Below are 57,313 nucleotides of genomic sequence, written 5' to 3'. Positions count from 1 at the left end.
TCGATCTGATCATGGTGGGTGAGCTGCTGTCGGACGATCCCGAGCTCACGCTTCCGCACCCTCTGGCGCACGAGCGCGCGTTCGTGCTCGTCCCGTGGTCGCAGGCCGACCCCGGAGCGGTGCTCCCGGGCCGGGGGTCGGTCGCCGGCCTGCTCGCCGACCTCGACCAGAAGGGCGTCCGGCTCCGCCCCGATCTGGCGCTCCAGCCGCCCGACTGAGCGTGGTGCAGGCGCCTCCCCCAGGGTGGGCGGGCGTCCGCCTGAGCTCGGTGGCGACACCGCCAGGGGCGCGCCGGAACGTTTTCCCCATGGTGCGGGGTTGTTGTGGGCAGGGTCGTGTCCCGGTTGCGGGCCGGCCGGCGATGACGGCGGACCGACCGGCGGGGCCGAGACCGGTCCGCCGCCGGCGAACGAGGAGGATCGTGTGAAACCGAGCCGTCCCGGCGTGCTCGTCCTGCTGCTGGTCGCTTTCGCGGTCGTGACGTGGGCTCTGCTGCAGAAGGTCTACTCCGACCTGCCGACCGTCCCGTGGACGGCGATCCCCACCGTGCTGCTGCTCGCGGTCGGCGAGGCCTACAGCGGGTGGATGACCCGGGCGCGCATCGAGCGAAAGCCCGACACCAAGCCGGTGGAACCGCTCGCGGTGGCCCGGCTGGCGGCCCTGGCCAAGGCGTCGGCCTATGTCGGGGCCGCCTTCGCCGGGATGTTCGCCGGGGTCGTCCTCCACGTCCTGCAGATGCTGGACCAGGACACGCCGCGGCGCGACTTCTTCCTGGCGGGCGGCTCGCTGCTCGCCTGCGTGATCCTCATCTGCGCGGCCCTGTACCTGGAGCACTGCTGCAAGGTGCCGAAGCAGCCCGGCGAGGACACCCGAGCCTGATCAGGACGCCCGCTGCGAAGCGGCGCCCTCCGTCCCGAACGGATCCGGACGCCCGCGACCGGGCCGGACGCACGAGGCGGGCCGGACGCACGAGGCGGGCCGGACGCACGAGGCGGGGCCGGACGCACGAGGCGGGGCCGGACGCACGAGGCGGGGCCGGACGCACGAGGCGGGGCCGGACGCACGAGGCGGGGCCCGGCCTGCGGCCGGGCCCCGCCTCGCACGGAGCCACCCCTGAATCCCTGTCCCTTAACGCACCCTCCTTCTGCGCAGAGGGAGGCCCGTTAAACCACCCGGCCGGAAACCCGTGTCGAACGCGCAGGTCAGCGCCGTGATTTCTACTTGTCGATGTCGCCGACGACGAAGAACATCGAGCCGAGGATGGCCACCATGTCGGCGATCAGTTGCCCGGGCAGCATCTCCCTGAGCACCTGGACGTTGTTGTAGGACGCGCTGCGCAGCTTGAGCCGCCACGGGGTCTTCTCGCCCCGCGAGACCAGGTAGTAGCCGTTGAGGCCGAGGGGGTTCTCGGTCCAGGCGTAGGTGTGCCCCTCGGGCACCTTGAGCACCTTGGGCAGCCGCTGGTTGACCGGGCCCGGCGGCAGTGAGCGCAGCCGCTCCACACAGGCGTCGGCCAGGTCGAGCGAGGCCTTCACCTGGTCGAGCAGCACCTCGAACCGGGCGTGGCAGTCGCCGGCCGTGCGGGTGACGACCTTGACCGGCAGCTCGCCGTAGGCCAGGTACGGCTCGTCGCGGCGCAGGTCGAGGTCGACGCCCGACGCGCGCGCGATGGGGCCGCTGACGCCGTACTGCATGATCGTCTCGCGGTCGAGCACCCCGACGCCGCGTGTGCGCGCGATGAAGATCTCGTTGCCGTGGATGAGGCGCTCGATGTCGGGCAGCCGCCCGCGCACCTCGGCGACCGCCCGCCTCACGCGGTCCAGCCAGCCGTACGGCAGGTCCTCCTTCAGGCCGCCGACCCGGTTGAACATGTAGTGCATGCGCCCGCCGGAGATCTCCTCCATGACCGCCTGCAACGTCTCGCGCTCGCGGAAGGCGTAGAACACCGGCGTGATCGCGCCGAGCTCCAGCGGATAGGAGCCGAGGAACATCAGGTGGTTGAGCACGCGGTTCAGCTCGGCGAGCAGCGTGCGGGCCCACACCGCCCGCACCGGGACCTCCATGCCCAGCATGCGCTCGACCGCGAGCACCACGCCGAGCTCGTTGGCGAACGCCGAGAGCCAGTCGTGCCGGTTGGCCAGCACGATGATCTGCCGGTAGTCGCGCACCTCGAAGAGCTTCTCGGCGCCCCGGTGCATGTATCCGATGATCGGCTCGGCGGAGGCGATGCGCTCGCCGTCCACGGTCAGCCGCAGGCGCAGGACGCCGTGGGTCGAGGGGTGCTGGGGCCCGATGTTGAGGATCATGTCCTCGGTGGCGAGCTCCTTGGCGCCGGTCCCGACCGCGACGACCCGCTCGACGCCCGTGGCGGCGCCGCCGGCTCCGGGACCTCCGCGAGTTCCGCGAGGTTCGGTCATGAACCCCATGCTGTCACGTCAGCGGCGGGAGACAAGATCTGAGAGGGCGGCGACCAGGCGAAGCACGTGCTCCTCGGTCGTGCCGATGCCGATGGACGCCCGGACGGCGCCGGTGGTGCCGTCCGCGCAGTCACCGTCGGCGGAGCGGCCCACGGCGTCCAGCAGGTGCCGGACGAAGGGGTGGGCGCAGAACTTCCCGTCGCGCACGCCGATGCCGTACTCGGCGGACAGCGCCTCGGCGACCTCGCGCGCCGTCCAGCCGTCCACGACGAAGGAGACGATGCCGACGCGCGGGTGGCCGGGCCCCCACAGCGACAGCTCGTGGACGCCGTCGATGGCGGCGATGCCGTCGCGCAGCAGCGTGAGAAGGCGTTCCTCCTGCTTGACCAGGGGCGTCCAGCCGGTGGCCGACAGCGCGTCGCAGGCGGCGGCCAGCGCGATGGCGCCCAGGACGTTCGGCGTGCCGGCCTCGTGCCGCTGCTCGGGGTCGGCGCTCCACTCGGTGGACAGCGGCGCGCCCTGGCCCGCGCCTCCGGTGACGGCCTTGGAGGCGCCGCCGCCCCGCAGGTACGGTTCGGCCTCGGCGAGCCAGTCGGCCCGTCCCACCAGGGCGCCGGCGCCGAAGGGCGCGTACAGCTTGTGCCCGGAGAAGCTCACGTAGTCAAGGTCGAGCGCGGTCAGGTTGAGCCGGCGGTGCGGGACGAGCTGGGCGGCGTCCACCAGGATGCGCGCGCCGTGCCGGTGGGCGATGTGCGCGAGCGCCGCGATCGGCCACAGCTCGCCGGTGACGTTGGAGGCCGCGGTGACCACCAGCAGCGCGGGCCCGTCGATGGCCGCGAGGGCCTCGTCGGCCGCGCGCACCGCCTCGCCGGCGAACGCGGGCGGCGCGAGCCGCACGGCGTCGGGCCAGGGGAGCAGCGAGGCGTGGTGCTCGGTCTCGAAGACCACGACGGTGGTGCCGCCGGGCAGGCAGCGGGCCAGCAGGTTCGAGGCGTCCGTGGTGTTGCGGGTGAACACCACGGCGTCCCCGGGGCGGGCGCCGACGAAGGCCCGCACCGTGTGGCGGGCCTGCTCGTAGCGGGCGGTGGTCAGCTGGGAGGCGTACCCGGCGCCCCGGTGCACGCTGGAGTAGGCCGGAAGCGCGGCGGCGACGGCGGCGCTCACCGGCGCCAGACACGGCGCGCTGGCCGCGTAGTCCAGGTTGGCGTACGGCAGCAGGCGCCCGCCCTTGACCGGCACCTCCAGGTCGGCGCCGAGCACGGCGGGCGCGTCCGGACGCGCGCTCGCCCCGGGGACCAGGGATGACGTGCCGGGGACCGGCGAGAAAGCATCGGCGGCCGGCGAGAAAGTGCCGGAGGTCGGCGAGAACGTGCCGGAGGGCAGCGGGGACGTGCCGGGGGGCGGCGGGGTGGTGCCGTGAACGGCGGGGGAGGAGCTCTGCAGGATGGTGAGAGCGGTCAACGCCGGCCTCCTAAGGTCATGGGACCCGGTCACGGCGTTGGTGTGACGGAGCCCGCGCTTGCCCGGCACACCTCGTGCCGGACCTGGTCCTCACCCGGGGCACCCCGCCGCGAGCGCGAGGGTTGCCGGCCAGCGAGCCGGGGCTTGACGCTGGCACTCATGACCTACCGGGACTATAACCCGGCTCCCCCGCCTGTCCGCAACCTCATGAGGCAGGGGTGACACGTTTCACGAATCGCGAACTTTGACCGACCCTCGCGCGTTGACAGGGGACGGGCTCCCCGGGACGGGGGCCGTGACGTGACCGACGCCCGGCCCGAGGAGGCGCGATGGACTGGCTGCTCAATCCGGAGATATGGATCGGGTTCCTGACCCTCGTCGCCCTGGAGATCGTCCTGGGCATCGACAACATCATCTTCATCTCCATCCTGGCGGGGAAGCTGCCGCCGGAGCGCCGTGACCTGGCCCGCAAGGTCGGCCTGGGGCTGGCGATGGTGAGCCGGCTGGCGCTGCTGCTCGCGCTGTCGTGGGTCGTGCGGCTGACCGAGCCGCTGTTCACGGTGTTCGGGCACGACATATCCGGGCGCGATCTGATCCTGATCCTGGGCGGGCTGTTCCTGCTCGGCAAGAGCGCCTTCGAGATCGGCGACAGCCTGGAGGGCGCCTCGGGCCACTCCGGCGGCCGGGTGGCGGCCTCGTTCACCTCGGTGATCATCCAGATCATGCTGCTGGACGTGGTCTTCTCGCTGGACTCGGTGATCACGGCCGTGGGCATGGTCGACGAGATCGGCGTCATGGTCGCCGCGGTGGTCGTGTCGGTGGTGATCATGCTGTTCGCGTCCGGGCCGATCAGCGCGTTCGTGGAGAAGTACCCCAGCATCAAGATGCTGGCGCTGTCGTTCCTGCTGCTCATCGGGGTCGTGCTGATCGCCGAGGGCTTCGATCAGCACATCTCCAAGGGCTACATCTACTTCGCGATGGCGTTCTCGCTGGTGGTCGAGCTGCTCAACATCCGTGCGCGCAAGAAGGCGGGCGCCCAGCGGCCGGTGGAACTGCACGAGCGCTACGGGGAGACCGGCGCGCCCGACGCCGCCCCGGCGCCGCCCGCCGAAGCCCGCTGACCCCGGCGGCGCTCCGTGCGGCTCGAGGGCTGTTCCGGGCGGTGCGCCGGCCACTCCCTTGGCCGGTGGCGATGCTCATCCCTGGACGGCCAGGTGAGACGTGGCGGGATATCCCGATTACCATGACGTCGTGCGCTTCGACCCGTGGAATCCGGCCTTCGTCGCCCATCCCTACGACGCCTACGGGGAGCTCCGCGACAGCCGGCCGGTCAGCTTCTTCGAGCCGACCGGCCAGTGGCTCGTGGCCCGGCACCAGGACGTCAACGCGGCGCTGCGCGACCGCAGGCTCGGCCGTTCGTACCTGCACGTCGCCTCGCACGAGGAGTTCGGCAGGCGGCCGGAGCCGGACTTCCAGGAGCCGTTCTGGCGGGTGACCCGCGGCGGGATGCTGGACGTCGAGCCGCCGGTGCACACCCGGCTGCGCCGGCTGGTCTCCAAGGCGTTCACGCCGCGCATGGTCGAGGAGCTGCGCCCGAGGGTGCGCCGCGTCGCCGGGGAGCTGGTGGACGGCTTCGTCGAGCGCGGGGGCGGCGACCTGATCGCCGAGGTGGCCGAGCCGCTGCCGGTGACGGTGATCGCCGAGATGCTCGGCGTCCCCGAGGCCGACCGGCACCTGCTGCGCCCGTGGTCGGCCGGCATGTGCGGCATGTACGAGCTCGCGCCGTCGGTCGAGGCGCAGCACACGGCGGTGCGCGCGGCGTCGGAGTTCGCCGCCTATCTGCGCGCGCTGGCCGCCGAGCGCCGAGCCCGTCCGGGCGACGACCTGATCAGCGCGCTCGCGCAGGTGGTGGACGAGGGTGATCGGCTCACCGAGGACGAGCTCGTCGGCACGTGCGTCCTGCTGCTCAACGCGGGGCACGAGGCCACCGTGAACGTCACAGGAAACGGCTGGTGGGCGCTGCTGCGCAATCCCGGCGAGCTGGAGCGGCTGCGGGACGATCTCTCGCTGCTGCCCACCGCGATCGAGGAGCTGATGCGCTACGACACCCCGCTGCAGCTGTTCGAGCGCTGGGTGCTGGAGGACGTCACCATCGGCGGGGTGGACATCCCGAAGGGCGTCGAGGTGGCCCTGCTGTACGGCTCGGCCAACCACGACCCCGAGGTCTTCGCCGACCCGGGACGGCTGGACATCGGCCGCAGGGACAACCCGCACATCTCGTTCGGGGCGGGCATCCACTTCTGCCTGGGCGCCCCGCTGGCGCGGGTGGAGCTGGCCGAGTCGTTCGGCGCGCTGCTGAAGGCGGCCCCGAAGATCGAGCTGGTCGAGGAGCCGGTCTGGAAGCCGAACTACGTCATCCGTGGCCTCGAGGCCCTGAACGTCTCCATCGGCTGAGCACCCGGGGATGCCGGCGTGGTGTCCACCGGCCGAGCCGGCGCGGGGGCGCCGTCAACGTCTCCACTGGGCGAGCCAGCCGAAGCCGCCGAGGCCGGCGGGGTCGATCAGCTCGGCCTCCTCGGAGACGCGGGCGAGCGCGCGGAGGTAACCCGCCGGGTCGGTGCTCGCCAGCGCCAGCGCGGGGCGTTCGCCGCTGACCCCGAGATCGCGCAACGCCTGTCGTTGTGTGGTCAAGGTTGTGGATATCGCCCCGGCCCGCTCGCCCGCCGCCGCGCAGGCGTCCAACGCCACGTGTGCGGTGATATCGCAGGACCCGTCGGGTATGGCGGGCACACAGGCCCCGTCGCGGTACCCCATCAGGGTGCCGTACGGCGGCCGGTTATCCACAGGGTGTGCATAATCGGCGGCCACCGCCAGGCCCCGGGTGAGCCGCCCGACGACCGACGCCCACGCCTCGTCCCGCGGGCGGCCGATCTCGGCGCGCATCCCGGTGCGGCGCAGCGGCCACCACCGCGCAAGCCACCGGGCGTCGGCCTCCTCCGGCGGCCCGCCGAGCCGCTCTTCGCCGGTCTGGGGATCGACCAGCACCAGGCGGGGCCCCTCGGGCGTCTGCTCGGCGACCTCCAGCGGGACGTTGTCGAGCCACTCGTTGGCGATCACCAGGCCGGTGACGTCCGGGGGCGGGGAGCAGGCCCAGGTGATGCGCTTGTCGAGATCGCCGGGCGGCGGCGACAGTTCGACGGCCGTGACCCGCAGCCGCTCGGCCAGCTCGGGGGCGGCGGTGTCGAGGACCTGGGCCACCAGGGCGCCGTCGCCGGAGCCGACGTCCACCAAATCGAGCTCGCGGGGATGGCCCACGGCCTGGTCGACGGTGTCGAGCAGGCGCAGCACCGCCCGCGCGAACGCGGGGGAGGCGGCGACCGACGTGCGGAAATGACCCGATGGCCGCTCGCGGATGTAGAACCCGTCGTCGCCGTAGAGCGCCTGCTGCATGGCCTGCCGCCACGTGACCCACACGACACCGGACGTTACCAACCGCGCCGCCGCTCCATGACGGTCCCGATGACAGGCTGTGGACGCGCGCCGGTAGAGCCGGTCGGGCGCCCGGTGCGAGCCGACCGTTACGCTGGCTGCTGGTCTGATCCGTCGAAGCTGAACGGGAAAGTGATGGAGACAAGCGACCGCCCCGGGCGCCTCGCGGTCGGAGTGCTCGGCGCCGGGCGAGTGGGGTCCGTCCTCGGCGCGGCGCTCGCCCAGGCGGGGCACGGCGTCGTCGCGGCCGCCGGGGTCTCCGACGCCTCGCGCCGCAGGGCTCTGGACCGCCTCGGCGTGGACATCTCCGGGCCGGAGGAGGTCATCGGCGCCGCCGACCTGGTGCTGCTCACCGTGCCCGACGACGCCCTGCCCGACCTCGTCGCGGGCCTGGCCGCCGCCGGGGTGGACCTGCGGGGCAAGATGCTCGTGCACACCAGCGGCGCGTACGGCCTGGGCGTGCTCAATCCCGCGACGGCCGCCGGCGCGCTGCCGTTCGCGCTGCACCCGGTGATGACCTTCACCGGCAGGGACGACGATCTGCGGCGCCTCACCGGCTGCTCGTTCGGCGTCACCGCCCCCGACCCGTTCCGCCCGGTGGCCGAGGCCCTGGTGATCGAGATGGGCGGCGAGCCGGTCTGGATCGCCGACGAGGACCGCCCGCTGTACCACGCGGCGCTCGCGGGGGCGGCCAACCACATGGTCACTCTGATCGCCGAGTCGCAGGAACTGCTGAAGAAGATCGGCGTCGAGCATCCGGGCCGCATGCTCGGCCCGCTGCTCGGGGCCGCCCTGGACAACGCGCTGCGCCTGGGCCTGGCCGGCCTGACCGGTCCGGTGGTGCGCGGCGACGCCGGCACGGTGCGCAAACACGTGGACGCGCTCATCCTCGCCGCGCCGGAGGCGGCGGACGCCTACGTGGCCCTCGCCCGGCTCACCGCCGACCGGGCGCTGGCCGCCGGCCTGCTCAAGCCCGAGACGGCCGAACGCCTGCTCGACGCCCTGGGAGGCAACACATGGACGTGATCGTCGCCGCCGACCGCTCAGAACTGCTCGCCGCGCGGGCCGCCCTGGGCCTGGACGGAGCGCCGGGCCGGCGCGCGGGCGGGGCGGGCACGCTGGCGCTGGTCCCGACCATGGGGGCGCTGCACGAGGGGCACCGCTCGCTGATCCGCCTGGCCCGCGAGCGCGCCGACCACGTGGCGGTCAGCGTCTTCGTCAACCCGTTGCAGTTCGGCCCGCACGAGGACTTCTCGCGCTACCCGCGCACGTTCGACGCCGACCTCGAGGTGTGCGCCGCCGAGGGCGCCGGCCTGGTGTTCGCCCCGGCGGCCGACGAGATCTACCTTCCCGACCGCCAGGTCGGCGTCTCCGCGGGGCAGATGGGCACGATCGTCGAGGGCGCCTTCCGGCCGGGCCACTTCGACGGCGTGCTCACCGTCGTGCTCAAGCTCTTCAACCTCGTGCGGCCGGACGTCGCCGTCTTCGGGCAGAAGGACGCCCAGCAACTGGCGATGATCCGCCGGATGGTGGCCGATCTCGACGTCCCGGTCGAGGTCGTCGGGGCTCCCACCGTGCGGGAGCCGGACGGGCTGGCCCTGTCCAGCCGCAACCGCTACCTGTCGCCGGCCGACCGGGCCACGGCCCTGGCGCTGTCGCGTGCGCTGCGCGAGGGTGCCCGACACACCCGGCCCAAGGACATCCTGCACGCCGCGCACGCGGTGCTGGACGAGGCCGCCCGCGCCGACCCGCCGCTGCTGCTGGACTACCTGAGCCTGGTCGACCCGGCGACGTTCACCGCCGTGGCCGAGGACCACCGGGGCGAGGCGATCCTCGCGGTCGCCGCGAAGGTGGGCACCACCCGCCTCATCGACAACGCGGTGCTCACCCTGTCCCCTGTTATGTGAGCCCCGCGTGGCGGGGGTGCGGCGGGATGCCTTATCGTCATATAGACGAAATAAGGGAGCCCCCATGACCCATCCGCCCATTCCCCGCCGGTTGACCGCGCCCGAGCCCGGCTGGACGGTCTCCGCCGATGTCGTCGTCGTCGGCTCGGGCATCGCCGGTCTGACCGTGGCGCTGCGGTACGCCGAGCTGGCCCCCGACGCGCGCGTGCTCGTCGTCACCAAAGACGTGCTGTCGGCCGGGTCCACCCGCTGGGCGCAGGGCGGCATCGCCGCCGTCCTGGACCCGGCCGACTCCTGGTCCCAGCACCTCAGCGACACGCTCATCGCCGGTGTGGGGCTGTGCGACGCCCGGGCCGTCCAGGCGCTGGTGACCGAGGGACCGGGCGCGCTGCGGCGGCTGATGGCGCACGGGGCCCGGTTCGACCGGGAGCCCGGCGGCGGGCTCCAGCTCACCCGGGAGGGCGGCCACCGCCGTGACCGCATCGTCCACGCGGGCGGGGACGCCACCGGCGCCGAGGTGCAGCGCGCCCTGGTCGAGGCGGTCCGCGCCGGCGCCGCCGAGGGCGGCCGCATCGAGATCATCGAGCACGCTCTGGTGCTCGACCTGCTCAAGGACGCCTCCGGCGCCGCCTGCGGGGTCACGCTGCACGTCATGGGAGAGGGCGCCAGGGACGGCGTGGGCGCGGTGCGCGCGGGCGCCGTCGTGCTGGCCACCGGCGGCATGGGCCAGGTGTACGCCGCCACGACCAACCCCCTGGTGTCCACCGGCGACGGGGTGGCCCTGGCGTTGCGGGCCGGCGCCGTCGTCCGCGACCTGGAGTTCGTGCAGTTCCACCCGACCGTCCTTTGGCTCGGCGAGGACTCCACCGGCCAGCAGCCGCTCATCTCCGAGGCGGTGCGCGGCGAGGGCGCCGTCCTGCTCGACGAGGCCGGAGAGCGGTTCATGGTGGACGTGCACGAGCTGGCCGAGCTGGCGCCCCGCGACGTCGTCGCCAAGGCGATCATGCGCCGCATGCTGGAGAGCGGCGCGAGCCACGTGCGCCTGGACGCCCGGCACTTCGGCGAGGACAAGTGGCGCACCCGCTTCCCGACGATCTACGCGGTGTGCCTGGAGCACGGCATCGACCCGGCCCGCGAGCCCATCCCCGTCGCGCCCGCCGCGCACTACGCCAGCGGCGGCGTCCACACCGACCTGCGCGGACGCACCAGCGTCCCCGGCCTGTACGCCTGCGGCGAGGCGGCCTGCACAGGGGTGCACGGGGCCAACCGGCTCGCCTCCAACTCCCTGCTGGAAGGGCTGGTCTTCGCCGAGCGCATCGCGGCCGACCTCGCCTCCCCGCGGCGGCGGGCTCCGGGCGAGCCGGTCGACGACGGCCGCGCCGCCGGCCTGGTGGACCCCCGGGTCCGGCCGCGGGTGCAGAGCCGTATGAGCGCCGGCGCAGGGGTGCTGCGCAGCGGGCGCAGCCTGGCGGAGGTGGGCCACGGCCTGCTGGACGCCCGCTGGACCCCGGTCGCCGTCGAGCCGTGCACCGAGGCGTGGGAGGCCACGAACCTGCTCACCGTGGCGAGCGCCGTGGTGGCGGCCGCCCGGGCCCGCGAGGAGACGCGCGGCTCGCACTGGCGGGAGGACTTCCCCGAACGCGACGACGCCTGGTGGCTGGGACATCTCAACGTGACCCTGGCCGAGGAGGGACTGACCATGAGCTATGCCGAGCACCACGACGACCGGGCGGCCGGCCTGCCGCAGCAGCTGGAGGCCGACCTGGCGGAGGCGGGCCTGGACCCGGCGCGGGTCATGGCCGTGATCGGCGCCGCCCTCGCCGAGGACCTCACCGAGGAGGGCGACGTGACGACCATCGCCACGGTCCCCGCGGACCAGGCGGCGGTGGGCGACCTGGTGGCCAGGGCCGACGGGGTGGTCGCCGGTCTCGCGGTCGCCCAGGCGGTCTTCCACGGCGCCTCCCAGGGCCGCCTGACCGTGGAGCGTCACGTCAAGGACGGCGAGCGCGTCGCGCGCGGCGACGTGCTGATGACCGTCGTCGGACCTGTGCGCGACGTGCTCACCGCCGAGCGCACCGCGCTCAACCTGCTCACCCATCTGTCGGGCATCGCGACGCTGACCCACCGCTGGGTCGAGGCGGTGAGCGGCACCGGCACGCGGGTCCGCGACAGCCGCAAGACCCTTCCCGGCCTCAGGGCGCTGGAGAAGTACGCCGTGCGGTGCGGCGGCGGGGTCAATCATCGGATGTCCCTGTCGGACGCGGCCTTGATCAAGGACAATCACGTGGTGGCGGCCGGCGGGGTCGCCGAGGCGTTCCGCGCCGTCCGGCAGGCCTATCCGGAGCTGCCGATCGAGGTGGAGGTCGACCGCCTGGACCAGATCGAGCCGGTGCTGGCCGAGGGAGCGGAGGAGATCCTGCTGGACAACTTCACCGTGGAGGAGCTGACCCGCGCCGTGGCCCTGGTGGGCGGCAGGGCCCGGCTGGAGTCCAGCGGCGGACTCCGCCTGGAATCGGCTCGTGAGGTGGCCGAAACCGGTGTTGACTACCTTGCTGTGGGGTCGCTGACCCATTCGGCGCCCGCACTGGACATCGCTTTGGACCTTCGGGGGGCTTGATGCTGCTCACGATCGACGTCGGCAACACTCACACGGTGCTCGGCCTCTTCGAGGGCGAGGAGGTCATCGAGCACTGGCGCCTGGCCACCGACGCCAGGCGCACCGCCGACGAGATCGCGGTCGTCCTGCAGGGGCTGCTCGGTCAGAGCCCCCTGCTCAAGGACGCCGACATCGGCGGCATCGCCATCTGCTCGACGGTCCCCTCCGTGCTGAACGAGATGCGCGAGATGTGCCGGCGCTACTACGGCGACGTGACCGCCGTCATCGTGGAGCCGGGCGTGCGCACCGGGGTGCCGGTGCGCATGGACAACCCCAAGGAGGTCGGCAGCGACCGCATCGTCAACGCGCTCGCCGCCGTCACGCTGTACGGGGGGCCGTGCATCATCGTCGACTTCGGCACCGCCACCTCCTTCGACGCGGTGTCGGCCAAGGGCGAGTACGTCGGCGCGGTCACCGCCCCCGGCATCGAGATCTCGGTGGACGCCCTGGCCGCCGCGGGGGCCCAGCTCCACAAGGTCGAGCTGGTGCGCCCCCGCTCGGTGATCGCCAAGAACACCGTCGAAGCCCTGCAGGCGGGCATCATCTACGGTTTCGCCGGCCAGGTGGACGGCATCGTCGAGCGCATGGCGCCCGAGCTCGCGTCCGACCCCGACGACGTGACCGTCGTGGCCACCGGGTCGATGGCCGCGCTGGTGGTGAACGAGGCCCGTTCGATCGACGTCCACGAGCCCTGGCTGACGCTCATCGGGCTGCGCCTGATCTACAACCGCAACACCGCCTGAGCGCGCCCCGCGCGATCAAGCGGCGGGGGAGATCCATATCGGAGACGTGGAGGGGGCGCGCGCGTCGAATACGGCGCGGCGCGGTGATCCGCCACGGCAAATCGTGGGTGGCCGGAGTGTTACGCCCACGGGCGTGACCGGCGGAAGAAAGTCAGAAAGCGTACTGGTTTCGCGGGTCGAATTCGGCGTATAGCGTGTCGACCGTATATCTCCGAGCCGGGGCGCCCGCGAGGCGTCCCGTGTGGAACCGGGCCTCCACCAGCGCCGCGGTGGTCTTCCATGGCGGATCATGCGGCCCACGGCCATGATCATCGCCGATGTCCCCCCGGACCGGGAGGTGCGGGGACATGTCACGAGTAGTTCACATATGCACTGGTATGTCAATCACAAACGTCATGGGTATCGAGGTCAGTGCTTGACGACCTTTCAACGCGGCGTTTAACGTTCCTGACGGGGCGGGCCGAAGCATTCAGTATGTTGCCGAGTTCGTCGTGGGGGAGGACACCCGATGGCGTATCCGGATCTGGTTTCCCGAGGGAATGACATTCCTTCGGGATCAGACGGTGTGGGACTGAGCGACGATGATCTTCTCTTGCTCGCCGAACTGGCCAAGGGCGTGACCGTCGACAGAGTGGGACGCAGGCTCGACGTGAGCGGCCGCACCGTACGACGCCGCCTGCGCGGCATCTGCGACCGCATAGGCGTCGCCACGGCCATCGAGGCCGTGGCCTGGGCGGCGCGGCGCCGCCTCATCTGAGGTCGCACCGTCCGAGGCAGGGGTACCTCGTCCCGGCGAGGCGGCGTCACCGTACCGACGGCCGCCTCGTCCGGCGTGCGCGCCGTGGCGCTAGTCGGCGATGCGTACGCCGCCGGCGAACGGGCGGTTGCCGAGCGGGACCACCCGCACGACATCACCGGTGCGCGGTGCGTGCACCATCATGCCGCCGCCGATGTAGATGCCGACGTGGTGCAGGTCGCTGTAGAAGAAGACCAGGTCGCCGGGGCGCAGGTCCTCGCGGGAGATGTGGGTCCCCGCGGTCCACTGGTCGCCGGTGTAGTGCGGCAGGCTGATGCCGACCTTCTGGTAGGCCCACAGCACCAGGCCGGAGCAGTCGAAGGTGCTCGGCCCCGCGGCGCCCCAGACGTACGGCTTGAGCTGCTGCGTCAGCGCCCACTTGGCGGCCTGGGCGGCCTTGCCCTCGCCCGGGATCGGGATCTCGATCCTGGTGGCCCGGCCGTACCCGCCGGCCTGCGACAGCGCGCGCTTGAACAGGCTGCCCTCGGTCTTGGCGACCAGGCCGCGGATCTTGTCACGCTGGGAGGACAGGTCGGAGACGAGCTTCTTGACCTCGGCCTCGCGGGCCTTGGCACCGGCCTTGGCGCGCTCGGCGGTCGCCATCGCCTTGCCGATCTGGGCGACCTCCTCGCCCTGCTGCAGCTGCAGGGCGTAGGTCGTGGCCACGCGGTCGAGGTAGGCGTCGGGGTCGCCGGACATGGCGAGGGTCGATGCCAGCGGCGAGCCGAGACCGCCGGTCATGTAGGCGTCCTGGGCGTACATGCCGGCTCTGGCGCGCTTGGCCTCCAGGTCGGCCTCGCTCTTGGAGAGGGTCTTCTTGGCGAGTTCGGCCGAACGCTGCGCCTGCTTGAGGCGCTCCTTCTGGCCGTTGTACTGCTCGGTGAGCGACTCGATCTGGTTGTAGAGGTGCTCGACCTGGTTCTTCAGGTCGTTGAGGCTGGGCTTGGGCTCGGCCGTCGCGGACACCAGAGGCGAGCCGAAGGTCACGGCCATCAGCGCGGCGGTCACCAGCGCGATACGGCGGGGAAGGCGCGAGGACGCACCGGAGGCGCTCCCGAAGCGGGAATGGGCACCGCGTTCTCGCCCGCGGGCGTGCCTGCCCGCGCTCTTTCCAGGCGTGCGCCTAGGCTGCACCAAAAAGCTCCTCTCCTCGGACGCCTACCGGGTTAGCTGACGGGTTCGGGCCGGAGCAGCCCTACCGAGCACGTGACCATGGAGGATCGCGATGCCTCCCTCTCGGATTCACCCCAGGGGTGGCGGGTCGCCGGGGGACCTCCCCCGGACCCACCTTTGGGTCCCCGGTTTCCCGCCGTTCGGATGGGACGGGAATTAGGCGGTGCGGTCGCCGCGGAACGACGACCGACATTGACGCTGGACATTAGTCCAGTTCAGGTTCCTGCTCAACCAGAACTGCGAATTCTGTTGAGGTTCCACAACCGGCGCGTCACGGAAAGATCACGCCGGTGGACGTCCCGCACCCGTTCCGAGCTGCGGTTACCCGGCCCGCGGGCAGGGGATCGAAGAAAAGCCGCAGGTCAAAGAGCATCTCGCGCGCCACGCTCCCAGACTCCCCTGCGACGCGCACCGACCGCGCGCGCCGGATCACGCTCCGTGATGGCGACGCGAATTGGCAGGTATTTCGGACAGTCCGTTATCGGGGGGTCTCGGCACGGCGTCGAACGCCGCCCCGCCGGTGGGCGGATACGCTGACGCGTCATGAGGCAGGCCGCGCAGCGCCCGTCCGCCGAGGGCGCGCCCGCCGTCCGGCGGGCCCGCACCTCCGACGTGCGGACGATCAGGAAATTGGTCGACACCTACTCCGGCGACGGGCCGCGCCTGCTGCGCAAGGCGACCGTGACCCTGTACGAGGACGTCCAGGAGTTCTGGGTGGCCGAGCGAGACGGCATGGTCGTGGGCTGCGGCGCGCTCCACGTGCTCTGGGAGGATTTGGCGGAGATCCGCACGGTCGCCGTCGACGCCGGCTGCCGCGGCATGGGCATCGGCCACATGATCGTCGCGGCGCTCATCGACGCCGCCCGCCGGCTGGAGGTCCAGCGGGTCTTCTGCCTGACCTTCGAGGTCGAGTTCTTCGGCAGGCACGGTTTCGTCCCCATCCAGGGCACGCCCGTCTCCCCCGAGGTCTACGCCGAACTCCTGGACTCCTACGACGAGGGCGTCGCCGAGTTCCTCGACCTGGAGCACGTCAAGCCGAACACCCTGGGCAACACGCGGATGTTGTTGCATGTGAACCCGCGATCCTGACCTTGGGGGTGACGGAATGGAAAGGTGACTGTTGATCCCGCTGTCGCTACCTTGGCAACACCACGGCACGTGCGCCTGACAGAGGCCACGTGCGAAGCCGAAGTGAGGTGACACGGTGAGCACCGGACAGCCGCCGTACCCACGCGACGAGCCGGACGAGGGTCATTCGTCAACCGGCTCTCCGCAATATGGGCAGCAGAACCCCCCGGGCATCGATCCGGAGGTGACCGTCGTCCACCGTCCCCAGCCGGCCTCGGAGCACTCCGCCTACCCCCAGCAGGGCTATGGCCAGCAGGGAGCCTACGGCCAGCAGGCAGGGACGGGAGCCTACGGCCAGCCGGGCGCCTACGGCCAGCAGGGTGGAACCGGAGCCTACGGCCAGCCTTCCCACCCCCAGCAGGGGCAGGGCTACGGGCAGCAGTACGGCCAGCAGGCCCAGCAGGGCCAGCAGCAGTACGGGCAGCAGCCCCAGCAGTACGGTCAGCAGGCGTACGGCCAGCAGGGCCAGCAGGAGGCCCAGCAGGGCTACGGCCAGCAGGGCCAGTCGTCGTCCTATGGCCAGCCGCAGTACGGCCAGCAGACCGGCGGCTACGCCCAGCCGCAGGGCTACGGGCAGCAGCAGTACGGCCAGCAGGCCCAGCAGGGCCAGCAGCAGTACGGCCAGCCTGAGGCCCAGCAGGGCTACGGCCAGCAGGGCCAGTACGGCCAGCAGGACGCGCAGCAGGCGTACGGCCAGCAGGCCCAGTACGGCCAGCAGCAGTACGGGCAGCAGGGGTACGGCCAGCCGCAGTACGGGCAGCAGGCCGGCCACGACCAGCAGGGCTACGGGCAGCAGCACGCCCAGCAGGCGCCGCCGTACGGGGCGGCCTACGGCCAGCAGGGCTACGGCCAGCAGCAGTACGGCCAGCAGGGGTACGGCCCGGCCGGCTACCAGCAGGGTTACCCGGCCACCGGCACGCAGCCTCCGGGCGCCCCCGCCCCGCTGGCCGAGTGGTGGCAGCGACTGGTGGCCCGCATCATCGACATCGTCATCATCGTGATCCCGTACGTCATCCTCAACGCCGTGCTGGCCGCGCTCATCGTCACCGCGCCGAGCTTCGACCCCGCGACGGGCGCGATCAGCCCGGGCGGCGGCGTGTTCCTGGCCAGCCTGCTGACGGCGATCCTGGCCGGGCTGGTCTGGGTCGGCTACGAGTTCCTGATGACCAAGCAGCGTGGCCAGACGGTCGGCAAGATCGTCATGGGCATCAAGATCGTCCCAGTGGGCGGCGGCGTCGAGGGCGGGCTCGCCTCGGACGTCGCGATCAAGCGCGCCGGCGTCCTGTGGGGCTTCGAGTTCCTCGCGTGGGTCCCGGTCGTGGGCCTGGTCACGTGGGTGTTCTACCTGGTGAACGTCCTGTGGCAGTTCTGGGACAAGCCGCTGCAGCAATGTCTGCACGACAAGGTCGCCAAGACCGTCGTCGTGAAGATCAAGTAAGCGGCGCGCGCTCGGGGCCGGGGGTGATCCCCCGGCCTCGTTTGCTATATGCGACCGATCCGGCGCACACGTGGCGGCCGAATCGGCGAAAAGGTAACGGACATACCCCTACATGCGATAGGACCTTGCACGAACCGCAGCTTCCTTCGCAGTCGCGAAAGGTGACGAAATGACGGCAGAACCACCCCCCGGCGGTTACGATCCGCAGGGCCCGGGCCAGCCATACGGCAACCCCCAGGGTGGCGGCTATGGCGCCCCTCAGGGCGGCTATGGCGCTCCCCAGGGCGGCTACGACGCCCCCCAGGGGGGCTACGGTGCACCCCAGAGCGGGTACGGCGCACCCCAGGGCTACAACGCCCCCTACGGCGGCCCCCAGGGCGCGCCGCTTCCTCCCGGCGCTCCCGCGCCGCTGGCCGAGTGGTGGGAGAGGTGGGTCGCCCGGATCATCGACATGCTGATCTTCGGCGTCGTCTACTTCATCCTGAACCTCATCCTCTCCCCGATGTTCGCGCCCTCGACGGAGGAAATTCTCGCCAACCCCGGCGTGGCGATCGGCTCCTCCTTCGTCCCCGGCCTGGTCTCGGCGATCATCGCCTACGGCGCGTACGCCGCCTATGACTACGTGCTGCATTCCAAGGACGGGCAGACCATCGGCAAGAAGGTCATGAAGATCCGTCTCGTCGGCGTCGGCGGCGCTCCGGTGGATTCGTCGGCGTTGATGAAGCGCTCGGCTATCTACCCCGGCGTGCTGGTGCTGTACGGCATTCCCTTCCTCGGCGTCCTGTCGGGCATCTTCGTCCTCGTCCTCGGCGTGCTTATCCTCACCGACAAGCCGCTACAGCAGGGCCTGCACGACAAGCTCGCGGGCACGGTTGTGGTCAAGGCTCCCCGCTGAGATCAGCTTTATTGACGGGACGGCCGCGGCGCGGCCGTCCCGTCCGTGTTTTCCGGCGGATCCGCCTTTCCCGGGCCATCCGGTAAGACGCCTGGAGAGACGGAGAATGCTGTGGAACGGTCCTTCGCGGCTTTGGCCCCCGGCCCCGCAACCCCCGCTGACCTCCTGTGGGGATAGAGTCGGACCGTGACTCCCGGATGAGCGGGCCGTGGTACAGAGCGCGGGAGTCTCGTGTGACAATTAACGTGGGAGGGGCGCTGAATGCCCACCCCGCGTGGAGCGAGGATCAATGAACGATGTATTGTCCGCGTTGATACCACCCTTGGTGGTCGCCGCGGTGGTCATCATCGCGGTCGTCAAGCTGTTCCGTTCCGAAGCGGGGGGCCGGCGTCAGGAGGCGGAGTCCTCGGAGAAGTCATCTGAGGCATCTGAGGCTTCTTCCGACTGACCGGAGGGCCCGGCGCCGCCGCTCCTCTTGTACCTGTGGGTTCCATGAGAACCTGTGGGTTCCGTGAATTGTCAGCCGGGGTTACCGGGTATATCTTTGGCTGGCGAATCGAACAATGCTCTGCGAAAGGATTGCCAGATGGCCACGCAGATCCAGAAGATACTCATCGACGACCTCGATGGTGGCGAGGCCAATGAGACTGTCACCTTCGCGATTGATGGCTCCGCTTACGAGATTGACCTGAGCGGCGACAACGCCAAGAAGCTACGCGAGGCGCTGTCGGCTTTCGTGTCCAATGCCCGCCGGGCGGAGGGCGCCGCCACCCGGGGTCGCAAGCGGGGCGGCGGCCAGCGTCCGTCCCGGGAAAAGAGCTCGGAGATCAGGGCGTGGGCGAAGGCCCACGGGATCTCCGTCAGTGAGCGCGGTCGTATTGCCTCCTCTGTGGTCGAGCAGTACGAAGCGGCACACTGACGAGCTCTTTGTGGATCACTCGGCTATGGCGGTGACCAGTCAGGAATCGCCGCCATAGCCGCATGATCGTGTTTTCCGAGCGTGATCGTCCGGGGCGCGGCCCGGGGGTACACGTAAAACGGCGATGTTAAACGTCGTTCGCTTGCGGCGTAGCGGGAACATGTGACCCCCCAACAGTAGTTGGATGGAGCGTGAACGCCCTGCTCTCGGGGAACGTCTCCTGTCTAGAGCGGTCACCGGTCGGGGCTAGCATGCGGATGCGGCGGGCCCGGATATCCCGAGCTGCCTGACCGCTCTGTGAGGAGCGACGAGATGTTCGAAAGGTTCACTGACCGCGCACGGCGGGTTGTCGTCCTGGCCCAAGAAGAGGCCCGGATGCTCAACCACAACTACATCGGCACTGAGCACATTCTTCTTGGCTTGATCCATGAGGGTGAGGGTGTTGCCGCCAAGGCTCTTGAGAGTCTCGGCATCAGTCTTGAAGGTGTGCGCCAGCAGGTCGAGGAGATCATCGGCCAGGGGCAGTCGGCGCCGTCGGGGCACATTCCGTTCACCCCGCGCGCCAAGAAGGTCCTTGAGCTGTCGCTCCGCGAGGCCTTGCAACTGGGTCACAACTACATCGGCACCGAGCACATCCTCTTGGGCCTCATCCGCGAGGGCGAGGGCGTTGCGGCTCAGGTGCTGGTGAAGCTTGGCGCAGATCTCAACAGAGTGCGCCAGCAGGTCATCCAGTTGCTCCACGGCTACCAGGGCAAGGAGCCGGCGGCGGCGGGAGGTCCCCAGGAGTCCGCCCCCTCCACCTCTCTTGTGCTGGACCAGTTCGGCCGCAACCTGACCCAGGCCGCGCGTGAGGGCAAGCTCGACCCGGTGATCGGGCGCGACAAGGAGATCGAGCGGGTGATGCAGGTCCTGTCCCGCAGGACCAAGAACAACCCCGTTCTGGTCGGAGAGCCCGGCGTCGGCAAGACCGCCGTGGTGGAGGGCCTGTCCCAGAAGATCGTCAAGGGCGAGGTGCCCGAGACGCTGAAGGACAAGCAGCTCTACACGCTCGACCTCGGCGCGCTGGTGGCCGGCTCGCGCTACCGCGGCGACTTCGAAGAGCGCCTGAAGAAGGTCCTCAAGGAGATCCGCACGCGCGGCGACATCATCCTGTTCATCGACGAGCTGCACACGCTCGTCGGCGCGGGCGCTGCCGAGGGCGCGATCGACGCCGCCAGCATCCTCAAGCCGATGCTGGCCCGCGGCGAGCTGCAGACCATCGGCGCCACGACGCTCGACGAGTACCGCAAGCACCTGGAGAAGGACGCCGCGCTCGAGCGCCGCTTCCAGCCCATCCAGGTCGCCGAGCCCTCGCTGAGCCACACGATCGAGATCCTCAAGGGCCTGCGCGACCGTTACGAGGCGCACCACCGCGTGACGATCACCGACGCGGCGCTCGTGGCGGCGGCCCAGCTCGCCGACCGCTACATCAGCGACCGCTTCCTGCCCGACAAGGCGATCGACCTCATCGACGAGGCCGGCTCGCGCATGCGCATCCGCCGCATGACCGCGCCGCCGGACCTGCGCGAGTTCGACGAGAAGATCGCCCAGGTGCGCCGCGACAAGGAGTCCGCGATCGACGCGCAGGACTTCGAGAAGGCCGCCGCCCTCCGCGACCAGGAGAAGCAGCTCCAGCTCAAGCGCGACCGCCGCGAGAAGGAGTGGAAGGCCGGCGACATGGACGTCGTCGCCGAGGTCACCGAGGAGCTCATCGCCGAGGTCCTCGCGACGGCCACCGGCATCCCGGTCTTCAAGCTCACCGAGGAGGAGTCCCAGCGGCTGCTCCGCATGGAGGACGAGCTCCACAAGCGCATCATCGGCCAGGACGACGCCATCAAGGGCCTGTCCCGGGCGATCCGCCGCACGCGTGCGGGCCTGAAGGACCCGCGCCGTCCCGGTGGCTCGTTCATCTTCGCCGGCCCGTCCGGCGTCGGTAAGACCGAGCTGTCCAAGGCGCTCGCCGAGTTCCTCTTCGGGGACGAGGACGCGCTGATCATGCTGGACATGTCCGAGTTCATGGAGAAGCACACCGTCTCGCGGCTGTTCGGCTCCCCGCCCGGCTACGTCGGGTACGAGGAGGGCGGCCAGCTCACCGAGAAGGTCCGGCGCAAGCCGTTCTCCGTGGTCCTTTTCGACGAGATCGAGAAGGCCCACCCGGACATCTTCAACTCGCTGCTGCAGATCCTGGAGGACGGTCGCCTGACCGACGCCCAGGGCCGCGTCGTCGACTTCAAGAACACCGTCATCATCATGACGACCAACCTCGGCACCCGCGACATCTCCAAGGGCATCGGGGTCGGGTTCGCCAAGAGCAACGACGTCGAGGGCAACTACGACCGGATGAAGTCCAAGGTCCAGGAGGAGCTCAAGCAGCACTTCCGGCCCGAGTTCCTCAACCGCGTCGACGACGTCGTGGTGTTCCACCAGCTCACTCCGGCCGAGATCATCAAGATCGTCGATCTGATGCTGGCCCAGGTGGACGCCCGCCTCAAGGACCGCGACATGGGTCTGGAGCTCACCGACGCCGCCAAGCAGCTGCTGGCCGACCGCGGGTACGACCCCGTGCTCGGCGCCCGGCCGCTGCGCCGCACCATCCAGCGCGAGCTGGAGGACACGCTGTCGGAGAAGATCCTCTACGGCGACCTCCGTCCCGGTCAGGTCGTCAAGATCGCGACCGAGGGCGAGGGCGACGAGGCCACGTTCACCTTCGTCGGTGAGCAGAAGGCACAGCCCGAGATCCCCGACTCCGCGGCGGCCATCGCCGAGCCGGCGAGCAGCCGCGCCGGCGCCTCCGCCCGCCCGGCGGACCGCTCGGCCTAGTGATCGCTCGGCTTCGCACCGCGCGGCCGTGATGACCCCACGGTCATGACGGCCACGCGGTCGCGCGCCGGCTTCGGGCTCAGGTGACGGGCTTCCGCCACCAGGCAGGACATCGCCGCGGGACCCCTCGTGAGACCACCTCACGGGGGGTCCTTCGTATTTCATGAGATCACTTTGACCGTATCCGCTATGACACCACCGCAAGTAGTACTACACTCCGTAGAGCGAATCGGGTCAGAGTCGTGCCCACACGGCTCACAAAATCGACCGAGTGCGGTGAGCACCGCCGAGATCCCCCCACTGGTGTAGCGGGGGATCCGCTGCCGGGAGGACGCGGCGGCGGGTGCCGGCCGGGCAGACTCGGGCGAGCCAGGGCCGGATTCCTGGCAGGGAGGGCAATGCCGCGCGCGCCGAAACGGGCGCCCCGTGGCCATGAGGCCCGACAAGCGAACGCACGTACGCCTGGGAGGCACCCGAGATGCGCCTGTGTCATGAGGACGGCACGCTCGTTCACCTGTCCTACAACGCGGGCGTACACCCCGCCGAGGACCTGGAGAACCTGATCGCCCACCTCACGCGGTACGCCGTGCCCGTGCGCAAACGGCTCGGGGTCGACCGGCTCGGCATCGGCATGTGGCTGGCCCCGGCGGTGGCCGACCACCTCGTCGCCGACCGCATCGAGCTGGTGCGGCTGCGCCGCTCGCTGGAGGAGCGCGGCCTGGAGGTCGTCAGCCTCAACGGCGCGGGCGGCCGGGGCATGGGGCAGGACACCCCGGGGCCCGACTGGGCCAAGCCCGAGCGCTACCGCTACACGATGTCCCTGGCGCGCATCCTGGCCTTCCTGCTCCCCGAGGACGTCCGCTTCGGCAGCATCTCCACGATCCCGATCGGCTGGCGGCGCGACTGGCCCGCCGACCTGCACGCCATCGCCTCGCGGCGGCTGGACCGGCTCTCCCGCGAGCTGCGCGGCCTGCACAGCGTCACCGGCAAGACCATCAGGGTCGGCTTCCAGCCCTGGCCGGGCTGCGTGCTGGAGACCACCGAGCAGGCGGTCGAGCGGGTGTGCGGCATCGACTCCGAGTACCTCGGCGTCTGCCTGGACGCCTGCCACCTGACCTGCGGCGTCGAGGAGCCCGGCGCGGCCCTGCGCGGGGTCGCGGCGGCCGGCGCCTCGGTGGTCAAGCTCGGGCACGTCCACAACCACACCGGCGAGGCCCCGGCCACCGAGTCGATCCTCACCGACACCCTGACCGCCATCCTGTCGGGCCCGGCGGCCGCCGGCGCCCACATCGAGGTGGAGGCGCACGGGCTGGCCAGCCCCGCGAAGGGCAAGGGCCCCGCCGCCCTGGTCGCCACCCTCGCCGACGAGCTCGACTGGACCCGCCGCAACCTCACCGCCCTCGGCCTCAAACTTGCCGCCTGACCCCAACCTCCAAGCCCCCGCCCCCCGACGAGCCCGCGCCCCCCGACGAGCCCGTGTCCCCGGACGAGCCCGTGTCCTGAAGCCCACGTGAGCCCCGAACTCAATCCATCCGGCAACACGTGCCCCTGAAGGGCGCCGCGGCGGTGGGTCGTGGTACGGCGAGGCCGGCGCCGCTGTACGGCGCCTGACCCGGCGAACCCTCGTGGAGGGCACGTTAGGCGTCGAGTCGTGGCACCGGGGTTCGGCGAGCCTCCTGAGGTCACGTCCTGGTCCTTGAGTCCCGAGCCGGTCGGGCCGGGTGTGTTCGAGCGGCCCGGCGGTCAGGCGGGCAGGCGGTAGGCGTCGCCGGGGAGGGCCTCGGCCAGGCCGTCGGCGACCAGGCCGTCGAGGGCGCGCTCGCGCTGTACGGCGTCGTCCCAGACCACGTCCAGGGCGGCCTTGGGCACGGCGCCGTGGGCCTCCCGCAGGACGGCGAGCAGGCGCCCCCGGCACTGCCGGTCGGTGCCGGCGTAGGTCTGGCCGCGGCGCTCGGGGCCCTGGTAGGCGGGGCGGCCCGCCAGGCGCCAGGCGCAGGCGGCGGCGACCGGGCAGTCGGCGCACCGGGGCGCGCGCGCCGTGCAGACCAGTGCGCCGAGCTCCATGACCGCGACCGCCCAGCGCGGCGCGTCCAGAAGGGGGAGCAGCGACTCGGCCAGTTTGCGCTCGGCGGTCGTGGTGGCCTTCGGCGGGTACTCCTCGCCGCGTACGGCCCGGGCCAGCACCCGCCGCACATTGGTGTCCAGCACCGCGTGGCTGCCGCCGAAGGCGAAGCTGGCGACCGCGGCGGCGGTGTAGTCGCCGACGCCGGGCAGAGCGCGCAGCGACTCGTAGCTCGACGGCACCCGCCCGCCGTGCTCGGCGGTGATCGCCCGGGCGCAGGCGTGCAGGTTGAGGGCGCGGCGCGGATATCCGAGGCGTCCCCAGTGGCGCACGGCCTCGCCGGGCGGCTCGGCGGCGAGCGCCGCGGGGGTGGGCCAGCGCCGCATCCACTCGTCCCACACCGGCAGGACGCGCACCACGGGCGTCTGCTGCAGCATGATCTCGCTCACCAGGATCGCCCACGGGCCGGCGTCCGGCCGCCGCCAGGGGAGGTCCCTGGCGTTCTCGGCGTACCAGTCGAGGATGGGGGCGTGCAGTCCGGTGGCCACGGGACCGAGCCTAACGGCCCTCCTGGGGGCGGCGGCTCGCGAAGCCTGCGCCGCTAGCGAGGTGACCACAGACGTTCACCGGGCGCGGCTCTGCACCCTCGGCCACGTGCTGCAGTGATCGGCGCCGGGTCGGCGGGTCGTGGTACGGCGATGCCGGCGCCTGCCACGGCGCCCGAGCCGGTGAACGTTCGTATACAGCGCACTAGCTAGCGCGGGGCGATTGTGGTGGTTCGCCGGGAGTGGTGCGGTACGGGGGCCGCCCGCGTCGGCGGGTCGTTACCCACCTGAGGGTCTGAACTCACCATACTGACTGTATGGATCCGGACACGTTCCGTGGCGATGTCGGCGTCGAGGGGCCGGAGGTCTACTGGCGCCGCCGGGTGTCGGTGCTCACCGGGGCGCTGGTCGTCGTGGCCGTGGTCGCGTGGGCCTGCTCCAGCGCCTCCGGGGGCGCGGGTCCCGGCGGGCGGCCGGTGACGGCCGCGTCCAGAGATCCGAGCCGGTCCCCGAGCGCGACGGCCTGGCCCACGGCGGCGCCGGTCCCGGGTTCGGCGGGGAAGACGGCGGGAGCCGGCGGGAACGAGGGAGACGCCCGGGTGGCGGGAGCGCCGCACGCCTCGCGGCCGCGCACGCCTTCGCCGAGCCCGCACCGTTCCCGCCGCCCGGGCGACCGGTGCGGCGACGCCGACCTGGTGATCAGCCTGCGCGGGCGGTCGGAGGTCTACTCCGGGGGGCGCGTCCCCAGGTTCCTGCTCACCGTGGTCAACATCGGCCGGTTCGACTGCACGGTGGACGTCGGGCCCCGCAAGGTCGAGGTGCGCGTCACCTCCGGCTCCGACCGCGTGTGGTCGACCGCCGACTGCGTGAGCGGCGAGGGCACCGACGTGCGGCGACTGTCGCGCGGGGTGCCGCACGTGCGCATGGTCGGCTGGGACCGGCGCCGCTCGGGGCCCGACTGCCGCGCGGCCCGCCCGCGGGCCGGCAACGGCACCTACGTGGCGGCGGCGCGGCTGGGCGCGCTCAGGAGCCGCAAGGTCGTCTTCCACCTGCGCTGAGCCCTTGTGTCTCCCGCCCGCCGAGCCGGTCGCCTGAGGTCGGTCCGACTCACCTCGTGTCCAGTGGCCGTCGACGTACGTTCACCGGGCCGGGCGCCGTCGTCCGGCGCCGGCATCGCCGTACCCCGACCCGCCGACCCGGCGCCGATCACATCCAGCACATGGCCGGGGTGGAGGGCCGGGCCGTGGTGAATGTGGGTGGTCATCGCGCCAGATAGGGGCGGACGTGCCCGCGTGCTTGAGAGGTGTGCGATGTGTCGGGTGCCGAGGTGGGGCCGGGGTGGAGAACCGCGCCCCGGCGAACGTGGGTGATCACCGCACCAGATAGGGGCGGACGTGCCCCCACGCCTGAGAGGTGTGCGATGTGTCCGGTGCCGGGATGGGCCGGGTGGTTCGTACTCCAGATGGGGTCGGACATGCCGGGTGTCGGGCTGGCCTGTACTGGGGGCGGGTCGGATGTGTTCGGTTGCCGGCGTGGGCCGGAGCTGCGTCGTGCCTGAGAAGGGTCAGACGTAGCGTTCGAGGATGGAGGCTTCGGCCAGGCGGGAGAGGCCCTCGCGTACGCTGCGCGCTCGCGACTCGCCGACGCCGCCCACCGACTGCAGGTCGTCGGTGCTGGCCGCCAGGAGCTTCTGGAGGCCGCCGAAATGGTCCACGAGCCGGTCCACGACGCTCGCGGGCAGCCGGGGGACCTTGGCCAGCAGGCGGAACCCCCGGGGGCTCACCGGGCTTTCCAGGGCCTCGGAGCCGGTGTGGCCGAGCACGTGGGCGACCGCCGTGAGGTCGAGCAGGTCGGAGGGGGACAGCAGGTCGAGCTCCGCCAGCGACTCGCCGACCCGGTGCGGCCCGGCGGGCAGGTAGTCGCGCATGATCAGGTCGCGGTCCTCCTCGACCCCGGCGACCAGCTCGGCGAGCTGAAGCGACAGCAGCCGGCCGTCGACGCCGAGTTCGACGACGTACCCCTCGATCTCGCCGGCGATGCGGCGCACCATCTCCAGCCGCTGGACGACGGCCGTCACGTCGCGCACGGTGACGAGGTCCTCGATCTCCAGGGCCGACAGGGTGCCGGACACCTCGTCCAGGCGCATCTTGTAGCGCTCGAGGGTCGCGAGCGCCTGGTTGGCCCTGGAGAGGATCGCCGCGGACTCCTCAAGGACGTAGCGGACGCCTTCGAGGTAGAGGGCGATGATGCGCATGGACTTGCTGATGGTGATGACCGGGTAGCCGGTCTGGCGCGCCACCCGCTGGGCGGTGCGGTGGCGGGTGCCGGACTCGTTGGTCGGCAGCGAGGAGTCGGGGACGAGGTGGACGGCCGCCCGCAGGATCTTGCGGCCCGCGCGGTCGAGCACGATGGCGCCGTCCATCTTGGCCAGCTCGCGCAAGCGCGTCGCGGAGAACTCCACGTCGAGGGTGAAGCCCCCCGTGCAGACCTCCTCGACCGTCTGGTCGTGGCCGAGCACGATCAGGCCGCCGGTGTGGCCACGCAGGATGCGCTCCAGGCCATCGCGCAGCTCGGTGCCCGGAGCGAGCATCGCAAGCGTGGATCTTCGCCGTTCGTCGATCCCCTTGTTGGTGTTTGCCACAGGGCCCCCGCTGGTCGCTGACGTCGCCCAGTTTACCGGCGAAGAGGCGGCCGTACCCGGACGCCGCTTCAGGTTACGTGGGTGAGCGCGTCCCATACGTTCTCGGCTTCGGTGACGTCGAAACCTTGGGAGAAGGTGGTCGTGCGGACGGGCGGGCGGGAGACGGGCACCGGCCGCAGGGACTCCTTGCCTGCCGCGGCGATGGCGGAAGGGGCCTGGTCGAGGGAGCCGGCGGGGATCAGGGCGCGGGTGAAGCCCAGGCGCGCGGCCTCGGCGACCCGCCGGCGGACGTCCCTGACCGGGCGCAGCTCGCCGGCCAGGCCGACCTCACCCAGCACGACCAGGCCGGGCGGCAGCGGACGGTCGCCCGCCGCGCTGGCCACGGCCAGCATCACGGCAAGATCGACCGCGGGGTCGTTCAGGCGGATGCCGCCGACGGTCGCGGTGAACACGTCGCAACCGCTCAGCCTGGCGTTGAGCCGGCGTTCGAGCACCGCGAGGATCATCGTGACGCGGAAGGGGTCGAGGCCGGAGGACGAGCGGCGGGGCTGCTGGGCCTCGGTGGGGCCGACGAGCGCCTGCACCTCGGCGGGCAGCGGGCGGGTGCCCTCGACGGTCACGGTGACGCAGGTGCCGGGGACCGGCTCGGAGCGCCGCGAGACGAAAAGGCCGCTCGGGTCGGGCAGGCCGCGGATGCCGGCCTCGTCGAGGTCGAAGCAGCCGACCTCGTCGGTGGGGCCGAAGCGGTTCTTGATGCACCTGACCATGCGCAGCCGGGAGTGGCGGTCGCCCTCGAAGTGCAGGACGACGTCGACCAGGTGCTCGAGCACGCGGGGGCCCGCGATCGAGCCGTCCTTGGTGACGTGGCCGACCAGCACCGTGGACATGCCGCGCTCTTTGGCCAGCCGGACCAGGTTGCCGGTGACCTCGCGCACCTGGGTGACGCCGCCGGGCACGCCGGTGGCCTGGGAGGAGCCGATGGTCTGCACGGAGTCGACGATGAGCAGCCGCGGCTGGACCTTCTCGACGTGGCTGACCAGAGCGGAAAGATCGGTCTCGGCGGCGAGGTAGAGCTGGTCCTGGATGGCGCCGATGCGGTCGGCGCGCATGCGCACCTGGGCCGAGGACTCCTCGCCGGTGATGTACAGCACCGTCTCGTGGCGGGCGATGCTGGCCGCGGCCTCCAGCAGCAGGGTGGACTTGCCGATGCCCGGCTCGCCGGCGAGCAGGACGACGGCGCCCGGGACCATGCCGCCGCCGAGCACGCGGTCGAGCTCGCCGACGCCGGTGCTGCGCGCGCGGGCGAACTCGGCCTTGACCTGGCCGATGGGCACGGCGGGCGCGGTGACCGCGCCGCCCTGGACGACGTGGACCCCGGCGCGGGCGCCCTCTTCGTCGACCGTGCCCCATGCCTGGCACTCGCCGCAGCGGCCCACCCACTTGGTGGTGCGCCAGCCGCATTCGGTGCAGCGGTAGCCGGCCTTCTGCGTCTTGGTCATGCGGGGCACGTTATCGGCTGGGGCCGACAAACCTCACCGCGTGCGCCTCCCGTCCCCCGGCGCCCGTCGCGTCACCCGAGGTGGAGGCTCAGAACTCGCCTTCGAGATCGGCGAGCAGGAGCCGCTTGGGCTTGGCGCCGATCACCTGGCGCACCACCTCGCCGTCCCGGTAGAGGTTCAGGGTGGGAAGCCCCAGCACCCCGTAACGGGAGGCGATCTCGGGGTGGTCGTCGAAATTGATCTTCGCCACGGTCAGCCGGTCGCCGTACTCGGCGGCGATCTCCTCCAGGATGGGGGCCACCATGCGGCACGGCGGGCACCACTCGGCCCAGAAGTCCACAAGCACGGGCTTGTCGCTGCGCAGGACCTGCTCGTCGAAGTTCTCGGCGGTCAGTGTGATCATGATCGTGCTCCTCCGGTTCTCAGCGCGCATCCCGGGCACGCCTCGGCGAACTGCGCCGCCACCTCGGCGCGGCGCGCCAGCAGGGTGCGGATCTGGTCGTCTATCTCGGCGAGCTTTCGCCGGTAGACCTCGACGGACTCGGGACAGGCGTCGCCGGACCGGTTGCCGGCCCGCAGGCACTCCACGAACGGGCGGGCGTCCTCCAGCGTGAACCCGACGGTCAGCAGCGAGCGGATCTCGGTGACGAGCTTCAGGTCGGACTCGTCGTACTCCCGGTACCCGTTGGTCGCGCGCCGCGCCGCGAGCAGCCCCTGCTGCTCGTAGTAGCGCAGCGCCCGCGTGCTGACCCCCGCCCGCCTCGCCAGTTCTCCGATGCGCATCGGCCCTCCCTGATCCGCGCTCACGCTAACCCTTGACGCCAACGTCAAGGTCAAGCCCGGAAGTCCCGGCCAGGGGTCGCCGCGGGCGCGGAGGCCGGGTCAGTACAGGCGCCAGCGAAGGACGTTGGGGTAGTCGAGCTCCAGCCCGGGGGTGCGCGCGATGGCCTCCTCGGCGACGGCGGGGGCGAACTCGATGCGCAGCACCGCCTCCAGGTCGGCGCGGGAGGTGAAGACCATGCGCAGGTCGAGCTCGCGGCGCAGCCATCCCTGGCGCGACCAGAACGCCTCGACGTCCTGCGCGGAGTAGGAGGGGACCGTGCGGCTGAACCAGTCGCCGAACGCCCCGCGGGTGGCGTCCAGGTCGACCACGAACGCCGCGCCGCCGCGCCGGACCACCCGCGACAGCTCGCGCAGGCCGGGCTCGCAGCCGGGCCCGAAGAAGTAGGCCCAGCGCGCCACCGCCACGTCGACGCAGGCGTCGGGCACCGGCAGGGCCTGGGCGGTGGCCGTGCGGACCGACACGCGGTCCAGGTCGCGGCAGCGTTCGGCGGCCAGCGCGGCCAGGCCCGAGTGCGGCTCGACGCCGACGACCTTGCTCGCGGTGGCGGCGTAGCCGGGCAGGTGGTAGCCGGTGCCGCAGCCGATGTCCAGCACGACGCCGCCGGTCCACGGCCGCAGGGCCGAGATGGCGGCGTCGACCGCCCCGTCGGGATCGACGGCGCGGTTCTCCAGTTCGTAGGTGCGGGGGGAGTTCCAGATGTTCGGGCTCGGTATGGCCCCCTCGACGATCCGCGCCATGGGGACACCGTAGACCAGGCAGGATGTCCCCCGGACCGTTGTGATCCTGCTTCCATCGCGGGTTGCGGAGCGCCACCTGGACGTGACCCGGCTTAGGCTGGCAGTTGTGACCGACGTCATCCGCGTCCCGAACGCCAAGATCGCCTTGTCCACCGCGTCGGTGTATCCGGAGCGCACTCCGGACGCCTTCGAGCTGGCCGCGCGCCTGGGATACGACGGTGTCGAGGTCATGGTCGGCGCCGACCCCGTGAGCCAGGACATCGACGTGCTCGAGCGGCTCGTCGACCACTACCAGATCCCGGTGCTGGCCGTGCACGCCCCCTGCCTGCTGGTCACCCAGCGGGTGTGGGGCCGCGACCCGTGGGCCAAGCTCGTGCGCGCACAGAAGGCCGCCGAGCGTCTCGGCGCGCAGACCGTCGTGGTCCACCCGCCGTTCCGGTGGCAGCGCGACTACGCCCGCGACTTCGAGACGGGCCTGGCCCGCATCCGCGAGGAGACCGACGTGGTCTTCGCGGTGGAGAACATGTTCCCGCTGCGCGCCCGCGGGGCCGAGGTGGTCCCCTACTCCCCGGGCTGGAACCCGATCGACCAGGACTACCCGCAGGTCACGCTGGACCTCTCGCACACCGCCGTCTCCGGTTCCGACGCGCTGGAGATGGCCGAGAAGCTCGGCGACCGCCTGGCGCACCTCCACCTGGCCGACGGCGTCGGCACCACCAACAAGGACGAGCACCTGGTGCCGGGCAGGGGTGCCCAGCCCTGCGCGCGCATCCTCGAACGCCTGGCCACCGCCGGGTACGGCGGCCTCATCGTCCTTGAGATCAACACGCGCAAGGCGGCCGGGCGCACCGAGCGCATCGACGATCTGGCCGAGGGCCTGGCCTTCGCGCGGCTCCACTTCGCCGCCTCCTCGAACGCGTGATGGTTCCATGGGGGGCATGAGTCATAGAACGTCCGGTCACCCCCGCGGGGGGCCGAGGTGAGCGTGGCCGGCGAGGTCGGCGCGGACGGCAAACCCGCGGGCACGCGCAAGCCTGGCGCCGAGGCCACGGGCAAACCGGGCGCCGTGGGCGCGCGGAAGCCGGGTGCCGAGGACACGGGTAAGCCGGGCGCCGAGGGCGCGGCCTCCGGCGGCCGGCGGCCGGGTCGGCGGCGCGGCTCGGCGGACACCCGCGGCCAGATCGTGGCCGCCGCGCGGAAGATCTTCGCCGAGAAGGGGTACGACAAGGCGACGATCAGGGGCATCGCGCGCGAGGCCGAGGTCGATCCGGCCCTGGTCCACCACTACTTCGACACCAAAGAGGGCATTTTCGTCGAGGCGATGCAACTGCCGGTCGACCCGGGCACGATCATTCCCCTCATCCTCGAAGGGCCGCGCGAGGAGATCGGCGAGCGGCTGGTGCGGTTCCTGCTGACCATGACGGCCGACCCCGCCAACCGCGAGCCGATCCTGGCCATCCTGCGCAGCGCGATGACCAACGACCAGGTGCTGGTGACCATCCGCGAGTTCATGACCATGGCGGTGTTCAACCGGGTCGTGGAGAGGCTCGGCATCTCGCCGGTGCGCATGGAGGTCGGGTTCGCGCAGATGTTTGGCGTGGTGCTGATGCGGTACGTCCTCCGGTTGGAACCGCTGGCCTCGGCCGAGATCGACGAGCTGGTGGAGATCCTGGCCCCGACGCTCCAGCGCTATCTGGGCGACGACTGACCGGCGATCGGCAGAGCATTATCCAGAGCATTGTTCTAGCATCGGGTCCACCAAGGATGTCCGGCCCCTGCGTATCGGCGGTAAGTTACCGGCGAGTATCATTCGGGTTGGCCATGCCGTCACCGTGGATGACCGGTGTGTCTACGCTGGGCAGCCGACGCCATAGTTTGGAGGACCCGTGCTCCTTGTAGCGATCATCGGGCTGGTGATGACCGCCGTGGCGGTCACGCTCGCAGGTCGCCGCGTGCGCTGGCTCTACAGCCTCGCCACCAGCGGCCAGCCCGCGCCGGAGCGGGTGCGGTACGCCAAGGAGAACCTCGGCGCCGAGCTCAGGGCGCAGCTCGTCGAGGTGTTCGCCCAGCGGAAGCTGCTCAAGTGGACGCCGTCGGGCGTCGCGCACTTCGTGGTGTTCTGGGCGTTCGTGATCCTCGCCACGGTCTACCTGGAGGCGTACGGGGCGCTCATCCAGGGGGCGGTGACCGGCAGGCCCGACTTCCACATCCCGCTGGTCGGCACCTGGCCGGTCCTCGGCTTCCTCCAGGACCTCATCGCCGTCGCCTGCCTGGCCGGCCTGGCCGCCTTCGCCGTCATCCGCGTCAGGAACTCGCCGAAGAAGCTCGGGCGCGAGTCGCGCTTCTCCGGCTCCCACCTGGGCGGCGCGTGGCTCATCCTGTCCATGATCTTCAACGTGATCTGGTCGCTGTTCCTGTTCCGCGGCGCGGCGGTCAACACCGGCAACTTCCCCTACCGGTCGGGGGCCTTCGCCTCCGACGCCGCGGCCGCCCTGCTCCGCCCCCTCGGCGCTGGCGCCAACGAGCTGCTGGAGAAGGCCGGTCTGCTGCTGCACATCGGCGTCATGCTGGTGTTCCTGGTCATCGTGGTGAACTCCAAGCACCTGCACATCTTCACCGCCCCGCTGAACGTGGCGTTCTCCCGGCGCCCCGACGGCCTCGGCGCGGTGCCCGAGATGCGCAGCAACGGCAAGGCGCTCGACTTCGAGGAGGCCGACCCCGACACCGACGTCTTCGGCCGGGGCAAGATCGAGGACACCACGTGGAAGGGCTTCCTCGACTTCTACACCTGCACCGAGTGCGGCCGCTGCCAGTCGCAGTGCCCGGCGTGGAACACCGACAAGCCGCTCTCGCCCAAGATGCTGATCCTCGACCAGCGCGACCACGCCATGGCCATCGCCCCGTACCTGCTCGCCACCGAGGAGGAGCGGGCGAACCTGCCCGAGGACGTCCTGGCCCTGGCGGGCAAGCCGCTGGTCGGCGAGGAGGGCGTCATCCACCCCGACGTGCTGTGGTCGTGCACCAACTGCGGCGCGTGCGTCGAGCAGTGCCCGGTGGACATCGAGCACATCGACCACATCATGGACATGCGCCGCTACCAGGTCATGATCGAGTCGAGCTTCCCCTCCGAGGCGGGCGTCATGCTCAAGAACCTCGAGAACAAGGGCAACCCGTGGGGCGTGTCCGAGATGAAGCGCGCCGAGTGGATCGAGGAGCTGGCCGCGCGCGAGGTCGACCCCATCGAGGTCCAGGTCATCGACGAGAAGGTCCCCGACGACCTGGAGTACCTCTTCTGGGTCGGCTGCGCCGGAGCCCTTGAGGACCGCGCGAAGAAGACCACCAAGGCGGTCGCCGAGCTGCTGCACATCGCCGGGGTGAAGTTCGGCGTACTCGGCCCGATGGAGGCCTGCACGGGCGACCCGGCCCGTCGCCTGGGCATGGAGTTCCTGTTCAACATGCTCGCCCAGCAGAACATCGAGACGCTGAACGAGGCCGGGGTCAAGAAGATCGTCGCCACCTGCCCGCACTGCTTCAACACCCTGGCCAACGAATACCCGCAGCTCGGCGGCATGTTCGAGGTGGTGCACCACACCCAGTTGCTGGCCAAGCTGGTCGAGGAGGGCAGGCTCACCCCGATCACCCCGATCGAGGAGAAGATCACCTACCACGACCCGTGCTTCCTCGGCCGCCACAACAAGGTGTACGCCCAGCCGCGCGACATCATGGCCAAGGTGCCGGGCGTCCAGACCCAGGAGATGCACCGCTGCAAGGACCGCGGCTTCTGCTGCGGCGCGGGCGGGGCGCGCATGTGGATGGAGGAGCGCATCGGCAAGCGCATCAACACCGAGCGGGTGGACGAGGCGCTGACCACCGACCCCGACACCGTCTCGACCGCGTGCCCGTTCTGCCTGGTCATGCTGGGCGACGCCATCAACGAGAAGAAGAACAACGGCCAGGCCAAGGAGTCCCTTGAGGTGGTCGACGTCGCGCAGCTCCTCGTCACCTCCGTGAAGGGCCGGCCGGTCACGGCCTGACGCCGCTCGACCCGGGACGTGACCTGCGGAAACGGCCCTGCCCATCCGGTGGTAGGCGGGGCCGGAAAACCTTTCTCCACATAACGGGGAAATCACGGTAACCTCAACGCGCGGGGCTCAATCGACGGGGAGGGGCTACGGTGCGCGTTGTCGTTACCGATGCCGAGGTCACCTTGGCCGACGTCCTCTCCCTCCGCGTGTCCATCGAGCACCCCCTCCCCGAGGGCACGCGGCTCGTCCTGCGCCAGCGGGGCACCGGAAGCGAGGCCAAGGTCGTGCTCGGCACGCCGGGAGCGGAGGCGCGCGACGCCTCGGTCGCGGTGTCGCTGACCCCGCTCGGCCTGGCCCCCGGCCGGTGGGACACCTACCTCGAGCACGACGGCGGCCCCGGCGACGGCGAGCCCGCCCGGCGCACCCGCATGCACTGCGTCGATCCGGGCTTCTCGCTCGACCGGCTGGACGCCTACGCGCTGAGCCGCCGCACCATGGCCTACCGCGCCTACCGCACCCTCAACGGCTACCTGGCGCTGAAGATCTCCCCCGCCGAGCCGGTCGCCGACGTGCGCGCGGTGTGGTTCCGCGAGGGCCGCTTCGAGGTCACCGGGCTGCTGGCCTACACCGGCTTCGACGACGACGACGCCCACCGCACCGCCCGCCTCGCCCTGCGCAGCACCTCCGGCCCCGACACGGCCGTGACCGCCGCCGCCACCGTTCAGGGCGTGCGTTTCCACGCGGCGCTGTCGCTGTGCGACGTGATCGCGGCCACGCCCGAGTACGAGGGGCTGTGGGCCCCGTCCCTGGAGGTGGACGGGCTGGAGACGCCGCTGCCGCTCGGGGCGCGCATCGACGATGTGGACGGCAAGCGCCGCCGCGTGCAGTATCCCGACACCAGCGTCGACGGCGTGCCGGTCCGGCCGTGCTACACCGTGGACGACGAGCTCCGTCTCGAGGTGGGCGGGTGAAGATCTGCTTTCTGGTCCCCTCCGCGTACGGCATGCGCGGCGACACGCGCGCGGTGCTCAACCTCGCGACCGAGCTGGCCGGCCGCCACGAGGTCGAGATCATCAGCGTCCGCAGGGTGCGCGAGGCGCCGTTCTTCCCGGTGGACCCGCGCATCGCGCTGCGCTGGCTGATCGACGCGCGCCCTGGGGTGCGCCATCTGCTGCCCCGCGGCCAGATGCGCACCGAGGTGGCGCTGTGGCGCACTCTGCGCGGCCTGCGCGGCGATGTGCTGGTGACCACCAGGCCCGGCCTCAGCGTCCAGGCCGCCCGGCACGTCCCCCGCGAGACCCTGCGCATCGCCCGCGAGTGGAGCCGCCCCGCGGTGCCTGCGCCCGTGCGGCGGTTCTATCCCAAGCTGGACGCCGTGGTGGCCTCCACCGAGGCGACCGGCGAAGAGATGATCCGCCTGCTGGACGGCGCCGGCGATCCGCCGGTGCTCGTCGTCCCCGACGCGCTGCCGCCGGCGCCCTGGCCGCGCTCGCGCATGGACAACCGCATCGTCTCGGCCGGTGGGCGGTGGCTGCCGGGAAAGTCGTTCGACCGGCTCATCCGCGCGTTCGCCATCGTGGCCGACAAGCGCCCCGACTGGCGGCTGCGCCTGTACGGCGGCGGCCCCGAGGAGAAGCGGCTGCGGGCGCTGGTCGGCGAGCTGAACCTGCACAACAACGTGTACTTCATGGGCACCACCCCTGATCTGCAGGGGGAGTTCGCCAAGGCGTCCATCGTGGCCGTCACCTCCCATGCCGAGACGCCGGGCATGACGGTCATCGAGGCGCTCGCCTGCGGCGTCCCGGTGGTGGGGTTCGAGGGCGCCCGGGGGTTCGGGGAGTTCGTGACCCCCGGCCGCGACAGCGTGCTGGTGCCCTCGGGCGAGGGCGAGATCGGCGCGTACGCCTCGGCGCTGCTGGCGCTGATCGACGACGAGCGCCGGCGCATGGTGCTGGCGGCGGGGGCGCGCGAGTCGGCCGCGGAGCACGCCGCGCCGGCCATCGCCGCCCGCTGGGAGTCGCTGGTGGAGGGCCTGAGAGCCCGCGTCTGAGCAGCGCGGGAGCCATACCCCGAACAGGTATCGTGGACGGTATGCATGGGTACAGCGGTGACAAGCAGGCCTATCTGACCAGGCTCCGGCGCATCGAAGGCCAGATCCGCGGGTTGCAGCGCATGGTCGAGGAGGACTCCTACTGCATCGACGTCCTCACCCAGGTGTCGGCGGCCACGCGCGCTCTGCAGGCGGTGGCGCTGGGGCTGCTGGAGGACCACATCGGGCACTGCGTGCGGGACGCCATCGACGCCGGGGGGCCCGAGGCCGACGAGAAGGTCAAGGAGGCGTCGGCGGCCATCGCCCGGCTGGTGCGCTCCTAGCCGGGCCGGCGACCGGCACGCGCCGCCGCGCAAGGGCCGCCCGGTCCAGGGTGGGGGAGCCCGGCCGGAGGCGCCGCGCGCCGTCCACGCGGCCGTCCGCGGGACGGGTGAGGCTAGTGCGGCGGGTGGGCGCACGGCCCGGGTGGACTAGTCCGCGGGGGACGTGTGAGGGGGGCTCGAGGGGCCCGCTCACAAAACCGTCCCGAACTCCGGGGGAGTCCGGGACCAGTTCTGAGAGCTACTTCAGTGGCTCACCGAAGTCCGCAACCCGAGCGCGTTGTCGAGCTCATCCAGCGTCAGCTCTCGCTCGCTGACAGCGACGGCGCTGAGCACCTCCGCGTAGAGCGCGATCTCGTCCAACGCGACACGGTCATGGACCCTTGAGTCCAGATAATCGTGCCCCACCGCGTCGTCCTTCCTTCCGCAGCCCACACCCTCTTCGAGGTTACGGCCGGGCGGCTTTCCACGACATGGCCCATCGGGACCATTCGTCACACCCGCCCGTGTCCCCGTGGAACCATTTCCCCGTTCCGAGATCACAATTCCGTCAAATCCGCAGATCAGGGGGCGGGGAATGATATACGCGAGGTAAGCAGGAAATAACCCTATAAACCGTTTAGATCTGGCCGGCGGGATCAGGAGTGGCGTATCCATTCCGCTGAGGTCGCTGGGACGGAGGGCGCCGGGTCGTCCCGCTCGTGGATCAGGCAGGTCACCGTGGCCGAGGACGTGGGGAAGCCGCGCGGCGGCGGGGCCGTTCCGGTGACACGGCACCAGGCGAGCCCCGCGGCGTAACCGGCTCCCAGCAGAGCCGCGGCCGAGGCCCGGTCGGGCGGACGAAGCGGGGCGGGCGGCTCGCCGTCCCGCGGCCAGCAACCCCGCAACGGGTGAGCCGGATCGGTGAGCGCCGCGTGGAAGGCGCGCCGCAACTCCGGATCCAGCCACGGATAGAGCCGTGGCGCCACGCCCGGCGCTACGGCCTGAACGTCCGCGGCGAGCAGCGAGGCGGCCACCGCCCGCGGGTCGGCGCCGTGGACCTCCACGAACGACAGCGCCTCCACCAGGTCGTAGAGCATGTGGCGCAGGTGCCGGCCGGGCGAGGACTCCGCCTCAAGGGCGCCCCCGAGATGCGGCGGGCAGCGCGCGAGCCACGCCCGCCGCGCCGCCTCGGCGTCGCCCGCCGGGTGGTCCAGCCACGGCCGCGCCCGCAGCGGCTCCACCATCGCCAGCAGCGCGGCCGCGCGGGGCGCGAAGCGGGGGTCGGCGAGCAGCACGCGGGCGGTGCCTGCGAGCTGCCCGGCCACGCGCACCGCCGCGCCCGCCCCGCGCGCCAGCCGCTCGATGTAGAGGGCGGTCAGCGCCGAGAGCGGCATCGCGGGCAGCCAGCGCACCCAGTCGTCGCCCGGCAGCGGGCGGGAGAGGAACTCCCCGAACATCGACAGCAGCACCTCGTTGCCGTCGAACGCGGGGGCGTACGCGCACCACATGATCGTCCCCCACATCGCGGCGACCGGGGCCGTGACGTCGGGGTGGAACACCTCGCGCAGCGGCCCCGTGGAGAAGGGGGCCTCCTCCTCCCTGGCCGCGCGGGCGACGTCCAGCAGAGCCCGTATGCGCTCGGTCATGTCGCGCGGCACGTCGGGGCCGACGAACGCCTGCGTGGAGCCGCGGTCGAAGGCCAGGTCGGCGGCGGAGGGCAGCAGGTCCTGCGGAACGGGCGGCGCCGGGTGGGCCGGGGTCGCGGCGGCGCGGACGCGCGGGGCGGCGGGCGGGGCCGACAGGTGCCACAGCCCGTCCTGGGCGTCGTGGCGGTGCCAGCGGGCGTGCGTCCCGAACAGCCAGCAGGCGCCGTCGGGGGTGCGCAGCAGGCGCGCGGCCATCGCCTGCGCCTGCGTGGGTGCGGGGACGTCCGCCCACCGCGGGTCGGCGACCATGGCGCGGACATCCCGCTCGATCGCCTCGAAAGGGTCCCACTGCACGGCCGCCATGCTACTGGGGGCAGGTCACGGGGACCCGGGTGTCGCACCCCGGTCCGCCCCCGGCACGACCAGGCCGGCTCAGGCTCCGGGGGGCAGAGGAGAGGCGGCGCGGTGGCGGGCGGCCTTGGCCATGTAGGTGTCGGGCGTGCGGGCGAAGCCCGCCCGGTCGTCGTCGGTCAGCTCGCGCACGATCTTCCCCGGCACCCCGGCGACCAGCACCCCGGCGGGGATCTTCTTTCCGGGGGTGACCACGCAGCCCGCCGCGACCAGCGAGCCCGCGCCGATCGTGGCGCCGTTCAGCACGACCGCGCCGATGCCGACCAGCGCGCCCCTCTCGACGCGGGCGCCGTGCACGACGGCGCGGTGGCCGAGGCTCACGCGGTCCTCCAGCACGGCGGGCAGGCCGGGGTCGGCGTGCAGGCAGCACAGATCTTGGATGTTGCACTCGTCGCCGACCTCGATGGCCTCGGCGTCGCCGCGCAGCACCGAGCCGTACCAGACGCTGGTGCCCCGCCCGAGCCGCACGCGGCCGACCACCACGGCCGTCGGGGCGACGTAGGCCTCGGGGTGGACGGCGGGCACGGCCTCGCCGAGCGCCGCGATGTAGGGCGCGGCCGGGGAGGTCCCCGGACCGGAGAGGGGCCGCTCGCTCATGTCATCGATGATCTCACGTGCGGCTCGTCCGGTTTCCCGCCTTACCGGCGACAGGCGCTCATCAGACCGCAACAGGTCAGGCGTTCGGGTTGCGGACTTGGGCAGATGGCAGGAAAGTCGTGTCCTGACGTGACGTGACCGAAGCACGACCCCCACTCGATTCAAGACCCCCAGGGCTCAGCCATGACGAACCAGCACGACAGCTTCCCCGACATGATGCACGAGGACCTCGGCTTCGAGGTGGTGATGCGTGGATACAGCCGCCGCCAGGTGCACGATCACATGGTCCGAACGCGCAACCAGATTCGTGACCTGGAGGAACGGCTGGCACGCGCCATCGATCAGGCCGAGCAGGGCCGCGTCGAGCTCGCCGAGGCCCGCCGCCGCCTGGCCGAGGCCCCGCAGGACTACGACGAGCTCGGCCAGCGGCTGAGCCAGATCCTCAAGCTCGCCGAGGAGGAGGCGATCTCCAAGCGCGAGACGGCCGACACCGAGGCCGCCAAGGTGCGCGAGGAGGCCGCGGCCGAGGCCGAGCGCATCCTCACCGCCGCCCAGGCCGAGGCCGAGCGCCGGGTGGCCGAGGCCACCAACGCCGCCGAGCGGCTGCTGGCCCAGGCAGGGTCGGACGCCGAGGAGACCCTGGGGGCCGCGCGCGCCGAGTCCGACGAGACGCTGCGCAACGCGCGGGCCGAGGCCGACCGCGCGCTCACCGCCGCGCAGCACGAGGCCGAGCGGCTGGTGTCGGAGGCGAATGCCCAGGCCGAGGCCACGCTCGGCTCGGCCAAGGCCGAGTCCGAGGCCACGCTGAAGGCCGCGCGCGAGCGGGCGGCGTCGCTGGACGAGCACACCGGCACGAGGGTGACCTTCCTCACCGACACCCACACCGAGGTCATGCGCCGGCTCAACGAGATGGGCTCGGTGCTGACCGACCTGTTGCGGCGCGAGGGGAACGCGGGGCCGCTGATCGACGAGGCCGCCGTGCTGCCGCCCGCGCCGTCGGTGGGCTCGGCCGAGGACCTCCACCAGAGCGGGGCCCCGGCCGCCGAGGAGATCGACGCGGTCCGCGTCGTCCTGGACGACGCCGACGGCCCCGACGGCCCCGCGCGGCCGGGCGGCGCCGCCGAGGGTGAGGACGCCCCAGCGGGCCACGAGAGCGCGCAGGACGGCTCCGAGGGTGCCGGCGAGCATGACAAGGGCGACGAGCGTCACGGGCGCGACGAGGGCGGCCTGGGCGCCGAGCAGGGCCCGGCGGCCGAGCAGGGCCCGCGGGACGTCTTCGCGTCGCACTCGGGCCCGCAGGACGCCTTCGCTCCGCGCGGCGGCCTCGCCGGGCACCGCGGCGACGATCAGCCGGAGGACGCCGTGTTCGGGCGCCCGGTCTTCGACGCCGACGGCGGCGTCCGGGACGCTCAGCAGAGCGTCCAGGTCGTGGCGGGGGACGATGACGCGCACGACGCCCGGCGCGGCGACGACCACGAGACTCCGAAGGGCCGCATCCGGGGCTTCTTCGAGGACTCCGACGTCCACTCCGGCGGCGGTCACCAACGCTGAGGTGGCGAAACCTCCGCCCCCGATCGTCACCAGCGCTGAGGTGGCGGAAACCTCCGCCCCCGATCGGGTCGGAGGTTTCCGCTTCCCTCATGCCGGCGCCCGCCGATCAGCTCTCCTGGTCGGCGGCGCCGGCGGCCGTGCCCGGGTCCCCTTCGCCGGGGGCCCCGGGCGGTCCTGATCCCCACGCCGGGGAGGCGCCGGGCTCGCCGGTCCCTCCCTGGCCGGTGGTGGCCCGCGTCGGTCCCGCCTCGCCGGTGAGGCCGGACCGCTGGTCGAAGCCGGGGATGAGCCGGCGCTGTTCGAGCAGGCGCTCGCGCAGGCCGGCGGGGTCGTCGGCGTCGATGGTCATCGCGCCACCCGCGTCGCGTTCATGTTCGGTGAGCAGGTGGTGCCGGGTGGCCCACCACCTTCCCGCGTCGCTCCTCCAGATCGTCCAGTCGGGGAACTCCCGGGCGATTTCGGCGAGGTGCCGGTCGAACGACATCCCGTCCACCCTTCCCGCGGCGAGGGGCCAGGTCGGTACCTTTCCCCTTCACGTTGCGGGACATCTCTAGAGAAATCAATGTTCGGGTGGGACAGGTCAACCTAACGCTTGACATTTCCCCTTGACTCAGGCGTCGAAGTCGTACTGAAGTACGTACGACGCGGCGTCCATGATCATGGTGTTGAGCTCCACCGCCGCGCCTCCGGCGGCGAACGCGGTCCGGCAGACGACGATCACCGGCGTCCCGGCGGACAGGGAGAGGCGGGCCGCCTCCTCCGGCGCGGGCATCCGGGCGCGCACCTCCTCGGTGAAGTGCACCGGCGCGTGCCCGAGGTCGCGCAGCCGCGCGTAGACCCCGCCCGGGCCGGTGTCCGGCTCCGTGATCGCCGACCCGGCGACCAGCTCGGCCGGAAAGCAGGAGGCCGCGAGCTGCACCGGCCGGCCGTCGACGGAGTAGCGCCGTCGCCGCACCCAGACCTCGTCGCAGCCGAGCGCCCGCGCGGCGTCCTCGTCCGCCGTCTCACGGGCGACCAGCAGATCGTCCACCGCGTACGGCCGGCCGCCGGCGTCGCCGTCCCAGATGGCACGGCCCGTCCCCCATTGCTCGCGGGACAGCCGGCGCGAGCCGTGCCTGCGGATCGGCCGGAACTGCCGCACGTACACCCCCGAGCCCCGGCGCGGCACGGCCACGCCCTCGTTGATGAGCACCGACAGCGCCTGCCGTGCCGTCGCGCGGGCGATGCCGTACTCGGCCATGAGGGCGTTCTCGCCCGGTAGGCGATCCCCATCGCGCAACTCGCCCGCCTGGATCGCCTGGCGCAGGCGATCGGCGATGCGGCGATAGATCGGGGGGTCGTGAGGTACCGGGGATTGCATCACGCTCTATCACCCTCAGTCACCAACGCGGTCCGCGTCTCCAGAGAACTTGCCCCGCCTTGTCCACGATCGCACAGATACTCAGGTTGGTCCCGTGCTTCTTTTGAGCGGATCGTGCCCGTGTGGTGATCTCCGGGGTCTTTCGTGCCTCGTTTACCGTGGACCGGTCCCGGCCGCCGTCCGACCGGCCCGCCACGGCCGCGTCGCCAGCGCGGCCAGCACGGCGCCCGCGGTGTTGAGCAGGACGTCGTCGGCGGAGGAGACCCGGCCGAGGCGCAGGCCGTACTGCAGCGCCTCGACGGTGAGCGACAGCGCGGCGGCGAGCAGGCCGATCCGCCAGAGGGGGGCGAAGCGCGCCGAGCGGATCGGCAGCAGGGCGCCGAGCGCGGCGAACACCAGCAGATTGCCGCCGACCTGCGCGAACATCGCTCCGAACGGCCCGCGCGCCAGCTCGGCGAGATCGCGCAGCGGCACCAGGCTGACGCCCGGAGCGGTGCCAGGGGTGAGGATCATCCACACCCAGGGGAGGGTCCCGGCGACGATGAACACATCGGCGTAGGCCGTCCGCGCGGGGTGGGGATGCCCCTGACGCGCCCGCCCGCGGGCGAGCAGGTGAGCCGCGGCGACGGCGGCAGGCAGCAATACAAGTGTGGCTACTACGACATATCTCCAAAGCTGCCATTCGAGCCGCATGAGGGCCATCTTCCCGGATGGCGCGTCGCGGCGGGCACCTGATCGACGGGCGCGGCGGGCGGGCCTGGGTAACAGGAAGGTGGCTCCGAAGCAAGGGGCGCGCGCCTGGACTCCGGCCGCGCGAGGCCCGCCGGGCGTCACACAGGGTGACCCGCCGGGGGGCACCCAAGGTGAGACGCGGGCGCGGCGCAGGCGTCGCCGGGCGTATTGACAGCGGCTCACCTGGGACGCAGTCTGTTGCGCATAGCGAGTTCCGTTCCGTCATCATCAACTTCAGGGGTGACCGCGGTGATTCCCGCCTGCCCCCTCGCGGCGCCGTCGCGGGGCGAGGCCCACCGGCTCGACATCGACGCGCCGGCAGCGGCCCGGCGGACGGGGAGCGGCGCGTGACCACCCCCAGCCTGCTGGCCACCCTGCCCGGCCGCTTCTACACCGACCAGGACGTCTTCGCCCTGGAGCAGCGCCGGATCTTCGAGACGATGTGGTTCTGCGCGGCCCGCGCCGACGACCTGGACGGGCCCGGGGCCTTCCGCACGGTGCAGGTGGGGCGCGAGAGCGTCATCGTCAGCCGCGCCGCGGACGGATCGGCGCGCGCGTTCCTCAACGTCTGCCGGCACCGCGGCGCCCGGCTGTGCACCGAGGAGTCCGGCCGGGTCCGCCGGGCCTTCCAGTGCCCCTACCACGCCTGGGCCTACGATCTGGACGGCACGTTGATCGCCGCCCCGAACCTCAGCACGATGCCCGACATCGACCGCGTCGAGTACGGTCTGGTCACGGCGCACGTGCGCGAATGGCTCGGATACGTGTGGGTGTGCCTGGCCGACGAGCCGCCCTCCTTCGAGCAGGACGTCCTCGGCGCGGTGGTGACCCGGCTCGGCGACCTGGCCTCGATCGAGAACTACGGGGTGGAGAAGCTGAAGGTCGGCCGCAGGATCGTCTACGACGTCCGGGCCAACTGGAAGCTCATCGTCGAGAACTTCATGGAGTGCTACCACTGCGCGACCATCCACCCCGAGCTGACCGCGGTGCTGCCGGAGTTCGCCGACGGGTACGCCGCCCAGTACTTCGTGGGCCACGGCGCCGCGTTCGGCGGCGGCGTCGAGGGGTTCACGGTGGACGGCTCGCCGGGGGTCGACCGCATCCCGACGGTGAGCCGGGAGCAGGACCGCCGCTACTACGCGATCACCATCAGGCCGCAGGTGTTCGTCAACCTCGTCCCCGACCACGCCATCGTGCACCGCATGTTCCCGCTGGCCGCCGACCGCACGGTGGTGGAGTGCGACTGGCTGTTCCTGCCGGAGGTCGTGGCCGGCGGCCGGGACATCGGGCCGTCGGTCGAGCTGTTCCACAAGGTCAACGTGCAGGACTTCGACGCGTGCGAGCGCTGCCAGCCGGCGATGGGCTCGCGGGCCTACGCGCGCGGCGGCGTCCTGGTGCCGAGCGAGCACCACATCGCCGAGTTCCACCAGTGGGTCGCCGGGCGCCTCGAGCCGCCGGGCCGGCCCGCCGGGTAGGTCCGGCCCGGGGCGCCTGAAGATGCCGATGCTGGCCGCGTCGCCGGACGAGCCGAGCGGGGCCGGCCCGGGTCAGCCGGAGAAGCCGAGCCGGTGGCTGATGTCGGCCGCGCCGCCGACCAGCACCGGGGCCACCTCGTGCATGCGCTCCTCGCTGAAGCGGTAGGCGGGCCCGGACGCGCTGACCGCCGCCACGACCTCCCCGTCATAGGACCGGACGGCGGCGGCCATGGCGTTCAGCCCGATCTCGTACTCCTCCACGGTGACGGCGTACCCGCGCGTCCTGGCCTCGGCGAGCTGGGGCAGCAGCTCGTCGGCCGAGGTGATGGTGGCGGGGGTGTAGCGGGCCAGGCCCGCCGCCGCCAGCAGCCGGTCGCGGTGGCGCTGGTCGAGGTGGGCGAGCAGCATCTTGCCGCTGGAGGTGGCGTGCAGGGGGGTGAGCTGGCCGACCCAGTTGTAGGCGGTGACCGCCGACGGGCCGCGCACCTGGTCGAGGTTGACCGCGTAGTGGGAGCGCACGACGGCGATGTTGACGGTCTCGCCGATCTCCTCGGCCAGGCGGCGGCAGACGGGGCGTCCCTGCTGGGTGAGGTCGAGCCGGGAGGCGACGCCGCCGGCCAGGCGGATGACGCCGAAGCTCAGGCGGTACTTGCCGCGGTCCTCGGCCTGTTCGACGAGGTTCCTGGCCTCCAGGGCGCCGAGCAGCCGGAAGGCGGTGGACTTGTGGACACCGATCTCGGCGGCGATCTCGCTGACGCCGGCCTCGCCGCGCTGGGAGAGGATCTCCAGCACGCTGATGGCCCGGTCGACCGACTGCACACCGGCCGAGGATTCGTTGCCCATAGCCCCGGACTGTAGGGGGTCGGCGTACCGCCGTCCATTTACGCCGCCGCCCGACGATGGTTGCGCAGGCCGCAACCTTGTGCGTCAATCGCTACAACGCAACGCGCGCCATTTCTCCGCATATGCCGGGATATTGGCGCTGAGAGCGAGACGAGGGCTTACATGTACGACTTCGTCATCGTCGGTGGTGGCTCGGCCGGATGCGTTCTCGCGAACCGGCTGTCCGCCGACCCGTCCGTCCGGGTGCTGGTCCTGGAAGCCGGACGCTCCGACTTCCCCTGGGACGTCTTCATCCACATGCCCGCCGCGCTGATGTTCCCCATCGGCAGCCGGTTCTACGACTGGAAGTACGAGTCCGAGCCCGAGCCCCACCTGAACGGCCGCCGCGTCTACCACGCGCGCGGCAAGGTGCTGGGCGGGTCGAGCAGCATCAACGGCATGATCTTCCAGCGCGGCAACCCACTGGACTACGAGCGCTGGGCGGCCGACCCCGGAATGGAGACCTGGGACCACGCCCACTGCCTGCCCTACTTCAAGCGCATGGAGAACTGCACCGCCGACCCCGGCACGGCCTTCCGCGGCCATGACGGGCCGTTGGCGCTGGAGCGCGGCCCGGCGGACGGCCCGCTGTTCACCGCCTTCTTCGAGGCCGTGCGGCAGGCCGGGTACCCGCTCACCGACGACGTGAACGGCTACCGCCAGGAGGGCTTCGCGCCGTTCGACCGGAACATCCGCCGCGGGCGCCGCCTGTCGGCCGCGCGGGCGTACCTGCACCCGGTGAAACGGCGCCCCAACCTGACGGTCAGGACCCGGGCGCTGGTCACCCGCGTGCTGTTCGAGGGCGGGCGCGCGGTCGGCGTGGAGTGCGACGGGCGCACCGTGCGGGCCGGCGAGGTGATCCTGTGCGGCGGCGCCATCAACACCCCGCAGTTGCTCCAGCTCTCCGGTGTGGGCGACGCCGGCGAACTGCGGGCCGCGGGCGTGCGGCCCGTCCACGACCTGCCCGGCGTGGGGGAGAACCTCCAGGACCACCTGGAGGTCTACGTCCAGTACGGCTGCCGGCGGCCGGTGTCGATGCAGCCGGCGATGAAGTGGCGCAACCGGCCGTGGATCGGCGCGCGGTGGCTGTTCCTGCGCAGCGGACCGGGCGCCACCAACCACTTCGAGGCGGGCGGCTTCGTCCGGGGCAACGACGAGGTGGCCTACCCCAACCTGATGTTCCACTTCCTGCCGGTCGCGGTGCGCTACGACGGCTCGGCCCCGGCCGGCGGCCACGGCTACCAGGTGCACATCGGGCCCATGTACTCCGACGCGCGCGGCTCGGTGAAGATCAAGAGCCCCGACCCCCGGGTGCGGCCGGCCCTGCGCTTCAACTACCTGTCCACCGGCCAGGACCGCCGTGAGTGGGTCGAGGCCGTCCGGGTGGCCAGGGACATCCTCAACCAGCCGGCCATGGAGGAGTTCAACGCGGGCGAGCTGTCGCCGGGGCCGTCCGTGCGCACCGACCAGGAGATCCTCGACTGGGTCGCCCGCGACGCCGAGACCGCCCTGCATCCCTCCTGCACCGCCCGCATGGGCGACGGGGAGGGCGCCGTGGTGGACCCGCTGAGCATGCGGGTGCACGGCCTGGAAGGACTGCGGGTCGTGGACGCCTCGGTGATGCCGTACGTGACCAACGGCAACATCTACGCGCCGGTCATGATGGTCGCCGAGAAGGCCGCCGACCTCGTGCTCGGCAACACGCCCCTGCCGCCGGAGCGGGTGGAGTTCTACCGGCACCCCGGCCGCGCCGGCGCGCCGCCCGGCCCCGCGCCCGCTCCGTCCGGATGACCAGGGCCCGATGACGGGCGTCGGATGACCAGGGCCCGATGACCAGGGCCCGATGACCAGCGCCGGGTGACCAGCGCCGGGTGACCAGGGCCGGGTGACCAGCGCCGGGCCGGAACTCACGCGCGCGGCCGGGTGGAGGTGCGTTTTCCGGTCGCCAAGCGAAACGCGGCAAGCCTTGACCGGGGAGCGTACGGGAGGGACGATCTGTTCCTCGTTGAGCATTCTGATGCGCGATACGCAACCAGATACGCGAACGGAGAGGTCCGTGCCGGAGCCCTGTTCCGCCGTCCGTCCCCGGAAGCCGGCCCCCGCCCCTCGAACCGCGAGGTGACCATGACCGCGACGTCGCAGGCCGAGCCCTCTCCGCCCCCGGAGGCGGTGACCCTCGACGTGCGCGGCCTGTGGAAGGTCTTCGGCCCGCGGGCCGGCCGGGTGGCGGGCACGCCGCTCGCCGAGCTGTCGCGGGCCGAGCTCAAGGAGCGCACCGGCTGCGTTGCCGCGGTGCGCGACGTCTCCTTCTCCGTGCGGCGCGGCGAGGTCTTCGTCGTCATGGGCCTGTCCGGCTCGGGCAAGTCGACGCTGGTGCGCTGCCTGACCCGGCTGGTCGAGCCGACCGCCGGCGAGGTGTTGCTGGACGGGCGGGACATCCGCAAGGCCGGCGACCGGGAGCTGCGCGAGCTGCGCCGCCACCGGTTCGCCATGGTGTTCCAGCACTTCGGCCTGCTGCCGCACCGGCGGGTGCTGGACAACATCGCCTACGGCCTGGAGATCCAGGGCCAGGGCAGGCAGGGGCGCTACGCGCGCGCGACGCGGATGCTCGACCTGGTAGGGCTGGCCGGGTACGGCGAGTCCTACCCCGACCAGCTCTCCGGCGGCATGCAACAGCGCGTCGGCCTGGCCCGCGCCCTCGCGGTGGACCCCGAGGTGCTGTTCTTCGACGAGCCGTTCTCGGCCCTCGACCCGCTGATCCGCCGCGACATGCAGAACGAGGTCGTCCGCCTGCACCGCGAGGTCGGCAAGACGATGATCTTCATCACCCACGACCTGAGCGAGGCGCTCAAGCTCGGCGACCGCATCCTGGTCATGCGCGACGGCGAGATCGTCCAGATCGGCACCCCGGACGAGGTGGTCGGGGCGCCCGCCGACGACTACGTCCGCGAGTTCGTGCGGGACGTGTCCCGCGCCGACGTGCTCACCCTGCGCTGGATCATGCGCCCGCCCGAGGACGGCGACGCGCTGGACGGCCCCGAGCTCGGGCCGGACGTCGTCATCAAGGACGCCGTGCGCACCGTCCTGCGCGCCGACCGGCCCGTGCGGGTCGTCCAGGACGGGGCGCTGCTCGGCCTGGTCGGCGGCGCCGAGATGCTGGAGGTGATCGCCGGATGAGCGCCGGCGAGGTGACCGCGCGATGACCGCGACCACGGCGCCCCGCCGCCGGCCGGCGTGGTCCCGGCCGTACCTGCTGCTCGGCATCCTGGCCGCCTGGGTGGCGCTGTGGGCCGCCTTCCGCGGGCAGGCCACCCTCCCGCTGGACGGCGCCGAGCTCACCCCGCTGCACGTGCGCATCGGCCGGATCGCCGAGGCCGTCGACAACGGCCGCAACGAGAGCCCGCTGTTCCTCTACTTCGTCAACTACGTGCGGCTGTTCATCGACGAGCTGGTCACCTTCGTCCAGGCGCTGATCAGCCGGCCCTCCTTCGGCCGCCCGGTGCCGGTGGTCGGCTGGCTCGGCGTCACCGGCATCGCCGGGGCGCTCACCCTGCTCTACGGCAACCTCCGGGTGGCGGCGCTGACCGTCGCCGGGTTCGTCTCCTTCGGGCTGCTCGGCCTGTGGGAGGAGAGCATGGACACGCTGGCGCTGACGCTGGCCGCCGTCCTGCTGTCGCTGGCCGCGGGCATCCCCCTCGGCGTCTGGGCCGGGCTGAGCGACCGGTTCGACCGCCTGGTCACCCCGGTACTGGACTTCATGCAGACCATGCCGACCTTCGTGTACCTGGCGCCGCTGACGCTGTTCTTCCTGATCGGGCCGGCCAGCGCCACCGTGGCCACGATGATCTACGCGATCCCGCCGGCGATCAGGATCACCTCGCACGCGATCAGGCAGGTCCCCCGCGAGAGCGTCGAGGCCGGTGTCTCGCTCGGCTCGACGCCCTGGCAGCTGCTGGCCAAGGTGCGGCTGCCGCTGGCCAAGCGCACCATCATCGTCGGGGTCAACCAGACCGTCATGGCCGCGCTGTCCATGGTCACGATCGCCGCGCTCATCGACGCGCCGGGCCTGGGCAAGACGGTGCTCAAGGCGCTGGAGACGCTGGACGTCGGCACGTCGTTCAACGCCGGCCTGGCCATCGTGGTCATGGCCATCGTGCTGGACCGCGGCGTCTCGGCGGCCGGGCGCCGCGTCGAGGCGGCCCGCCGCGCCGGGCGCGCCCGCCGGCCGCTGTGGCGCAGGCTCCAGGTGGCGGCCGTCCTCGCCGTCACCGCCGTGCTGGTCTACCTCTCGCACGTCTACGTGTGGGCGGCGGAGTTCCCCGGCGAGGCCGACCTCGGCTCCTACGTCCGCCGGGGCGCCGACGCCGCCGGCCGGTGGGCGCAGGCCGACCTGTACGCCTCCACCAACGGCCTGAAGAACCTGATCACCTACAGCCTGCTGAACCCGTTCGAGGCGGTGCTCACCGGGTCGCCGTGGTGGCTGGTGCTGCTGGTGGTCACCGCGGTCGCGCTGGTGGTCGCCACCCCGCGCGTCGCGCTCGTGTGCGCCGCCTGCCTGGCCCTGCTGGTGGCGCTCGGCCTGTGGCAGGACGCGATGGTGACGCTGGCCTCCACGCTGGTCGCCACCGTGCTGGTGATGGCGCTGGGCGTCGTGGTGGGCGTGTGGATCGGCCGGGACGACCGCGCCGACCGGGTGATGCGACCGCTGCTGGACGCCGGCCAGACCATGCCCGCGTTCGTGTACCTGGTGCCGATCCTCGGGCTGTTCGGCGCGACCCGGTTCACGGCGATCATCGCCGCGGTGGTGTACGCCGCGCCCGTGGCGATCAAGCTGGTCGCCGACGGCGTCCGGGGCGTGCCCGCCGGGGCGGTGGAGGCCGCGACGGCCGCCGGGTCGAGCACGTGGCAGATCATCTCCAAGGTGCAGGTGCCGATGGCGCGCGGCGCGGTCGCCCTGGCCGCGAGCCAGGGCCTGTGCTACGTCCTGGCCATGGTCGTGGTCGGCGGCCTGGTCGGCGCGGGCGCGCTCGGCTACGACGTCGTGTCGGGGTTCTCGCAGCTCCAGCTGCGCGGCAAGGGCCTGGCCGCGGGCCTGGCCATCGTCGTGCTCGGCACCATGCTCGCCGCGATCACCAAGGGGTCGCGGCGTCGGGGAGTTCACCAGCCGCCCGTCACGGGTGCACGACGGCCGCTCCGCGCGGCCCTGCGATCAGGAGGACCCTGGTGAGTGTTTCGGTTTGCGGATCCGGGCGGCCGAGGGCGGCCCTGCTGCTGGCGGCGGCCGGCCTGCTCGTCTCCGCGTGCGGCGGGGCGAAGGTCGGCGAGGCACCGGCGGCCTCGGGGAACGCCGCGGCCCCGGCGAAGGAGGCGTGCGGCGCCGTCAACCTCGCGATCAACCCCTGGGTCGGGTACGAGGCCAACGCGGCCGTGATCGCCTACGTGGCCGAGAAGGAGCTCGGCTGCCAGGTCACCAAGAAGGACCTCAAGGAGGAGGTCGCCTGGCAGGGCTTCGCGACCGGCGAGGTCGACGCGATCGTGGAGAACTGGGGCCACGACGACCTGAAGAAGAAGTACATCGAGGACCAGAAGGTCGCCGTCGAGGCCGGCCCGACCGGCAACAAGGGCGCCATCGGCTGGTACGTGCCGCCGTGGATGGCCCAGAAGTATCCCGGCATCACCGACTACAAGAACCTGGACAAGTACGCCGGCCTGTTCACGACCTCGGAGTCCGGCGGCAAGGGGCAGCTGCTCGACGGCGACCCCTCGTTCGTGACCAACGACGCCGCGCTGGTGAAGAACCTGCATCTGAACTACAAGGTCGTCTACGCGGGCAGCGAGGCGGCGCTCATCACCGGGTTCCGGCAGGCCGAGGCGCAGCAGAAGCCCATGCTCGGCTACTTCTACGAGCCGCAGTGGTTCCTGTCGGAGGTCAAGCTCGTCAAGGTGAACCTGCCGCCCTACACCGACGGCTGCGACGCCGACGCCGCCAAGGTGGCCTGCGACTACCCGCCGTACGAGCTCGACAAGATCGTGAGCAAGAGGTTCGCCGACTCGGGCGGCCCGGCCTACGAGCTGGTGAAGAACTTCACCTGGACCAACGACGACCAGAACCTCGTGGCCAAGTACATCTCCGAGGACAAGATGTCCGCCGAGGACGCCGCGAAGAAGTGGGTCGCCGACAACCCCGCCAAGGTGAAGGCCTGGCTGCCGACCGGCTGACCCGCTCTTGACACCCCCCGGGCCGCCGGTCACGCTTGTTGCGGAAGGCGCATTCGATCTCGGCATGCGCAACAGAGGAGCGGCGTATGGCAGGCCCGCGGGTCGTGGTCATCGGAGCCGGTGTGGTGGGCGCGGCCCTGGCCGACGAGCTGTCCACGCGCGGCTGGGACGACATCACCGTGGTCGACCAGGGAGCGCTCCCGGCCGCCGGCGGGTCCAGCTCCCACGCGCCCGGCCTGGTGTTCCAGACCAACCCGTCCAAGACCATGACCGAGATGGCCCGCTACACCGTCGAGAAGCTGCTGGCGCTCGGCTGCTTCCTCCAGGTCGGGGGGCTGGAGGTGGCCACCACCCCCGAACGCCTCGCCGACCTGCGCAGGCGGCACGGCTGGGCCGCCTCCTGGGGTCTCGAAGCCCGCCTGCTCACCCCCGAGGAGTGCCTGCGGCGCCACTCGCTGCTCGACCCCGGCCGGGTGCTGGGCGGCCTGTACGTCCCGACCGACGGCATCGCCAAGGCCGTCCCCGCCGTCGAGGCGCAGCTCGCCCGCGCCCGCGAGCGCGGCGTGCGCGTCCTGGACCGGCACGAGGCGCTCGACGTGCGCGCCGAGGACGGCCGGGTGAGCGCCGTGCTCACCGACCGGGGCGAGATCCCCGCCGACGTCGTCGTGTGCTGCGCGGGCATCTGGGGCCCCAAGGTGGCCGCCATGGCAGGCATGACGCTGCCGCTCACCCCGCTCGCCCACCAGCTCGCCTGGACCGGCCCGGTCCCCGCCCTCGCCGCGAGCGAGGTGGACCGGCCGTCCAGGGAGGCGACCCGCCCGATCCTGCGCCACCAGGACGCCGACCTGTACTACCGCGAGCGGCACGACCGGCTGGCCGTCGGCTACTACGGCCACCGCCCGATGCCCGTGCGCCCCGAGGACATCCTGGCCGCCGCCACCGGGGCCATGCCCTCGGTGACCCCCTTCACCCCCGCCGACTTCGCCCCGGCGTGGGAGGAGACCCGCGCGCTGCTGCCCGCGACCCGCGAGGCCGAGATCGAGCGGGGCATCAACGGGCTGTTCTCCTTCACCACCGACAACATGCCGCTGCTCGGCGAGTCGGCCGAGGTCAAAGGCTTCTGGGTGGCCGAGGCCGTGTGGGTCACCCACTCGGCGGGCGTGGCCCGCGCCATGGCCGAATGGCTGGTCGACGGGCACTGCTCGTCGTTCGACCTGCACGAGTGCGACGTCAACCGGTTCGAGCCGCACCAGCTGGCGCCCGAGTACGTCCTCACCCGCGACTGCCAGAACTTCGTCGAGGTGTACGACATCATCCACCCCCTCCAGCCGCCGGAGAACCTGCGCCCGCTGCGGGTCAGCCCCTTCCACGCGCGGCAGCGCGAGCTGGGCGCGGTCCCGCTGGAGGCCGCGGGGTGGGAGCGCCCGCAGTGGTACGCCGCCAACGCCGCGCTGGCCGGGGTCGGCGACATCCCGAGGCCCGGCGACTGGGCGGCCCGCTACTGGTCCCCGATCGTGGGCGCCGAGGCCCTGGCGTCCCGGCAGGGCGTCGCGCTGTACGACATGACCGCGCTCAAACGGCTGGAGGTCACCGGCCGCGGCGCCGCGGCGTTCCTCACCCGCCTGTCCACCGGCGAGGTCGACAAGGCGGTGGGCACCGTCACCTACTGCCTGCTGCTGGACCACGACGGCGGCATCCGCAGCGACATCACCGTCGCCCGGCTCGGCCGCGAGCTGTTCCAGGTCGGCGCCAACGGCAACCTCGACCTCGACTGGCTCCACCGCCACCTGCCCGCCGACGGCTCGGTCACCGTCAGGGACATCACCCCCGGCACGTGCTGCGTCGGCGTCTGGGGGCCGCTCGCCCGCGACGTCGTCGCGCCGCTCACCACCGCCGACTTCTCCGCCGAGGGCTTCGGCTACTTCCGCGCCAAGCGCGCCTATATCGGCGCCGTGCCGGTCACCGCGCTGCGCCTGTCCTACATCGGCGAGCTGGGCTGGGAGCTCTACACCACGGCCGACATGGGCCAGAAGCTGTGGGACACGCTGTGGGAGGCCGGGCGGGCGCACGGCGTCGTCGCCGGCGGACGCGGAGCCTTCACCAGCCTGCGCCTGGAGAAGGGCTACCGCTCCTTCGGCACCGACATGACCTACGAGCACGACCCGTACGAGGCCGGGCTCGGCTTCGCCGTCAAGACCCGCAAGCCCGGGTTCATCGGCAAGAGCGCGCTCGCCGAGCGGGAGGCGTCGGTGCGGCGCCGCCTCACCTGCCTTACCTCCGACGACCCCGCCGACGTGGTGATGGGCAAGGAGCCGGTGTACGACGGCGACTCCTGCGTGGGGTACGTCACCAGCGCCGCCTACGGGTACACCGTCGGCAAGGCCGTCGCCTACGCGTGGCTGCCGGCCGAGCTGGCCGTCCCCGGCCGGCAGGTGCACATCGGCTACTTCGGCAGGCGCGTCCCGGCCGTCGTCGCGCGGGAGCCGCTGTTCGACCCCGCGATGAAACGGCTGCGCGCGTGACCCCGCACGGGAGGACCATGACCGACCCCGACCGCCTGGCCGGTCCCGGAGACGGCGCCGCCCTCTGGCGCGGCCCCGACGAGCCCGACCGGTCCTACGACGTCGTCATCGTCGGCGGCGGCGGGCACGGCATCGCCACCGCCTACTACCTGGCCAGAAACCACGGCATCACCAACGTGGCCGTCCTTGAGCGGGGCTGGCTGGCCGGCGGCAACATGGCGCGCAACACCACGATCATCCGCTCCAACTACCTGTGGGACCAGAGCGCCGGCATCTACGAGCACGCGCTCAAGCTGTGGGAGGGGCTGGAGGAAGAGCTCGGCTACCGGCTGATGTTCAGCCAGCGCGGCGTGCTCAACCTCGCCCACAGCGCCCAGGACGTGCGCGACGGCGTGCGCCGCGTCAACGCCAACCGGCTGAACGGCGTGGACGCCGAATGGCTCGGCCCCGAGCGGGTCAAGGAGATCTGCCCCATCGTCGAGGTCCGGCCCGACGCCCGCTACCCGGTGCTCGGCGCCACCTACCAGCCCCGGGGCGGCATCGCCAAGCACGACCACGTCGCCTGGGGCTACGCCCGCGCCGCCTCCGCGATGGGCGTCCACTTCATCGAGCACTGCGAGGTCACCGGCATCGAGGTCGCCGGCGGACGCGTCCAAGCCGTCCGGACCACCCGCGGGCGGGTCGCGGCGGGCCGGGTGGCGCTCAGCGCGGCCGGCCACTCCTCGGTCGTCGCGGGCCTGGCCGGGGTGCGGCTGCCGGTGCAGAGCCACACCCTGCAGGCGCTGGTCTCCGAACTGCTCGAACCGGTGCACCCGACGGTCGTCATGTCCAACGCCGTCCACGTCTACGTCAGCCAGGCCCACAAGGGCGAGCTGGTCATGGGCGCCGGCATCGACGCGCCCAACTCCTACCGCAGGCGCGGCGCCTTCCACATCATCGAACGGCAGATGGCCGCCGCGCTCGAACTGTTCCCGATCTTCGCCAGGGCGCACGTCCTGCGCACCTGGGGCGGAGTGGTCGACGTCAGCCCCGACGCCTCGCCGATCGTCGGGCTCACCCCGGTCGGCGGCCTGTACGTCAACTGCGGCTGGGGCACCGGCGGCTTCAAGGCGACGCCCGGCGTCGGCTGGTGCTACGCGCACACCATCGCCCGCGACGAGCCGCACCCGCTCAACGCGCCCTTCGACCTCGCACGATTCACCACAGGCGCGCTCGTGGACGAGCACGGCGCCGCCGCCGTGGCCCACTGAAGGAGCGCCCTTTCCCGATGCTGCTGATCCCCTGCCCGTGGTGCGGGCCGCGCGACGAGGCCGAGTTCCGGTACGGCGGGCAGGCCGGCGTCGCCTACCCCGGCGACCCCGCGGCGCTCACCGACGAGGAGTGGGCGCGCTACCTGTTCTTCCGCGACAACCCCGAGGGCCCGTTCCGGGAGCGCTGGCACCACGCCGCCGGCTGCCGCCGCTGGTTCGGCCTCACCAGGGACACCGCGACCGACGAGATCCTCGGCGGCGGCGATCCCACCCCCGGTGGCGACCCCACTTCCGCCGACGCCTCCGTTCCGGGAGGCGGGCGATGACCGGGCGGCGCAGGGACGGGCACGCGGGGGAGGCGCTGCGGTTCACCTTCGACGGCCGGCCCTACGAAGGCCGCCGGGGCGACACGCTGGCCTCGGCGTTGCTCGCCGCCGGAGTGCGCCGGGTGGCCACCAGCGTCACCCTCGGCCGCCCGCGCGGGGTGTTCGGCTCCTGGACCGAGGAGCCCAGCGCGGTCGTCCAGATCGACCGGCCCTACTCCGAGCCCATGGTGCAGGCCACCACGATCCCGCTGCTCGACGGCATGGCCGCCTCCGGCCTGGCCGGACGTGGACGGCTGTCCGCCGAACCGGACACCGCGCGCTACGACGCCACCCACGCCCACTGCGACGTCCTGGTGGTGGGCGCCGGACCCGCCGGGCTCGCCGCGGCGCGGGCCGCCGCGGCCACCGGCGCCCGCGTCGTCCTCGCCGACGACCGCCCCGAGCCCGGGGGCACCCTCGCCGACACCGGCGGCGCCGTGGAGGGCCGTCCCGGCGCCGCGTGGGCGCGGGCCGTCGCCGGGGAACTGCGTGCCCTGCCGGACGTGCGCGTGCTGTCCCGCACCAGCGTCCTCGGCTACTACGACCACACCTACCTGGTCGCCGTCGAGCGCCGCGGCGAGGAGGCGGTCACGCGGGAACGGGTCTGGCGCATCCGGGCCCGCAGAGTCGTGCTGGCCACCGGCGCGCACGAACGGTCGGTCGCCTTCCACGGCAACGATCTGCCCGGCGTCATGCTCGCCTCGGCCGCCCGCGCGTACGCCAACCGGTACGGCGTGCTGCCCGGCCGCCGCGCGGTGGTCTTCACCTGCGGTGACAGCGGCCACGACGCGGCCCGCGACCTCGCGGCGGCCGGCGTGGAGATCGCCGAGATCGCCGACGCGCGGGAGGGCGGGCTGGTCACGGGAGCGCTCGGCGCGGACGGCCCCGGCGGCGACGGCGGCGTGCGCGCCGTGCGGGTCGGCGCCCGCGAGGTCGAGGCCGACCTGCTGCTGGTCTCCGGCGGCTGGAACCCCGTGGTCCACCTGTTCGGCCAGGCCGGCGGCGCCCTCGCCTACGACGACCACCTCGCGGCCTTCCGCCCCGCGGAGCCCTTCGCCGCCGGGGGCGCCGTGCGGGTGGCCGGGGCGGCGCGCGGGCTGTTCACCCTCGCCGGATGCCTGGCCGACGGCGAGGCCGCCGGTTCCGGCGCCGAACCGCCGCCGCTCCCCGTCCCCGCCGGGCCGCCTCCGGAACACGTATGGATCGTGCCGCCCCTCTCCCCGGCCACCATCGTCCCTCCGGAGCCGTCCGACGAGCGGGAGCCGTCCGGTGTGCGGGGGCCGTCCGACGAGCGGGGGCCGTCCGACGAGCGGGGGCCGTCTGGAGTGCGGGGGCCGTCCGACGAGCGCGAGCGGTTCGGTGTGCGCGGGCCATCCGCTCCTGGTGCGCGGGAACCGGACGATCCCGCGGGCGCGGGGGATTACACGCGCCACTTCGTCGACCTGCAACGCGACGTGACCGTGGCCGACATCGCGCTGGCCACCACCGGGGCCGGGCTGCGCTCCGTCGAGCACGTCAAGCGGTACACCACGGCCGGGACCGCCCACGACCAGGGCAAGACCTCCGGCACGCTCACCACCGCGGTCCTCGCCCACACGCTCGGCGCCGGGCTGGCCGAACTCGGCACCACCACCTTCCGCGCCCCCTACGTCCCGGTGTCCTTCGCCGCCCTCGCCGGGCGCGACCGCGGCGCCCTGCACGACCCCGTGCGGGTCAC

Annotated in this window: 49 protein-coding genes and 2 riboswitches (2 of these 51 only partly in view); of the genes, 33 read left to right on the top strand and 16 right to left on the bottom strand. The window is 72.2% G+C overall.

Features of this window, described 5'->3' with window-relative positions; translation table 11 throughout:
- Positions 1-218, top strand: partial view of a 2-amino-4-hydroxy-6-hydroxymethyldihydropteridine diphosphokinase gene (folK, locus tag ABZU32_RS24800; protein WP_354844305.1) — the 3' end only. The gene continues 289 nt to the left of window position 1, outside the view; 218 of the gene's 507 nt are visible here — the last part of the coding sequence; its start codon lies off the left edge, out of view; its stop codon occupies positions 216-218.
- A 205-nt stretch (positions 219-423) separates the two neighbouring features.
- Positions 424-879 carry a DUF3180 domain-containing protein gene (locus tag ABZU32_RS24795; protein WP_354844308.1) on the top strand — a complete coding sequence of 152 codons (456 nt, stop codon included), beginning with the start codon at positions 424-426 and terminating at the stop codon, positions 877-879.
- 338 nt (positions 880-1,217) lie between these two features.
- On the opposite strand, the gene ABZU32_RS24790 is transcribed toward ABZU32_RS24795, so the two are convergent.
- Both ABZU32_RS24790 and ABZU32_RS24785 read right to left on the bottom strand, forming a co-directional pair.
- Positions 1,218-2,306 carry an NADH-quinone oxidoreductase subunit D gene (locus ABZU32_RS24790; protein ID WP_354844631.1) on the bottom strand — a complete coding sequence of 363 codons (1,089 nt, stop codon included), beginning with the start codon at positions 2,304-2,306 and terminating at the stop codon, positions 1,218-1,220.
- Between the two features lie 129 nt (positions 2,307-2,435).
- Entirely contained in the window at positions 2,436-3,716 is a 1,281-nt protein-coding gene (locus ABZU32_RS24785; RefSeq protein ID WP_354844634.1) for an aminotransferase class V-fold PLP-dependent enzyme, read from the bottom strand.
- 211 nt (positions 3,717-3,927) lie between these two features.
- Positions 3,928-4,043: riboswitch (SAM riboswitch) on the bottom strand.
- A gap of 164 nt (positions 4,044-4,207) precedes the next feature.
- Here ABZU32_RS24785 and ABZU32_RS24780 point away from each other — a divergent pair.
- Both ABZU32_RS24780 and ABZU32_RS24775 read left to right on the top strand, forming a co-directional pair.
- Positions 4,208-4,999, top strand: coding sequence for a TerC family protein (locus tag ABZU32_RS24780; RefSeq protein WP_354925486.1), 792 nt, complete (start codon positions 4,208-4,210; stop codon positions 4,997-4,999).
- Positions 5,000-5,129: 130 nt separating this feature from the next.
- Positions 5,130-6,332 carry a cytochrome P450 gene (locus ABZU32_RS24775; RefSeq protein WP_354925483.1) on the top strand — a complete coding sequence of 401 codons (1,203 nt, stop codon included), beginning with the start codon at positions 5,130-5,132 and terminating at the stop codon, positions 6,330-6,332.
- Between the two features lie 54 nt (positions 6,333-6,386).
- On the opposite strand, the gene ABZU32_RS24770 is transcribed toward ABZU32_RS24775, so the two are convergent.
- Positions 6,387-7,352, bottom strand: coding sequence for an SAM-dependent methyltransferase (locus ABZU32_RS24770; protein ID WP_354925480.1), 966 nt, complete (start codon positions 7,350-7,352; stop codon positions 6,387-6,389).
- A gap of 150 nt (positions 7,353-7,502) precedes the next feature.
- Between ABZU32_RS24770 and ABZU32_RS24765 the strand changes: the two genes are divergently transcribed.
- The 5 genes from ABZU32_RS24765 (at position 7,503) to ABZU32_RS24745 (ending at position 13,430) form a co-directional block, all read left to right on the top strand.
- Positions 7,503-8,393 (top strand): DUF2520 domain-containing protein, encoded by an 891-nt coding sequence (locus ABZU32_RS24765; protein ID WP_354844320.1) that lies wholly within the window; start codon positions 7,503-7,505, stop codon positions 8,391-8,393.
- Positions 8,384-9,274, top strand: coding sequence for a pantoate--beta-alanine ligase (gene panC, locus ABZU32_RS24760; protein ID WP_354925477.1), 891 nt, complete (start codon positions 8,384-8,386; stop codon positions 9,272-9,274). Before ABZU32_RS24765 ends, panC begins: the two co-directional genes overlap by 10 nt.
- Before the next feature lie 64 nt (positions 9,275-9,338).
- A complete protein-coding gene (locus tag ABZU32_RS24755) occupies positions 9,339-11,891 on the top strand; it encodes an L-aspartate oxidase (protein ID WP_354925474.1) in 2,553 nt (850 codons plus the stop codon).
- The gene (locus tag ABZU32_RS24750) at positions 11,891-12,673 is read left to right on the top strand and encodes a type III pantothenate kinase (RefSeq protein ID WP_354844329.1); all 783 of its coding nucleotides are present in this window, start codon (positions 11,891-11,893) and stop codon (positions 12,671-12,673) included. Before ABZU32_RS24755 ends, ABZU32_RS24750 begins: the two co-directional genes overlap by 1 nt.
- Before the next feature lie 592 nt (positions 12,674-13,265).
- The gene (locus ABZU32_RS24745; protein WP_307837838.1) at positions 13,266-13,430 is read left to right on the top strand and encodes a LuxR C-terminal-related transcriptional regulator; all 165 of its coding nucleotides are present in this window, start codon (positions 13,266-13,268) and stop codon (positions 13,428-13,430) included.
- 90 nt (positions 13,431-13,520) lie between these two features.
- On the opposite strand, the gene ABZU32_RS24740 is transcribed toward ABZU32_RS24745, so the two are convergent.
- Positions 13,521-14,477 carry an NlpC/P60 family protein gene (locus tag ABZU32_RS24740; RefSeq protein ID WP_354925471.1) on the bottom strand — a complete coding sequence of 319 codons (957 nt, stop codon included), beginning with the start codon at positions 14,475-14,477 and terminating at the stop codon, positions 13,521-13,523.
- Between the two features lie 131 nt (positions 14,478-14,608).
- A riboswitch (cyclic di-AMP (ydaO/yuaA leader) is annotated at positions 14,609-14,815 on the bottom strand.
- A 370-nt stretch (positions 14,816-15,185) separates the two neighbouring features.
- On the opposite strand from ABZU32_RS24740, the gene ABZU32_RS24735 reads away from it, so the two are divergent.
- The 7 genes from ABZU32_RS24735 to ABZU32_RS24705 all read left to right on the top strand — a co-directional run bounded on the left by ABZU32_RS24735 (position 15,186) and on the right by ABZU32_RS24705 (position 23,304).
- Positions 15,186-15,731 carry an amino-acid N-acetyltransferase gene (locus ABZU32_RS24735; RefSeq protein ID WP_354844336.1) on the top strand — a complete coding sequence of 182 codons (546 nt, stop codon included), beginning with the start codon at positions 15,186-15,188 and terminating at the stop codon, positions 15,729-15,731.
- A 115-nt stretch (positions 15,732-15,846) separates the two neighbouring features.
- Positions 15,847-17,208 (top strand): RDD family protein, encoded by a 1,362-nt coding sequence (locus ABZU32_RS24730; protein ID WP_354925468.1) that lies wholly within the window; start codon positions 15,847-15,849, stop codon positions 17,206-17,208.
- A gap of 169 nt (positions 17,209-17,377) precedes the next feature.
- Positions 17,378-18,103 carry an RDD family protein gene (locus ABZU32_RS24725; RefSeq protein WP_354925465.1) on the top strand — a complete coding sequence of 242 codons (726 nt, stop codon included), beginning with the start codon at positions 17,378-17,380 and terminating at the stop codon, positions 18,101-18,103.
- A gap of 289 nt (positions 18,104-18,392) precedes the next feature.
- Positions 18,393-18,551 carry a hypothetical protein gene (locus tag ABZU32_RS24720; RefSeq protein ID WP_354844345.1) on the top strand — a complete coding sequence of 53 codons (159 nt, stop codon included), beginning with the start codon at positions 18,393-18,395 and terminating at the stop codon, positions 18,549-18,551.
- Between the two features lie 138 nt (positions 18,552-18,689).
- Positions 18,690-19,022: an Lsr2 family protein gene (locus ABZU32_RS24715; RefSeq protein ID WP_354844348.1), complete on the top strand. Its 333-nt coding sequence runs from the start codon at positions 18,690-18,692 to the stop codon at positions 19,020-19,022.
- 312 nt (positions 19,023-19,334) lie between these two features.
- Positions 19,335-21,881 (top strand): ATP-dependent Clp protease ATP-binding subunit, encoded by a 2,547-nt coding sequence (locus tag ABZU32_RS24710; RefSeq protein ID WP_354925462.1) that lies wholly within the window; start codon positions 19,335-19,337, stop codon positions 21,879-21,881.
- Positions 21,882-22,359: 478 nt separating this feature from the next.
- A complete protein-coding gene (locus ABZU32_RS24705) occupies positions 22,360-23,304 on the top strand; it encodes a TIM barrel protein (RefSeq protein WP_354844354.1) in 945 nt (314 codons plus the stop codon).
- Between the two features lie 320 nt (positions 23,305-23,624).
- Here the strand turns inward: ABZU32_RS24705 and ABZU32_RS24700 are convergent, their stop codons facing one another.
- Positions 23,625-24,491, bottom strand: a complete 867-nt coding sequence (locus ABZU32_RS24700) for an A/G-specific adenine glycosylase (protein ID WP_354925459.1) — start codon at positions 24,489-24,491, stop codon at positions 23,625-23,627.
- A gap of 314 nt (positions 24,492-24,805) precedes the next feature.
- Here ABZU32_RS24700 and ABZU32_RS24695 point away from each other — a divergent pair, with 314 nt between their 5' ends.
- Positions 24,806-25,546, top strand: a complete 741-nt coding sequence (locus ABZU32_RS24695; RefSeq protein WP_354925456.1) for a hypothetical protein — start codon at positions 24,806-24,808, stop codon at positions 25,544-25,546.
- A 506-nt stretch (positions 25,547-26,052) separates the two neighbouring features.
- Here the strand turns inward: ABZU32_RS24695 and disA are convergent.
- The 5 genes from disA to ABZU32_RS24670 all read right to left on the bottom strand — a co-directional run bounded on the left by disA (position 26,053) and on the right by ABZU32_RS24670 (position 30,209).
- Positions 26,053-27,129, bottom strand: coding sequence for a DNA integrity scanning diadenylate cyclase DisA (gene disA, locus ABZU32_RS24690; protein ID WP_354844363.1), 1,077 nt, complete (start codon positions 27,127-27,129; stop codon positions 26,053-26,055).
- Between the two features lie 68 nt (positions 27,130-27,197).
- The gene (gene radA, locus ABZU32_RS24685) at positions 27,198-28,628 is read right to left on the bottom strand and encodes a DNA repair protein RadA (protein WP_354844366.1); all 1,431 of its coding nucleotides are present in this window, start codon (positions 28,626-28,628) and stop codon (positions 27,198-27,200) included.
- 88 nt (positions 28,629-28,716) lie between these two features.
- A complete protein-coding gene (gene trxA, locus ABZU32_RS24680; RefSeq protein WP_354844369.1) occupies positions 28,717-29,031 on the bottom strand; it encodes a thioredoxin in 315 nt (104 codons plus the stop codon).
- Positions 29,028-29,411, bottom strand: coding sequence for a MerR family transcriptional regulator (locus ABZU32_RS24675; RefSeq protein ID WP_354925453.1), 384 nt, complete (start codon positions 29,409-29,411; stop codon positions 29,028-29,030). Before ABZU32_RS24675 ends, trxA begins: the two co-directional genes overlap by 4 nt.
- Before the next feature lie 99 nt (positions 29,412-29,510).
- Positions 29,511-30,209 (bottom strand): class I SAM-dependent methyltransferase, encoded by a 699-nt coding sequence (locus ABZU32_RS24670; protein ID WP_354844375.1) that lies wholly within the window; start codon positions 30,207-30,209, stop codon positions 29,511-29,513.
- Positions 30,210-30,315: 106 nt separating this feature from the next.
- Between ABZU32_RS24670 and ABZU32_RS24665 the strand changes: the two genes are divergently transcribed.
- From ABZU32_RS24665 to ABZU32_RS24640, 6 genes are all read left to right on the top strand, one after another.
- Complete coding sequence (locus ABZU32_RS24665) at positions 30,316-31,131, top strand: sugar phosphate isomerase/epimerase (protein WP_354925450.1); 816 nt, start codon at positions 30,316-30,318, stop codon at positions 31,129-31,131.
- 57 nt (positions 31,132-31,188) lie between these two features.
- Positions 31,189-31,917: a TetR family transcriptional regulator gene (locus ABZU32_RS24660; RefSeq protein ID WP_354925447.1), complete on the top strand. Its 729-nt coding sequence runs from the start codon at positions 31,189-31,191 to the stop codon at positions 31,915-31,917.
- 178 nt (positions 31,918-32,095) lie between these two features.
- The gene (locus tag ABZU32_RS24655) at positions 32,096-34,243 is read left to right on the top strand and encodes a heterodisulfide reductase-related iron-sulfur binding cluster (protein WP_354925444.1); all 2,148 of its coding nucleotides are present in this window, start codon (positions 32,096-32,098) and stop codon (positions 34,241-34,243) included.
- A gap of 140 nt (positions 34,244-34,383) precedes the next feature.
- Complete coding sequence (locus tag ABZU32_RS24650) at positions 34,384-35,205, top strand: hypothetical protein (protein WP_354925441.1); 822 nt, start codon at positions 34,384-34,386, stop codon at positions 35,203-35,205.
- Positions 35,202-36,284 carry a glycosyltransferase gene (locus ABZU32_RS24645; RefSeq protein ID WP_354844390.1) on the top strand — a complete coding sequence of 361 codons (1,083 nt, stop codon included), beginning with the start codon at positions 35,202-35,204 and terminating at the stop codon, positions 36,282-36,284. Before ABZU32_RS24650 ends, ABZU32_RS24645 begins: the two co-directional genes overlap by 4 nt.
- Before the next feature lie 41 nt (positions 36,285-36,325).
- Positions 36,326-36,607, top strand: coding sequence for a metal-sensitive transcriptional regulator (locus ABZU32_RS24640; protein ID WP_354844393.1), 282 nt, complete (start codon positions 36,326-36,328; stop codon positions 36,605-36,607).
- A gap of 635 nt (positions 36,608-37,242) precedes the next feature.
- Here ABZU32_RS24640 and ABZU32_RS24635 read toward each other — a convergent pair.
- Both ABZU32_RS24635 and ABZU32_RS24630 read right to left on the bottom strand, forming a co-directional pair.
- Positions 37,243-38,595 carry a hypothetical protein gene (locus ABZU32_RS24635; protein WP_354925438.1) on the bottom strand — a complete coding sequence of 451 codons (1,353 nt, stop codon included), beginning with the start codon at positions 38,593-38,595 and terminating at the stop codon, positions 37,243-37,245.
- 69 nt (positions 38,596-38,664) lie between these two features.
- Complete coding sequence (locus ABZU32_RS24630; RefSeq protein WP_354925435.1) at positions 38,665-39,240, bottom strand: gamma carbonic anhydrase family protein; 576 nt, start codon at positions 39,238-39,240, stop codon at positions 38,665-38,667.
- A gap of 183 nt (positions 39,241-39,423) precedes the next feature.
- Here ABZU32_RS24630 and ABZU32_RS24625 point away from each other — a divergent pair, with 183 nt between their 5' ends.
- Complete coding sequence (locus ABZU32_RS24625) at positions 39,424-40,791, top strand: hypothetical protein (protein ID WP_354925432.1); 1,368 nt, start codon at positions 39,424-39,426, stop codon at positions 40,789-40,791.
- 106 nt (positions 40,792-40,897) lie between these two features.
- Here the strand turns inward: ABZU32_RS24625 and ABZU32_RS24620 are convergent, their stop codons facing one another.
- From ABZU32_RS24620 to ABZU32_RS24610, 3 genes are all read right to left on the bottom strand, one after another.
- Complete coding sequence (locus tag ABZU32_RS24620; protein ID WP_354925430.1) at positions 40,898-41,275, bottom strand: hypothetical protein; 378 nt, start codon at positions 41,273-41,275, stop codon at positions 40,898-40,900.
- A gap of 126 nt (positions 41,276-41,401) precedes the next feature.
- On the bottom strand, positions 41,402-42,151 hold the full coding sequence (locus tag ABZU32_RS24615) for a GntR family transcriptional regulator (RefSeq protein WP_354925509.1): 750 nt from the start codon (positions 42,149-42,151) through the stop codon (positions 41,402-41,404).
- 153 nt (positions 42,152-42,304) lie between these two features.
- Positions 42,305-42,844: a VanZ family protein gene (locus ABZU32_RS24610; protein WP_354925427.1), complete on the bottom strand. Its 540-nt coding sequence runs from the start codon at positions 42,842-42,844 to the stop codon at positions 42,305-42,307.
- A 386-nt stretch (positions 42,845-43,230) separates the two neighbouring features.
- Here ABZU32_RS24610 and ABZU32_RS24605 point away from each other — a divergent pair, with 386 nt between their 5' ends.
- Positions 43,231-44,358 (top strand): aromatic ring-hydroxylating dioxygenase subunit alpha, encoded by a 1,128-nt coding sequence (locus tag ABZU32_RS24605; RefSeq protein ID WP_354925424.1) that lies wholly within the window; start codon positions 43,231-43,233, stop codon positions 44,356-44,358.
- A 72-nt stretch (positions 44,359-44,430) separates the two neighbouring features.
- On the opposite strand, the gene ABZU32_RS24600 is transcribed toward ABZU32_RS24605, so the two are convergent.
- On the bottom strand, positions 44,431-45,201 hold the full coding sequence (locus ABZU32_RS24600) for an IclR family transcriptional regulator (protein ID WP_354844414.1): 771 nt from the start codon (positions 45,199-45,201) through the stop codon (positions 44,431-44,433).
- 162 nt (positions 45,202-45,363) lie between these two features.
- Between ABZU32_RS24600 and betA the strand changes: the two genes are divergently transcribed.
- From betA to ABZU32_RS24560, 8 genes are all read left to right on the top strand, one after another.
- Positions 45,364-47,031 (top strand): choline dehydrogenase, encoded by a 1,668-nt coding sequence (gene betA, locus ABZU32_RS24595; protein ID WP_354925421.1) that lies wholly within the window; start codon positions 45,364-45,366, stop codon positions 47,029-47,031.
- A gap of 333 nt (positions 47,032-47,364) precedes the next feature.
- Positions 47,365-48,417 (top strand): glycine betaine/L-proline ABC transporter ATP-binding protein, encoded by a 1,053-nt coding sequence (locus tag ABZU32_RS24590; RefSeq protein WP_354844420.1) that lies wholly within the window; start codon positions 47,365-47,367, stop codon positions 48,415-48,417.
- Positions 48,418-48,439: 22 nt separating this feature from the next.
- Complete coding sequence (locus tag ABZU32_RS24585; RefSeq protein ID WP_354925418.1) at positions 48,440-50,467, top strand: ABC transporter permease subunit; 2,028 nt, start codon at positions 48,440-48,442, stop codon at positions 50,465-50,467.
- On the top strand, positions 50,464-51,459 hold the full coding sequence (locus tag ABZU32_RS24580; RefSeq protein WP_354925415.1) for an ABC transporter substrate-binding protein: 996 nt from the start codon (positions 50,464-50,466) through the stop codon (positions 51,457-51,459). Before ABZU32_RS24585 ends, ABZU32_RS24580 begins: the two co-directional genes overlap by 4 nt.
- 86 nt (positions 51,460-51,545) lie before the next feature.
- Complete coding sequence (locus tag ABZU32_RS24575; protein WP_354925412.1) at positions 51,546-53,981, top strand: FAD-dependent oxidoreductase; 2,436 nt, start codon at positions 51,546-51,548, stop codon at positions 53,979-53,981.
- A 17-nt stretch (positions 53,982-53,998) separates the two neighbouring features.
- Complete coding sequence (locus ABZU32_RS24570; protein WP_354925409.1) at positions 53,999-55,231, top strand: sarcosine oxidase subunit beta family protein; 1,233 nt, start codon at positions 53,999-54,001, stop codon at positions 55,229-55,231.
- Between the two features lie 17 nt (positions 55,232-55,248).
- Positions 55,249-55,557: a sarcosine oxidase subunit delta gene (locus tag ABZU32_RS24565; RefSeq protein WP_354925406.1), complete on the top strand. Its 309-nt coding sequence runs from the start codon at positions 55,249-55,251 to the stop codon at positions 55,555-55,557.
- Positions 55,554-57,313, top strand: the 5' portion of a protein-coding gene (locus ABZU32_RS24560; protein WP_354925403.1) for a 2Fe-2S iron-sulfur cluster-binding protein. Its footprint extends 1,156 nt past the window's final position; only the first 1,760 of its 2,916 coding nucleotides appear in the window; it begins with the start codon at positions 55,554-55,556; its stop codon lies off the right edge, out of view. Before ABZU32_RS24565 ends, ABZU32_RS24560 begins: the two co-directional genes overlap by 4 nt.

The sequence above is a fragment of the Sphaerisporangium sp. NPDC005288 genome, from assembly GCF_040607475.1.
In the GTDB taxonomy this organism is placed as follows: domain Bacteria; phylum Actinomycetota; class Actinomycetes; order Streptosporangiales; family Streptosporangiaceae; genus Sphaerisporangium; species Sphaerisporangium rhizosphaerae.
This window is presented reverse-complemented; position numbering and strand designations above follow the sequence as displayed.

Coding starts and splice junctions, on each gene's coding strand:
- ABZU32_RS24755 (WP_354925474.1), top strand. CDS start 9,339: ATGACCCATCCGCCCATTCCCCGCCGGTTGACCGCGCCCGAGCCCGGC.
- ABZU32_RS24670 (WP_354844375.1), bottom strand. CDS start 30,209: ATGGCGCGGATCGTCGAGGGGGCCATACCGAGCCCGAACATCTGGAAC.
- ABZU32_RS24765 (WP_354844320.1), top strand. CDS start 7,503: ATGGAGACAAGCGACCGCCCCGGGCGCCTCGCGGTCGGAGTGCTCGGC.
- ABZU32_RS24725 (WP_354925465.1), top strand. CDS start 17,378: ATGACGGCAGAACCACCCCCCGGCGGTTACGATCCGCAGGGCCCGGGC.
- ABZU32_RS24620 (WP_354925430.1), bottom strand. CDS start 41,275: ATGTCGTTCGACCGGCACCTCGCCGAAATCGCCCGGGAGTTCCCCGAC.
- ABZU32_RS24600 (WP_354844414.1), bottom strand. CDS start 45,201: ATGGGCAACGAATCCTCGGCCGGTGTGCAGTCGGTCGACCGGGCCATC.
- trxA (WP_354844369.1), bottom strand. CDS start 29,031: ATGATCACACTGACCGCCGAGAACTTCGACGAGCAGGTCCTGCGCAGC.
- betA (WP_354925421.1), top strand. CDS start 45,364: ATGTACGACTTCGTCATCGTCGGTGGTGGCTCGGCCGGATGCGTTCTC.
- ABZU32_RS24630 (WP_354925435.1), bottom strand. CDS start 39,240: ATGAGCGAGCGGCCCCTCTCCGGTCCGGGGACCTCCCCGGCCGCGCCC.
- ABZU32_RS24590 (WP_354844420.1), top strand. CDS start 47,365: ATGACCGCGACGTCGCAGGCCGAGCCCTCTCCGCCCCCGGAGGCGGTG.
- ABZU32_RS24705 (WP_354844354.1), top strand. CDS start 22,360: ATGCGCCTGTGTCATGAGGACGGCACGCTCGTTCACCTGTCCTACAAC.
- ABZU32_RS24790 (WP_354844631.1), bottom strand. CDS start 2,306: ATGATCCTCAACATCGGGCCCCAGCACCCCTCGACCCACGGCGTCCTG.
- ABZU32_RS24615 (WP_354925509.1), bottom strand. CDS start 42,151: ATGCAATCCCCGGTACCTCACGACCCCCCGATCTATCGCCGCATCGCC.
- ABZU32_RS24710 (WP_354925462.1), top strand. CDS start 19,335: ATGTTCGAAAGGTTCACTGACCGCGCACGGCGGGTTGTCGTCCTGGCC.
- ABZU32_RS24575 (WP_354925412.1), top strand. CDS start 51,546: ATGGCAGGCCCGCGGGTCGTGGTCATCGGAGCCGGTGTGGTGGGCGCG.
- panC (WP_354925477.1), top strand. CDS start 8,384: ATGGACGTGATCGTCGCCGCCGACCGCTCAGAACTGCTCGCCGCGCGG.
- ABZU32_RS24695 (WP_354925456.1), top strand. CDS start 24,806: ATGGATCCGGACACGTTCCGTGGCGATGTCGGCGTCGAGGGGCCGGAG.
- ABZU32_RS24610 (WP_354925427.1), bottom strand. CDS start 42,844: ATGCGGCTCGAATGGCAGCTTTGGAGATATGTCGTAGTAGCCACACTT.
- ABZU32_RS24625 (WP_354925432.1), top strand. CDS start 39,424: ATGACGAACCAGCACGACAGCTTCCCCGACATGATGCACGAGGACCTC.
- ABZU32_RS24715 (WP_354844348.1), top strand. CDS start 18,690: ATGGCCACGCAGATCCAGAAGATACTCATCGACGACCTCGATGGTGGC.
- ABZU32_RS24565 (WP_354925406.1), top strand. CDS start 55,249: ATGCTGCTGATCCCCTGCCCGTGGTGCGGGCCGCGCGACGAGGCCGAG.
- ABZU32_RS24735 (WP_354844336.1), top strand. CDS start 15,186: ATGAGGCAGGCCGCGCAGCGCCCGTCCGCCGAGGGCGCGCCCGCCGTC.
- ABZU32_RS24640 (WP_354844393.1), top strand. CDS start 36,326: ATGCATGGGTACAGCGGTGACAAGCAGGCCTATCTGACCAGGCTCCGG.
- ABZU32_RS24720 (WP_354844345.1), top strand. CDS start 18,393: ATGAACGATGTATTGTCCGCGTTGATACCACCCTTGGTGGTCGCCGCG.
- ABZU32_RS24570 (WP_354925409.1), top strand. CDS start 53,999: ATGACCGACCCCGACCGCCTGGCCGGTCCCGGAGACGGCGCCGCCCTC.
- ABZU32_RS24585 (WP_354925418.1), top strand. CDS start 48,440: ATGACCGCGACCACGGCGCCCCGCCGCCGGCCGGCGTGGTCCCGGCCG.
- ABZU32_RS24780 (WP_354925486.1), top strand. CDS start 4,208: ATGGACTGGCTGCTCAATCCGGAGATATGGATCGGGTTCCTGACCCTC.
- ABZU32_RS24750 (WP_354844329.1), top strand. CDS start 11,891: ATGCTGCTCACGATCGACGTCGGCAACACTCACACGGTGCTCGGCCTC.
- ABZU32_RS24635 (WP_354925438.1), bottom strand. CDS start 38,595: ATGGCGGCCGTGCAGTGGGACCCTTTCGAGGCGATCGAGCGGGATGTC.
- radA (WP_354844366.1), bottom strand. CDS start 28,628: ATGACCAAGACGCAGAAGGCCGGCTACCGCTGCACCGAATGCGGCTGG.
- ABZU32_RS24675 (WP_354925453.1), bottom strand. CDS start 29,411: ATGCGCATCGGAGAACTGGCGAGGCGGGCGGGGGTCAGCACGCGGGCG.